This window comes from Pedobacter sp. AJM (assembly GCF_002197755.1).
Taxonomy (GTDB): Bacteria; Bacteroidota; Bacteroidia; order Sphingobacteriales; family Sphingobacteriaceae; genus Pedobacter.
This window is the reverse complement of the sequence record NZ_NHOT01000001.1, coordinates 346,029-403,699: the sequence shown is the minus strand read 5'-3', so window position 1 is coordinate 403,699 and position 57,671 is coordinate 346,029. Positions and strand designations below refer to the sequence as shown.

At 38.8% G+C, this 57,671-nt stretch carries 54 protein-coding genes (1 of these 54 only partly in view); 30 read left to right on the top strand and 24 right to left on the bottom strand.

The window, feature by feature from the left end:
- The 5 genes from metH to CBW18_RS01640 form a co-directional block, all read left to right on the top strand.
- Positions 1–2,592, top strand: the 3' portion of a protein-coding gene (metH, locus tag CBW18_RS01660; RefSeq protein ID WP_088299516.1) for a methionine synthase. The gene continues 1,107 nt to the left of window position 1, outside the view; only the last 2,592 of its 3,699 coding nucleotides appear in the window; the start codon falls outside the window, past its left edge; it ends in the stop codon at positions 2,590–2,592.
- 385 nt (positions 2,593–2,977) lie between these two features.
- Entirely contained in the window at positions 2,978–3,931 is a 954-nt protein-coding gene (locus tag CBW18_RS01655) for a methylenetetrahydrofolate reductase (protein ID WP_088299515.1), read from the top strand.
- A 44-nt stretch (positions 3,932–3,975) separates the two neighbouring features.
- Positions 3,976–5,367, top strand: coding sequence for a pyridoxal-dependent decarboxylase (locus CBW18_RS01650; RefSeq protein ID WP_088299514.1), 1,392 nt, complete (start codon positions 3,976–3,978; stop codon positions 5,365–5,367).
- A 45-nt stretch (positions 5,368–5,412) separates the two neighbouring features.
- A complete protein-coding gene (locus CBW18_RS01645) occupies positions 5,413–5,715 on the top strand; it encodes a hypothetical protein (RefSeq protein WP_088299513.1) in 303 nt (100 codons plus the stop codon).
- A gap of 82 nt (positions 5,716–5,797) precedes the next feature.
- Positions 5,798–6,217: a tail fiber domain-containing protein gene (locus tag CBW18_RS01640; RefSeq protein ID WP_088299512.1), complete on the top strand. Its 420-nt coding sequence runs from the start codon at positions 5,798–5,800 to the stop codon at positions 6,215–6,217.
- A gap of 59 nt (positions 6,218–6,276) precedes the next feature.
- On the opposite strand, the gene thrC is transcribed toward CBW18_RS01640, so the two are convergent.
- The 5 genes from thrC to CBW18_RS01615 form a co-directional block, all read right to left on the bottom strand.
- A complete protein-coding gene (gene thrC, locus CBW18_RS01635; RefSeq protein WP_088299511.1) occupies positions 6,277–7,599 on the bottom strand; it encodes a threonine synthase in 1,323 nt (440 codons plus the stop codon).
- A 92-nt stretch (positions 7,600–7,691) separates the two neighbouring features.
- Positions 7,692–8,624 (bottom strand): homoserine kinase, encoded by a 933-nt coding sequence (locus CBW18_RS01630; protein ID WP_088299510.1) that lies wholly within the window; start codon positions 8,622–8,624, stop codon positions 7,692–7,694.
- 21 nt (positions 8,625–8,645) lie between these two features.
- On the bottom strand, positions 8,646–8,996 hold the full coding sequence (locus CBW18_RS01625; RefSeq protein WP_088299509.1) for a hypothetical protein: 351 nt from the start codon (positions 8,994–8,996) through the stop codon (positions 8,646–8,648).
- A 4-nt stretch (positions 8,997–9,000) separates the two neighbouring features.
- Positions 9,001–11,454, bottom strand: a complete 2,454-nt coding sequence (gene thrA / locus CBW18_RS01620) for a bifunctional aspartate kinase/homoserine dehydrogenase I (protein WP_088299508.1) — start codon at positions 11,452–11,454, stop codon at positions 9,001–9,003.
- A gap of 528 nt (positions 11,455–11,982) precedes the next feature.
- Entirely contained in the window at positions 11,983–12,432 is a 450-nt protein-coding gene (locus CBW18_RS01615) for a GyrI-like domain-containing protein (RefSeq protein WP_088299507.1), read from the bottom strand.
- A gap of 116 nt (positions 12,433–12,548) precedes the next feature.
- Between CBW18_RS01615 and rsgA the strand changes: the two genes are divergently transcribed.
- A complete protein-coding gene (gene rsgA, locus CBW18_RS01610; RefSeq protein WP_088299924.1) occupies positions 12,549–13,469 on the top strand; it encodes a ribosome small subunit-dependent GTPase A in 921 nt (306 codons plus the stop codon).
- A 124-nt stretch (positions 13,470–13,593) separates the two neighbouring features.
- A complete protein-coding gene (locus CBW18_RS01605) occupies positions 13,594–14,547 on the top strand; it encodes a Smr/MutS family protein (protein ID WP_088299506.1) in 954 nt (317 codons plus the stop codon).
- Positions 14,548–14,610: 63 nt separating this feature from the next.
- Here the strand turns inward: CBW18_RS01605 and CBW18_RS01600 are convergent, their stop codons facing one another.
- A complete protein-coding gene (locus CBW18_RS01600) occupies positions 14,611–15,477 on the bottom strand; it encodes a carbohydrate kinase (RefSeq protein WP_088299505.1) in 867 nt (288 codons plus the stop codon).
- A gap of 87 nt (positions 15,478–15,564) precedes the next feature.
- Between CBW18_RS01600 and CBW18_RS01595 the strand changes: the two genes are divergently transcribed.
- Entirely contained in the window at positions 15,565–15,990 is a 426-nt protein-coding gene (locus CBW18_RS01595) for a DUF4440 domain-containing protein (RefSeq protein ID WP_088299504.1), read from the top strand.
- Positions 15,991–16,071: 81 nt separating this feature from the next.
- Here CBW18_RS01595 and CBW18_RS01590 read toward each other — a convergent pair whose 3' ends face one another.
- From CBW18_RS01590 to hemW, 6 genes are all read right to left on the bottom strand, one after another.
- On the bottom strand, positions 16,072–16,686 hold the full coding sequence (locus CBW18_RS01590; protein ID WP_088299503.1) for a sugar O-acetyltransferase: 615 nt from the start codon (positions 16,684–16,686) through the stop codon (positions 16,072–16,074).
- 70 nt (positions 16,687–16,756) lie between these two features.
- On the bottom strand, positions 16,757–17,635 hold the full coding sequence (locus CBW18_RS01585) for a cupin-like domain-containing protein (protein ID WP_088299502.1): 879 nt from the start codon (positions 17,633–17,635) through the stop codon (positions 16,757–16,759).
- A gap of 127 nt (positions 17,636–17,762) precedes the next feature.
- Positions 17,763–18,548 (bottom strand): DUF3050 domain-containing protein, encoded by a 786-nt coding sequence (locus tag CBW18_RS01580; RefSeq protein ID WP_088299501.1) that lies wholly within the window; start codon positions 18,546–18,548, stop codon positions 17,763–17,765.
- A gap of 276 nt (positions 18,549–18,824) precedes the next feature.
- Positions 18,825–19,376, bottom strand: a complete 552-nt coding sequence (locus CBW18_RS01575) for a fasciclin domain-containing protein (RefSeq protein ID WP_088299923.1) — start codon at positions 19,374–19,376, stop codon at positions 18,825–18,827.
- A gap of 190 nt (positions 19,377–19,566) precedes the next feature.
- Positions 19,567–20,349 carry an SDR family oxidoreductase gene (locus CBW18_RS01570; RefSeq protein WP_088299500.1) on the bottom strand — a complete coding sequence of 261 codons (783 nt, stop codon included), beginning with the start codon at positions 20,347–20,349 and terminating at the stop codon, positions 19,567–19,569.
- Between the two features lie 86 nt (positions 20,350–20,435).
- Positions 20,436–21,569 carry a radical SAM family heme chaperone HemW gene (gene hemW / locus CBW18_RS01565; protein ID WP_088299499.1) on the bottom strand — a complete coding sequence of 378 codons (1,134 nt, stop codon included), beginning with the start codon at positions 21,567–21,569 and terminating at the stop codon, positions 20,436–20,438.
- 93 nt (positions 21,570–21,662) lie between these two features.
- Between hemW and CBW18_RS01560 the strand changes: the two genes are divergently transcribed.
- The 6 genes from CBW18_RS01560 (at position 21,663) to gldN (ending at position 28,307) form a co-directional block, all read left to right on the top strand.
- The gene (locus tag CBW18_RS01560; protein ID WP_088299498.1) at positions 21,663–22,643 is read left to right on the top strand and encodes a DUF4271 domain-containing protein; all 981 of its coding nucleotides are present in this window, start codon (positions 21,663–21,665) and stop codon (positions 22,641–22,643) included.
- 14 nt (positions 22,644–22,657) lie between these two features.
- The gene (locus CBW18_RS01555) at positions 22,658–23,428 is read left to right on the top strand and encodes a uroporphyrinogen-III synthase (RefSeq protein ID WP_088299497.1); all 771 of its coding nucleotides are present in this window, start codon (positions 22,658–22,660) and stop codon (positions 23,426–23,428) included.
- 220 nt (positions 23,429–23,648) lie between these two features.
- Positions 23,649–24,974 carry an SUMF1/EgtB/PvdO family nonheme iron enzyme gene (locus tag CBW18_RS01550; protein ID WP_088299496.1) on the top strand — a complete coding sequence of 442 codons (1,326 nt, stop codon included), beginning with the start codon at positions 23,649–23,651 and terminating at the stop codon, positions 24,972–24,974.
- Positions 24,975–25,012: 38 nt separating this feature from the next.
- Entirely contained in the window at positions 25,013–25,822 is an 810-nt protein-coding gene (gene gldL, locus CBW18_RS01545; RefSeq protein ID WP_088299495.1) for a gliding motility protein GldL, read from the top strand.
- Positions 25,823–25,861: 39 nt separating this feature from the next.
- Complete coding sequence (gene gldM / locus CBW18_RS01540; protein WP_088299494.1) at positions 25,862–27,394, top strand: gliding motility protein GldM; 1,533 nt, start codon at positions 25,862–25,864, stop codon at positions 27,392–27,394.
- Positions 27,395–27,401: 7 nt separating this feature from the next.
- Positions 27,402–28,307, top strand: coding sequence for a gliding motility protein GldN (gldN, locus tag CBW18_RS01535; RefSeq protein WP_088299922.1), 906 nt, complete (start codon positions 27,402–27,404; stop codon positions 28,305–28,307).
- A 150-nt stretch (positions 28,308–28,457) separates the two neighbouring features.
- Here the strand turns inward: gldN and bioA are convergent, their stop codons facing one another.
- The 5 genes from bioA to CBW18_RS01510 are packed head-to-tail and all read right to left on the bottom strand — an operon-like array spanning position 28,458 to position 33,137.
- Positions 28,458–29,732 carry an adenosylmethionine--8-amino-7-oxononanoate transaminase gene (gene bioA, locus CBW18_RS01530; RefSeq protein ID WP_371566013.1) on the bottom strand — a complete coding sequence of 425 codons (1,275 nt, stop codon included), beginning with the start codon at positions 29,730–29,732 and terminating at the stop codon, positions 28,458–28,460.
- Positions 29,733–29,782: 50 nt separating this feature from the next.
- The gene (gene bioB / locus CBW18_RS01525) at positions 29,783–30,772 is read right to left on the bottom strand and encodes a biotin synthase BioB (protein WP_088299492.1); all 990 of its coding nucleotides are present in this window, start codon (positions 30,770–30,772) and stop codon (positions 29,783–29,785) included.
- Positions 30,769–31,377 (bottom strand): dethiobiotin synthase, encoded by a 609-nt coding sequence (bioD, locus tag CBW18_RS01520; RefSeq protein WP_088299491.1) that lies wholly within the window; start codon positions 31,375–31,377, stop codon positions 30,769–30,771. The genes bioB and bioD overlap by 4 nt, the downstream gene beginning before the upstream one ends.
- Positions 31,378–31,411: 34 nt before the next feature.
- Complete coding sequence (locus CBW18_RS01515) at positions 31,412–32,521, bottom strand: aminotransferase class I/II-fold pyridoxal phosphate-dependent enzyme (protein ID WP_088299490.1); 1,110 nt, start codon at positions 32,519–32,521, stop codon at positions 31,412–31,414.
- Complete coding sequence (locus tag CBW18_RS01510; protein WP_088299921.1) at positions 32,514–33,137, bottom strand: hypothetical protein; 624 nt, start codon at positions 33,135–33,137, stop codon at positions 32,514–32,516. The genes CBW18_RS01515 and CBW18_RS01510 overlap by 8 nt, the downstream gene beginning before the upstream one ends.
- A gap of 312 nt (positions 33,138–33,449) precedes the next feature.
- On the opposite strand from CBW18_RS01510, the gene CBW18_RS01505 reads away from it, so the two are divergent.
- Positions 33,450–33,692, top strand: a complete 243-nt coding sequence (locus CBW18_RS01505; RefSeq protein ID WP_371566194.1) for a hypothetical protein — start codon at positions 33,450–33,452, stop codon at positions 33,690–33,692.
- Between the two features lie 141 nt (positions 33,693–33,833).
- Here the strand turns inward: CBW18_RS01505 and CBW18_RS01500 are convergent, their stop codons facing one another.
- The 5 genes from CBW18_RS01500 to CBW18_RS01480 form a co-directional block, all read right to left on the bottom strand.
- Positions 33,834–35,210: a DNA/RNA non-specific endonuclease gene (locus tag CBW18_RS01500; protein ID WP_088299488.1), complete on the bottom strand. Its 1,377-nt coding sequence runs from the start codon at positions 35,208–35,210 to the stop codon at positions 33,834–33,836.
- Positions 35,211–35,245: 35 nt separating this feature from the next.
- Entirely contained in the window at positions 35,246–35,644 is a 399-nt protein-coding gene (locus CBW18_RS01495; RefSeq protein ID WP_088299487.1) for a nuclease A inhibitor family protein, read from the bottom strand.
- 120 nt (positions 35,645–35,764) lie between these two features.
- A complete protein-coding gene (gene uvrC, locus CBW18_RS01490) occupies positions 35,765–37,567 on the bottom strand; it encodes an excinuclease ABC subunit UvrC (protein WP_088299486.1) in 1,803 nt (600 codons plus the stop codon).
- 116 nt (positions 37,568–37,683) lie between these two features.
- Positions 37,684–39,906: a transglycosylase domain-containing protein gene (locus CBW18_RS01485; protein ID WP_088299485.1), complete on the bottom strand. Its 2,223-nt coding sequence runs from the start codon at positions 39,904–39,906 to the stop codon at positions 37,684–37,686.
- A 111-nt stretch (positions 39,907–40,017) separates the two neighbouring features.
- A complete protein-coding gene (locus tag CBW18_RS01480; RefSeq protein WP_088299484.1) occupies positions 40,018–42,792 on the bottom strand; it encodes a gliding motility protein in 2,775 nt (924 codons plus the stop codon).
- A gap of 105 nt (positions 42,793–42,897) precedes the next feature.
- On the opposite strand from CBW18_RS01480, the gene CBW18_RS01475 reads away from it, so the two are divergent.
- From CBW18_RS01475 to CBW18_RS01435, 9 genes are all read left to right on the top strand, one after another.
- A complete protein-coding gene (locus CBW18_RS01475) occupies positions 42,898–43,119 on the top strand; it encodes an AtpZ/AtpI family protein (RefSeq protein ID WP_088299483.1) in 222 nt (73 codons plus the stop codon).
- Between the two features lie 278 nt (positions 43,120–43,397).
- On the top strand, positions 43,398–43,712 hold the full coding sequence (locus CBW18_RS01470; protein WP_253248931.1) for a hypothetical protein: 315 nt from the start codon (positions 43,398–43,400) through the stop codon (positions 43,710–43,712).
- Between the two features lie 14 nt (positions 43,713–43,726).
- Positions 43,727–44,890: a F0F1 ATP synthase subunit A gene (gene atpB, locus CBW18_RS01465; RefSeq protein WP_088299482.1), complete on the top strand. Its 1,164-nt coding sequence runs from the start codon at positions 43,727–43,729 to the stop codon at positions 44,888–44,890.
- 40 nt (positions 44,891–44,930) lie between these two features.
- Positions 44,931–45,143: an ATP synthase F0 subunit C gene (atpE, locus tag CBW18_RS01460; RefSeq protein WP_088299481.1), complete on the top strand. Its 213-nt coding sequence runs from the start codon at positions 44,931–44,933 to the stop codon at positions 45,141–45,143.
- Between the two features lie 86 nt (positions 45,144–45,229).
- Positions 45,230–45,724, top strand: coding sequence for a F0F1 ATP synthase subunit B (locus CBW18_RS01455; protein WP_088299480.1), 495 nt, complete (start codon positions 45,230–45,232; stop codon positions 45,722–45,724).
- A gap of 91 nt (positions 45,725–45,815) precedes the next feature.
- Complete coding sequence (gene atpH, locus CBW18_RS01450) at positions 45,816–46,355, top strand: ATP synthase F1 subunit delta (protein ID WP_088299479.1); 540 nt, start codon at positions 45,816–45,818, stop codon at positions 46,353–46,355.
- A gap of 177 nt (positions 46,356–46,532) precedes the next feature.
- The gene (gene atpA, locus CBW18_RS01445; protein WP_088299478.1) at positions 46,533–48,107 is read left to right on the top strand and encodes a F0F1 ATP synthase subunit alpha; all 1,575 of its coding nucleotides are present in this window, start codon (positions 46,533–46,535) and stop codon (positions 48,105–48,107) included.
- Between the two features lie 87 nt (positions 48,108–48,194).
- A complete protein-coding gene (atpG, locus tag CBW18_RS01440) occupies positions 48,195–49,082 on the top strand; it encodes an ATP synthase F1 subunit gamma (protein ID WP_088299477.1) in 888 nt (295 codons plus the stop codon).
- A 232-nt stretch (positions 49,083–49,314) separates the two neighbouring features.
- The gene (locus CBW18_RS01435; protein WP_088299476.1) at positions 49,315–50,442 is read left to right on the top strand and encodes an ATP-binding protein; all 1,128 of its coding nucleotides are present in this window, start codon (positions 49,315–49,317) and stop codon (positions 50,440–50,442) included.
- Positions 50,443–50,508: 66 nt separating this feature from the next.
- Here the strand turns inward: CBW18_RS01435 and CBW18_RS01430 are convergent, their stop codons facing one another.
- Positions 50,509–51,204 (bottom strand): hypothetical protein, encoded by a 696-nt coding sequence (locus CBW18_RS01430; protein ID WP_088299475.1) that lies wholly within the window; start codon positions 51,202–51,204, stop codon positions 50,509–50,511.
- 186 nt (positions 51,205–51,390) lie between these two features.
- Here CBW18_RS01430 and CBW18_RS01425 point away from each other — a divergent pair, with 186 nt between their 5' ends.
- The 3 genes from CBW18_RS01425 (at position 51,391) to CBW18_RS01415 (ending at position 53,647) form a co-directional block, all read left to right on the top strand.
- The gene (locus tag CBW18_RS01425) at positions 51,391–52,155 is read left to right on the top strand and encodes a 5'-nucleotidase, lipoprotein e(P4) family (protein ID WP_088299474.1); all 765 of its coding nucleotides are present in this window, start codon (positions 51,391–51,393) and stop codon (positions 52,153–52,155) included.
- Between the two features lie 57 nt (positions 52,156–52,212).
- A complete protein-coding gene (locus tag CBW18_RS01420) occupies positions 52,213–52,431 on the top strand; it encodes a hypothetical protein (RefSeq protein WP_029287390.1) in 219 nt (72 codons plus the stop codon).
- Between the two features lie 331 nt (positions 52,432–52,762).
- Positions 52,763–53,647: a DUF4349 domain-containing protein gene (locus tag CBW18_RS01415; RefSeq protein ID WP_088299473.1), complete on the top strand. Its 885-nt coding sequence runs from the start codon at positions 52,763–52,765 to the stop codon at positions 53,645–53,647.
- 88 nt (positions 53,648–53,735) lie between these two features.
- On the opposite strand, the gene ruvC is transcribed toward CBW18_RS01415, so the two are convergent.
- Positions 53,736–54,323 carry a crossover junction endodeoxyribonuclease RuvC gene (gene ruvC / locus CBW18_RS01410; RefSeq protein ID WP_088299919.1) on the bottom strand — a complete coding sequence of 196 codons (588 nt, stop codon included), beginning with the start codon at positions 54,321–54,323 and terminating at the stop codon, positions 53,736–53,738.
- 32 nt (positions 54,324–54,355) lie between these two features.
- Here ruvC and CBW18_RS01405 point away from each other — a divergent pair, with 32 nt between their 5' ends.
- From CBW18_RS01405 to CBW18_RS01395, 3 genes are read left to right on the top strand one after another with little or no spacing between them, the layout of a single operon-like run.
- A complete protein-coding gene (locus tag CBW18_RS01405) occupies positions 54,356–55,342 on the top strand; it encodes a hypothetical protein (RefSeq protein WP_323670624.1) in 987 nt (328 codons plus the stop codon).
- Positions 55,320–56,456 carry a glycosyltransferase gene (locus tag CBW18_RS01400; RefSeq protein ID WP_088299472.1) on the top strand — a complete coding sequence of 379 codons (1,137 nt, stop codon included), beginning with the start codon at positions 55,320–55,322 and terminating at the stop codon, positions 56,454–56,456. Before CBW18_RS01405 ends, CBW18_RS01400 begins: the two co-directional genes overlap by 23 nt.
- Positions 56,456–57,598, top strand: a complete 1,143-nt coding sequence (locus CBW18_RS01395) for an ABC transporter permease (protein ID WP_088299471.1) — start codon at positions 56,456–56,458, stop codon at positions 57,596–57,598. The genes CBW18_RS01400 and CBW18_RS01395 overlap by 1 nt, the downstream gene beginning before the upstream one ends.
- Positions 57,599–57,671 lie beyond the last annotated feature (73 nt).

Here is a 57,671-nt window from a genome sequence, read left to right as displayed (position 1 = left end):
ATTTTAGGGGGTGATTACGAAGCTGCGCTCGCCGTGGCCTTGCAACAGGTTGAAGGTGGCGCACAGGTGATTGATGTGAACATGGACGAGGGAATGCTGGATTCGGAAGCAGCCATGACCAAATTTTTAAACCTGATCGCCTCCGAACCCGACATTGCGAAGTTGCCCATCATGGTCGATTCCTCTAAATGGTCGGTGATTGAAAATGGTTTGAAATGCCTGCAGGGAAAAGGAATTGTGAATTCAATCTCTTTAAAAGAAGGCGAGGATAAATTCCGCGAAAGTGCCCGTAAAATTATGCAATACGGTGCTGCTGTAGTGGTGATGGCTTTCGATGAACAAGGCCAGGCCGATAACTACGAGCGCAGAAAAGAGATTTGTAAAAGAAGTTATGATATTTTGGTGCATGAAATTGGATTTCCTGCGGAAGATATCATCTTCGACCCCAACATTTTAACCGTTGCCACCGGACTGGAAGAGCACAATAACTATGCTGTTGATTTTATCAATGCCACCCGTTGGATCAAAGAAAATCTCCCGCATGCTAAAGTGAGCGGCGGGGTTTCTAATATTTCATTCTCATTCAGGGGAAACAATACTGTTAGGGAAGCCATGCACTCGGCTTTTCTCTATCACGCCATTCAGGCAGGCCTGGATATGGGGATTGTAAATGCAGGGATGCTCGAAGTTTACCAGGAAATTCCACCTGAACTTCTGGAACGTGTAGAGGATGTATTGCTCAACCGGAGAGATGATGCCACCGAACGTTTGGTAGAATATGCCGATACCGTAAAATCAAAAGGTAAGGAAGTGGTTAAGGATGAGGAATGGAGAAAGGGCTCAGTGGAAGAAAGATTATCACATTCTTTAGTTAAAGGAATTGTAGAATACCTGGATGATGATGTAGAAGAAGCACGACAGAAATATGCCCGTCCGATTCAGGTGATTGAAGGGCCGCTGATGGATGGGATGAATATTGTTGGTGATTTATTCGGCGCCGGGAAAATGTTTTTGCCCCAGGTGGTAAAATCTGCTCGTGTAATGAAAAAGGCTGTGGCGTATTTATTGCCGTTCATTGAGCAGGAAAAACTGGATAATCCGGATCAGAATCAAAGTTCATCAGCCGGAAAAGTGCTGATGGCTACCGTAAAAGGTGATGTGCATGATATTGGTAAAAATATCGTAGGCGTAGTTTTAGCCTGTAATAACTTTGAAATTGTAGATATGGGCGTGATGGTTCCGGCACAGGAAATCATCAAAAAAGCCAAAGAAATTAATGCAGATATTATTGGACTAAGCGGATTGATTACGCCATCTTTAGACGAAATGGTTCACTTTGCCAAGGAGATGGAACGTGAAGGCTTTACCATTCCATTGATTATTGGTGGTGCTACTACATCCAGAATTCATGCTGCTGTTAAGGTGGCTCCAAATTATTCAGGGCCAGCCATTCATGTGCTTGATGCTTCCAGAAGTGTAACAGTTTGCAGTACCTTAATGAATCCGGAAACAAAGGATGATTATGTAGCAGGCATCAGGGCTGAGTATGATAAAGCCCGCGAAGCGCATTTAAACAAGCGTTCTGATAAGCGCTTTAAAACGCTTGAACAGGCACGGGGAAATAAATTTAAGATCGATTTTAAACCAGATCTTCCTGTACCCGAATTTACCGGAATCCGGGTATTTGATCATTATCCATTGGAAGAACTCGTTCCTTACATTGATTGGACACCGTTTTTCCACACATGGGAACTTCGCGGAAGCTATCCTAAAATCTTTGATGATAAAAACGTAGGTGACGAAGCCAAAAAACTCTTTGATGATGCACAAAAGTTATTGAAGCGGATTCTGGATGAAAAATTACTGACCGCCAGAGGGGTGATTGGTTTTTGGCCGGCAAATGCGGTTGGAGACGATATTGAGTTGAGAGTTGAGAGTATAGAGTTGGGAGACTCCAAACTCCAAACTCCAAACCCCAAACTGGTAACCATACACACCCTTCGCCAGCAGGCAGAAAAAGTTGACGGACAACCTTATTATGCCTTATCAGATTTTATAGCGCCGAAAGAAAGTGGTATTCAGGATTATTTTGGTGGCTTTGCAGTAACTACAGGTATTGGAATTGATGCACTGGTTGATGAATTTGAATCAAACCATGATGATTACAACAGCATTATGGCAAAGGCCCTGGCTGATCGTTTGGCGGAAGCTTTTGCCGAACGCATGCATGAGCGGGTACGTAAAGAATATTGGGGTTATGCCAAAGATGAGGATCTTTCAAACGCTGAATTAATTAAAGAGGAATATGCCGGAATTCGTCCCGCACCTGGTTATCCGGCCTGTCCGGAACACACGGAAAAAGGTACTTTATTTGAATTGTTAGATGCTGAAAACCAGATCGGACTTCGTTTAACAGAAAGTTATGCCATGTATCCAACGGCGGCAGTGAGTGGGTTTTATTTCGCACATCCTGAATCCAGGTATTTCGGATTGGGCAAAATTACCAAAGACCAGATTGAAGATTATGCCCTGCGTAAAAATATGTCAATAGAAGAAGTAGAAAGATGGCTGAGTCCGAATTTGGCTTATTAAGGTTTTGGGTTATGAGTTGAAGGTTACCGCTTTGGATGTATAGAATGCGATAGGCTATAGCAAAGGTTCAGATGGAAAAAGAAAAGAAAAATTATACTGATTTAGATGTTTGGAAACAGGCTAGAATCTTATCAAAAGAAGTTTATTTGGCATCTTCTGATTTCCTAACAAAGAAAGATTTGGCCTGATGAGCCCGATCAGAAGCTAGAGGTTCTGTTTACAAAGTCGAAACACAATTGTATTTTTTATGATTTGAATTTTATCACTGAACCGGATTTAAAGGCTTATACTCATTAAACCGGAAACGACACGAAAAACTATTAAACGGATTTATAAATTATTATCAAACGCTTGTTCAATTAGCCCTCCCCAGACTTTTAACCCAATGAAAATAACCAACCATATAAAAAACGCTAAGGGTAAAACCTTATTCTCTTTTGAACTATTGCCGCCAATTAAAGGCCAGAGTATCCAGTGGATTTACGATGCCATTGATCCTTTACTGGAATTTAATCCGCCCTTTATTGATGTAACTTCCCTGCGTGAAGATTATATTTATAAAGAACAGGATAACGGCTTGCTGCAAAAGGTATCTTACCGCAAGCGGCCGGGTACGATTGCCATTTGTGCCGCAATTATTCATAAATACAAAATTGATGCAGTACCCCACTTAATTTGTGGAGGGTTTACCAAGGAGGAAACTGAAAATGCATTGATCGATTTACAGTTTTTGGGAATAGACAATGTATTGGCCCTGCGTGGTGATGCCCGTGCTGCCGATCATTCTTTCATTCCTACAAAAGGCGGACATTGTTATGCGACAGACCTCATCCAACATATCAAAAACCACAATGAAGGTAAATTTTTGCATGAAGATATTGAGACCTTCAAAAGTGATTTTTGCATTGGTGTTGCCGGTTACCCTGAAAAACACTTTGAAGCACCCAATTTAAATGCCGACTTTAAGTATCTGAAAAAAAAGGTAGATATGGGTGCAGAGTTCATTGTAACACAAATGTTTTTTGATAATCAGAAATATTTCGACTTCGTAAAGAAATGCAGAGAGAATGATATCAATGTGCCGATTATTCCAGGTTTGAAACCAGTCAGCACCCTCACGCAATTAAATGTGTTGCCTAAAATTTTCCATATAGACCTGCCGGATGAATTAACTGATGCTTTATCCCATGCTAAAAGCAATGCTGAAGCAAAAGAAATCGGTACAGCTGCAATGATTAAGCAATGCAAGGAGTTGATGGATTTTGGTGTGCCCGTACTGCACTTTTATACCATGGGCAGACCAGAACAAACGAAGCAAATAGCGAAGGCAATTTTCTAAAATGCTTGAATTAAACTGTTTTTGATTACCCATAAGAATTACAAATGAACCACTTACATAAAGACTTAGCTCAACTTGATGAAATTCTTACTCAGGTACAGCAGCAAAGTTCAGACTATTTAAATCATCTGCATAACAGACTGACAACTGGCAAAGTAAATCCTGATCAGGAAGTGGGTTTACATGAAGACGGTTTGGGCACTTTGGGTGCGCTCCAATTTTTTAATGATAGATTTGAACCTGCAATGGTGGCGTCATCAGGACCCAGGTTTTGGGGCTTTGTAACTGGTGGAACTACTCCTGCTGCCATTGCCGGCGACTGGTTGGCTTCCGTTTATGACCAAAATACACAATCGGCAAAAGGGAATGGCGATATTTCTGCAGTAATAGAATTCGAAACCATCAGGCTTTTATTGTCTCTTTTTAATTTGCCTGATGATTTTTTTGGCGGTTTTGTTACCGGCGCCACCATGTCAAACTTCACGTGTTTAGGGAGTGCCAGACAATGGATTGGCAAGCAAGCCGGAAAAGATTTTGCAAAAGATGGCGTGAGTGGTTTGATCAAAGTTTTATCAGCTACGCCGCATTCATCAGCAATGAAATCGCTTTCTATACTTGGAATAGGCAGCAATAATGTCGTTAAAATTAAAGTGTTGCCCGGTAACCGGGAAGCATTGGATATAGCCGATCTGGAAGATAAAATTGTGGCACTAAATGGTGAACCTTTTATCTTGATTTCCAGTGCAGGGACTGTTAATACCGTCGACTTCGATGATTTCATAACCATTCAAAAGTTGCATAAAAAATATAATTTCTGGTGGCATATCGATGCAGCCTTTGGTGGTTTTGCAGCTTGTTCACCAAAATATCAACACCTGGTAGCGGGTTGGGAGCAGGCAGACAGCATCACAATCGACTGTCATAAATGGCTTAATGTACCTTACGAAAGTGCAGTATTCTTTTTAAAGGAGAAGCATAAACGCCTACAGATGGAAACTTTCCAAAATGCAAATGCAGCGTACCTGGGTAATCCGCTTGAGAACTTTAATTACCTCAATTTCCTGCCGGAAAACTCCCGCCGCTTAAAAGCATTACCCGCCTGGTTTAATTTAATGAGTTATGGCAAGTCGGGCTATCAGGAAATTGTAGAAAACAATGTGGGTCATGCTTTACTGTTTGCTGAGTTTATAGAAAGTAATGAGTCATTCGAAATGCTTGCACCTGTGCGATTGAATACCGTTTGCTTTTCATTAAAAGATAAAAATCACTTAGATGAATTTCTTCATCGGTTAAATGCTACCGGTAAAGTATTCATGACCTCAACCACGTATAATAGTGTGAAGGGTATTCGTGCAGCCTTTGTAAATTGGCGGACTTCGGCAGTTGATATTCAAATTGCTACCGATGAAATGAAAAGAATTCTGACAGAACTTTAACGCAATTAGATTGTTAGAGAGTTTGTACAACCTATATTTGTAACAATGAAATTCACTGGTTTGAAGTATATATTGATCATTTGTATTGCAGCCACTTTCTTTATAAAGGTGAGTAATGCCATGTCGTATATTAAATATTCGCCAACTGAACTGGAATATGCATCTACCAATGATGATGCGACTGAAAAAGAGGAAAAGAAAGTGGAAACTGAATATTTCACCAATCATTTCTTTTCTGTTACGGATGTGTGTACATGCTTTATCACTGAGAAAAAGTTGATCATTCCGGATCATACGTTTAAAAAAACCTATTTCCCTGAGGTAATAACACCTCCACCATTGGGGTAATCATTTTTTATTCCTGTTTTTAATTCGCATGGCTATTCGGCTATTGCGGCAGTTTATCTTTTAATCTAAATTTATAAATCATATGAAACGAGCAATTTCATTTACATTTGCGGCATTTTTAGTTGCCGCATCTCTACAGATTAGTGCACAGGAAGTCGCACAAAACAATGTGAAACCAGTTACCAATTCATTGGAAACGGTTTCTAAATTACAACCAGTTAGTTTTAATTACGATAAAGCATGGGCTGAAAAATTAAAAATTTCTCCTAAACAACAATATGGTTTTATCGGAACGGAAGCTAAATCGGCTGTACCCGAAATCGTAACGGTACAGGCTAAAGATTATGCAACAGGTAAAAACGCTTATCGGTCGGCTACGCTTACGAAGGTTGATTATGAAAGTTTAATCCCCCTACTGGTTGGTAGCATCAAAGAACAGCAGGAGCAGATTGAAGCATTAAAGCGTGAGATTCAGTCTTTGAAATCACATAGTGCCAAATAATACCGGAAAGGGCTGAATATTGATTCAGCCCTTTTATTTCAGGTTGATGTTTTGAATTTTTAATCAGGCATTTCTGATGCATTCAATAAATAATGTTTAAATCCTTCAAAATCCGCCCCTAACTGATCGGCCTGTTTTGGTCTGCTGGTTAAGGCTGTTACCTGTTCAGGGATTTCAATTTTGGCTGCCATATCCGCTGGAAAAATATCGGGAAATTTGCAGGCATGCGCCGTTGATAAAAATACAGCAGCGTTATCGTTTGCCGGGTTTTCTGCTCTGTACCGTTCAATGGCTAAGTAAGCGATTGCGGTATGCGGACAAGCCACATAATTAAATTGTTTATCAATGTTTTTAATCCCTGCAAGGGTTTCCTCATCATTAAAACGGTAAGCAGTCACCACCTTTTTCAAAGTGTCAATGTCATGGTCAAATAAATCCATAATGCGCACCCAGTTACTTGGTGCACCTACATCCATGGCATTAGAATAGGTTTGTGTGGATGGTTTCGTTTCGTAAAGGCCACTTTCCAGGAAACGGGGCACCGTATCATTGATATTTGTTGCAGCGATAAATTGTTTAACTGGTAAACCCATTTTATACGCAAGTAAGCCCGCACCAATGTTGCCGAAATTTCCACTTGGAACCGAGAAAATAACATCCTGTAAACCTGCTCTTTTCAATTGTGCGTAAGTATTGAAATAATAAAAGGTTTGAGGAATCAATCTTGAAATATTGATAGAATTGGCTGATGTTAACCTGAATCTGGCATTTAATTCTTCATCGGCAAAAGCCTGTTTAACCAAAGCCTGACAATCATCAAATGTTCCCTTGATTTCAATTGCCCTGATGTTCCGGCCATTGGTCGTCAGTTGTAATTCCTGGATCGGGCTTACCTTTCCCTCCGGATAAAGAATGGTTACCCTGGTGTTGGGTACGCCTAAAAATCCGAGGGCAACAGCACCTCCCGTATCGCCGGAAGTGGCTACCAGAACGTCCAGTAACTGCTCTCCGTCTTTAAGAAAATAAGCCATCACCCGACTCATGAAACGGGCACCAAAATCTTTGAATGCCAGCGAGGGTCCGTGGAAAAGTTCCAGTACAAATGTTTGATCATCCAGTTTTACAGCAGGCGCCTCAAAGTTAATGGCATCTTCAATCAAAGTCTTTAAATCATCTGCCGGAATTTCATCTTGAAGAAGTATTGAAGCTACTTTATAAGCAATTTCCGGTAGAGAATACTTTTCAATGTTCTGGATGAAATCAGCGTCCAGTTCCGGAATTTCTACCGGCATATACAAGCCTTTATCCTGAGGCATGCTGTTAAAAACAGCTTCTTTAAAAGAAACGCTTAAGTCTTTATTATTGGTTGAATATAGTTTCATTTGTAAAAGGTTGGAAAGTTGGGAGGTTGGGAGGTTGGAAGGTTTTGGGCGTTTAACCCGCAGCCTTTACGCCTTCTGCCTTCCAGTATTATTTACATTACTTTTGGTCCTTCGGCATTCACGGAAGAAACGTAGGCTTTGCTGTTTATGTTAATTTTATGCAGGTGTTGTTGCTGTGCTTTAGTGATTTTCTTTGCCGTTTCTTCATCTTTTGTTAGCGCAAAAACGGAAGGGCCGGAACCTGAGATACCGAACCCGATGGCGCCGTTTTCCATCGCAATAGCCCTCATTTCTTCGAAACCCGGGATTAGAATGGATCTCGTAGGTTCTACCAGCACATCTTTCATGCTGCGGCCGATTAAATCAAAATCATTCATAAATAATCCGCTAACCAAACCGGCAACATTTCCCCACTGGGTAACCGCATCTTTAAGCAAAACCTTGCTGCGAATCATTTGGCGGGCATCTTTAGTGGGTACATCCACCTCCGGATAAACAATTGCGGCATACATTCCGGCAGGGGTTGGTAATGAAATTACATCAAGTGGTTCGTAACTTCTTATTAGCACAAAACCACCTAAAATGGCCGGTGCTACATTATCAGCATGGCCATATCCGCAGGCCAGTTCTTCACCTTTCATCGCAAAAGGGACAAGTTCTTTTGGGGTTAATAAATCGCCCATTAACTTATTTATTGCAAATAAGCCGGCAACCGTACTGGCCGAACTGGAACCTAATCCACTGCCAATAGGCATTTTTTTATGCAGTTCAATTTCAACGCCAATATCCAAACGATTTACATGTTGCAGGTAATGTTGCACGCTGGCACTTACCGTATTTTTTGCAGCATCAAGGGGCAAACGGCCACCATCGCCGGTAATGGTTTTGATGATTACGCCTGGGGTATCGGTTAAACGCATTTCCACTTCATCGCCCGGCTGATTTACCGCAAAACCCAATACATCAAAACCGCAAACTACGTTGGCTACTGTAGCGGGAGCGAAAACTTTTATACTATTTTTCATTATCAATTGGCTTAGCTATTGTTAAGCGGTTATTTGGTTTATATGATATTTTAAATGCACAACATCATCTTCAATAAAATAAGAAAGTGTATGCAGCTCACTTTTTCCTTCTCCGGTGTCACCGTTATTCTGGAGCCTTTCTTCCGGAATGTTTTTAATTACCCGGCTGATCTGATAATTTTGATAAAGCACCCATTCATCCTGGATATTATTCGATGCACTATCGATCAAATGACCCCGTAATTCTTTCTTAGACCATTTTGAGGGTTGAGGTTTATTGTTCCATGATTTTTCCGTCATGCTGTTAACATCAATTATTGCCTGATCAACCAAGTTTATGATTTCATTCTTATCTGCTAAAACCGGATTCATGGTACTAGTTGTTTAAAGTACCTACATTAATGATGTCGGCAAAAACTCCTGCGGCAGTAACTTCTGCACCAGCTCCAGGGCCTTTCACTACTAATGGACGGGATTTGTATCGGTCAGTGGTGAATGAGATGATATTGTCACTTCCTGAAAGCATATAGAAAGGGTGACTGTCATTTACCATTTGCAGACTGATTTCTACATGGCCATCTTCCAGTTTTCCGATGTAGCGCAGCACTTTCCCATCATTGGCCGCCTGGTTTTTCAAGTCTTCAAAATAAGCCGAATTCTTTTGCAATTCAGCATAGAAATCTTCAACGGAAGTGGCATTTAAACAGGCTTCGGGCAGAATGTTATCAATTTTTACATCAGCAGCTTCCAATGGATAACCCGCATCACGGGCTAGGATTAACATTTTACGCATGAAATCTTTTCCATTCAAATCATCCCGTGGATCAGGCTCGGTATAGCCCAACTCCTGTGCTTCTTTTACGGTTTCGTAAAATCCCGCTTCACCTTTAAAGTTATTGAAAATGTAAGAGATAGTTCCGGATAAAATGGCTTCAATACGCGCCACTTTATCTCCACTCATCATCAATTCTTTTAGGGTACGGATGATTGGAAGACCTGCACCTACATTGGTTTCATAATAAAAATCTACGCCAAACTTACGGGCAGTATCTTTAAATGATTTGTATTGTGCGTAATCTGCCGAATTGCCTTTTTTGTTGCAGGTAACTACAGAAATACTGCTTTCAAAAACACCCTGGTAGAATTCGATAGGTTTTTCAGCGGCGGTATTGTCGACAAAAACGCAGTTTGGTAAATTCATGGCTTTCATTTTTGCTACAAACCCTGCCAAATCAGCCTGCTCACCATTTTCATTCAAATCGTTTTCCCAATTCTCCAGTGATAAGCCATCTGCATTGAAAACCATTTTGCGGGTATTGCAGATGCCGGTTACTTTTACCTGCAAATCATTATTTTCAGCAAGGAATGGCATTTGTTCTTTCAGCTGGTTAAATAAGGTTTTGCCGATGTTTCCTGTTCCCAGACAGAAGATATTTAGGGTTCTCTTTAAATCAGTAAAGAAGGCATCGTGAACAGCATTTACGGCTTTTGATAAATCATTTTTGCTGATGATTACAGAGATATTATATTCTGAAGAGCCTTGTGCTATGGCCCTAACATTGATTCCGTTGCGGCCCAGTGCGCCAAACAAACGGCCACTCATGCCCGGCGTGCGTTTCATGTTTTCACCCACAATGGCCAAAACGGCAAGGTTGTTTTCCACTTCGGGTAAAGCCAGTTTATTGGCATCCAGCTCCAGTTCGAATTCTTTTTTGATTAAGGCAATGGCCTGACCGGCATCTGTGGGTTTCACGGCAAAAGTAATGCTGTGTTCTGACGATGATTGGGTAATGAGCACGACATTAATCTGCTCACGGGAGAGAAGCGAAAACAACCTTCCGCTGAACCCGGCTTTGCCCACCATGCCACTACCGGTGAGGTTGATGATGCTGATGTGATCAATAGATGAAATCCCTTTGATAGGCAGGCTGGATGTTTTTACATCACTTTTAATATAGGTTCCGGCAAAGTCTGGTTCAAAGGTGTTTTTAATTACAATGGGGATTTTCTTCATGAAAGCCGGAATCATCGTTGGCGGATAAATCACCTTTGCCCCAAAATAGCTTAACTCCATCGCTTCCGTATAACTTAGTTCTGGTAGAGAAAATGCCTTTTTAACAATCCGTGGGTCAGCGGTCATCATGCCATTAACATCCGTCCAGATTTCGATTTCTTCAGCATTTAAAGCTGAACCCCATACTGCAGCAGTATAATCAGAACCGCCACGACCCAAGGTAGTTACCCTTCCGGCTGTATTACTGGCGATGAAACCGGTAACAAAAAGCACCTGGTCTTTATTGGCCTGGTAAAAATCATTAATTAATATTTCAGTTAATTCAGTATCTACCTTTGCCTGTCCGAAGTTGTTGTCGGTTTTAATTAATTCAGCTCCATTTACATAAAGTGCATGGCTTAAGGTCTGGGCGGCAATATGTGCGATCATAAAAGAAGAGCAACGTTCCCCGTAACTTAAAATCTGATCTTTCGTTTGCGCACTTAATTCGCGAAGGTTGGTTACGGCCTGCAATAAATCTTCCAGCTCATTAAAGAAAATTTTCAGACGGGTGAACACCGGGTTTTGCGCCGCTGCGGGTAAAAGCGAACGAATCACTGCAAAATGTTTCGCTTCTATTTCTTTTAAAGAGGCATCATAATCTTCTCCGCGTTCAGCCCGTTCTGCCATATCGGTAAGCAGGTTGGTTACACCACTCATGGCCGATAATACAACTACCGGATTGCTTTGTAATTTTTCTTTGGCTACGATATTAAGTAGCGTTTTAATGTTCTCGGCCGAACCTACGGATGTGCCGCCGAATTTGAGTACTTTCATTAGTTCTGGTTTTTAGCGAAACTGCCACTTTGCTTGTTAATTATGTTGGTTCAGTACAGTTTCAGTGGTTTGGGTAAAAAAAAAGCGCCCCGATTTGTGTCGGGACGCTTTCTGTGTTTTTATGTTAATTCAATTGACAACAAATTAGCCCCGCTGGTTTATCCCGGTGGTAATAATAATCGTTGTCATAATTGATGTTGTAAAATTCATGCCTTCTTCGTGTACTTTGTACACCGTAAAGTAGAAGAATATTTTTTTAAAATGCAAATGTTTTTTGAATTTTATTTCTGAATTTTTAATAAAACGTTTAAGTAGATAAGATAAAGATATTTTTTGAACTGAAAACCGGGTGGGTTTTATTTATCGTATCGTGCTTCTGTGGTTAGTTAGGTTTAAGGAATGTAAGGGTGTGTAAATTCTATAGTTTGTTTTGAAAATTAAGATCGATGTACAAAGTGCTGTTATTGGTTTTCAACTCCCCTTCTTTTTTGAAGGAAGAGTGCTCACAGGCGGCTTGGTTATTTAAACTTATCTCACGCCAATATAAACCTCCACTTCTGAATCTTCGCCTTGCTGAGATTTTTCAACATAAACCTCAAAATCAGCATGATAGGTTCGGTATAAGGCAATATCATTGGCCCAGATTTCTTTCCAGGTTTCGACAACAGCATTCGGCATTTCCCCTTTGGCGATATACCTGAGCAGCTTTTCGTTTTTTATTTCCCGTCCTGTTAAAGCATTCGGGATATCATCCAGAGAAGTAACACGGTGGCCAATAATGGCGGTGTAGCTTCCGGTATAATCACTTTCATAATCAGTATAAATGGCATAAACATCATCACTCTCTCTATTGGGGATTTGTTTGCTGATTTCCTCCTGATAGAAACTGCCCCAAAGCTGTCCTAAATCTGTAGCGGCCTGATTGTTTTGATTGGTTGTTTGAACCGATATCCCGATTATCTTGAAGTTTTCCATCATTTAAATTTTAAGCTAAGGTATTGTTTGTTGAATAACTTTAAGCTTCTAATTTTTAGAAAATGCATGAGCTTCCATTATCCATTTTCCCATCCCTTATGCTTACCTTTGTACAAAGTATGCAAGGATTAGTTATAAAATCTACAGGGAGCTGGTACAGCGTGTTAGGTGATAATGGCGAACGTTACGACTGCCGGATTGTTGGAAAATTCAGGATGAAAGGCATCAAAACCACTAACCCAATTGCTGTTGGAGACCGTGTGAAGTTTGATTTGGAACGTGACAGCAACCAGGGAATCATCGATGAACTGTTGCCCCGGAAAAATTATATCATCCGCAAATCCATTAACCTGAGTAAGCAAGCGCAGATTTTGGCCGCCAACCTGGATATGGCCATTTTAGTGGTTACCCTTGCATCGCCAAGAACCTCTTTGGGTTTTATTGATCGCTTCCTGGTTACGGCCGAAGCTTATGATGTGCCGGCGGTTCTCGTATTTAATAAACTGGATTTGTTTAGTAAAGAAGGATTGGAAATTTTACAGGAGTTTAAAGATATTTATGAAAATATTGGTTATGCGACCTATGAAGTTTCTGCTTTGAAGGGCATTAATATTCCTATTATTCAGGAATTAATAACCGATAAAATCACTTTAATTTCTGGTCATTCAGGTGTAGGAAAGTCAAGTTTAATTAATGCCCTTTTGCCTGACCGCGATTTACGTACTGGGGAAGTTTCTGACTGGAGCGATAAGGGACAGCATACCACCACATTTGCCGAGATGTTTGAACTGCCTCAGGGCGGCTTCATTGTCGATACACCTGGTATTCGTGAGTTGGGGGTAATTGATATTGAAAAAGAAGAACTGGGGCATTTTTTTAGGGAAATTTTTAAAACCTCGCATCAATGTCGTTTTAACAATTGCCGCCATGTAAATGAACCTGGATGCGCTGTAATTGAGGCCGTAAATAATGACGAAATAGCCATTTCAAGGTATGAAAGTTACCTGAGCATTTATCATGGTAACGACACCAGGCATTAGCCCCCCAGCCCCTGAAGGGGAGTTGAAAGGCTAGGTGGAAAAGCTGGCTACAGAGGGGAAAAAATAAACGTTTTGTTTAAACTATAGAAAGTCAAAAGCCCCCTCAGGGGGGTGGGGGGTAAATATGAAATTCAAACTGGGAGATTTTGTTCGTTTTGTTGATGAAAAACGTGAAGGGTATGTGACAAAAATTATCGATGCGCAAACATTGGGCGTTACCGATGAAGATGGGTTTGAAATTCCTGTGGCCATTAGTAACTTAACCTCAGTTCATGGCCATGGCGTTATTACTGAGGTACAAGATGCACCTAAGCCTGTTCAGGTAAATGTACCGTCTATAAATAAAATTGAAAATGGCATTTATGTTGGCGTAGCTACTGATAATAAGGCCGGGAATGTGGTTCACTTTCATTTATTAAATCAGTCGCCAAATGTGCTTCTGGTGAGTTTAACTACGGAAAGAAAAGAAAAATATGCAGGTGCTTTTCATGGTGTTATTGAGGCTTATCAATCCACCTTGGTTTATTCGGCATCATTGGCAGACCTGGATCTCTGGCCGGAGTTTACTTTTCAGATCTTAATTTCTGGTAAAACAGATGTAAAGCCTGTTGATCCGCTGGTGATCCGCAAAAAGTTCAGGGCAAAAGATTTCTCTTCTGAACAGAAAGAACTACCAGTAGCTAAAAACGAGGGCTGGCTGATTCGCCTCGATGATCTGGTACCTGTTACCATCGATGCACAGAAGTTAAAAGAGAGTTTCTTTAAATCGCCGGCAGAAAAGAAAACCATTGAAGCACCGGCAAAGGAAATTGATCTGCATATAGAAAAATTGAGAGATGATCATCACTTTTTAGAGGCAGATGAAATCCTGCAAATCCAATTAAATTATTTCCAAAATGCGCTGGATGCAGCAGTTGTTCATCATTATGATAGGATGATTTTTATCCACGGTTCGGGTAATGGAACACTCAGAGATAAAATCCACAAACTGATCAGCAAAAATCCACATATTAAAACTTATATGGATGCCAGGAAAGAAAAATTCGGTTACGGCGCAACGGAAGTGGTTTTTAAGTAGATTGGTTAATTAGTTATTGGTTCGTTTGCTACCTGTGAACTTAAAAATGAAAATTACAAACTGTTAACTGAAAACCTCATCGCCATAATCAGGATTTGCGCCAGGTTGTGAGGCGACGAATGCGCCAATCTTACAGGCCCGGTCTAAGGTGGTATCTATTGGGTAGCCCTTTAGGTAGCTTGCAATAAAGGTACCCAGAAAAGCATCGCCTGCACCAACAGTATCTTCAACTTTAACCTGATAACCTTTATGGTGGTAAAGTCTGTTCTCTTGCAGTACATAAGCGCCTTTGTCGCCCACAGTTAAGCAAATGATGTTGATGTTAAAAGTGTGGCTTAGCTGTTTCAAAAGCTGTTCATCTGTATTGCCTGTTAAAGCCAGTTCATGTTTCAAATAAACCAGTTCGTGCTCATTAACTTTTAAAATATCAGCTTCAGCAAGCAGCACTTTCAACGTTTCAATCGTAAAAAAAGGTGAACGAAGATTAATATCAAATATTTTAAGTTTAGCATGCTTCAATAATGATGAAATAGTATTTCTGCTTTTTTCATTTCTGCAGGTCAGGCTGCAATAAACAAGGGCATCAGCATCTTTGACAGCAGCAACTGCTTCTTCCGAAAGTTCAATTGCATCCCAGGCAACCGGCTCTACAATGGTATATGTTGCCTGATGCTGTGCATCTAATTTTACCTCAACAGTACTGGTTGGCAAGTTATTGAATTGAATTAAATCTGACTCGAAATGCTGATCATTTAAAAACCGGATTAATTCTTTTCCTGATTCATCATCTCCGACTGCGCTGATCAATTTACTGTTGATCCCTTGTTTATGAAGATTTAGAGCTACATTCATGCTTGACCCACCTGCTTTTTTCCCCTCAGGGAAAACATCCCACAAAATTTCGCCTATTGAAATCACTGTTTTTTTCATGCCTGATTATTTGTGACGTAAAGAAACAGTTTTTATACATGGATCGGAATAATTTGTTTCATATCTTTACCATAAGACCAGAAAATAATGAAGATAAAAATATTAACCCTACTGCTAATTTGTTCAGTGGGCGCATTTGCACAGTCGCCAAAAGATAAACAGGCCATTCTGGATGTACTTGAAATGCAAAGAACAGAATGGAATAAAGGTAATTTAGAAACTTTTATGCAAGGTTATGTTAAAAGCGACAGCCTGCTTTTTGTAGGCAGCAGCGGCCCCACTTACGGCTGGCAGAAAACACTTGATAATTATAAAAAAACCTATGCGGGTAAAGCCGGAATGGGCGTGTTAACTTTTGGAATTAAAAAAGTGGATTTTCTAAATACTGACGTAGCCTTTGTTTTAGGAAGCTGGCATTTAAAGCGTGAAAAAGACGAGCCACAGGGTTATTTTACCTTATTATTTAAGCGATTGAATGGGGAATGGAAGATCTTTGTAGACCATTCCAGCTAAAAACTGACGTAGTTTTAAACTTCATGGCCTTAATTTCTTATCGTTTGTTAGTTAGAAACGATGATTTAATGTATGGAAAAATTATTCTCCAAGTTTAAAATCTTTATAATAAAATTCCTTATCCTCGTCAGTAAGTTGGCGGATCACCCTGCAAGGGTTTCCGGCAGCGAATACATTGTCCGGAATATCGCGGGTAACAATACTTCCAGAACCAATAACCACATTTGAACCAATTTTCACGCCGGGATTAATCACTACATTGCCGCCAATCCAAACACTGTTCCCAATCGTAACTTCCTGTGCCCATTCATATTCCTGATCACGCAGGTGTGCGTGAATAGGATGGCCCGCCGTGTAAATGGCTACATTAGGTGCAATAAAAACATGGTTCCCGATAGATACCTTCGCGCAATCTAAAATAACCAGATTAAAATTAGCATAAAAATGATCGCCGATTTCAATATTATAACCATAATCACAACGAAAGGGTGGTTCGATATAAAACATTTTTTCGGTTTTGCCGAAGAGCCTTTTGATTAATTCTTTACGCTGTTTAACGAATTTTGGTGCAAGTTGATTAAATTCAAATACCACTTCCCGGGCCTTTAGTCTTTCTTTCGATAGCACTGCATCGCCGGCCTGGTAAGCTTTACCCGCCAGCATTTTTTGTTTTTCGGTAAGGAGGTTGATGTTCATAAATTTTAAATTTAAAAAAATACGGGGCTAATCGTAACCGACGCCCCGCTGCAATGCATTTATCAATATGTTATGGTCTGCCTTTGGCTAAAGCGCGTTCAGCAATCTTCACGGCTTTTTTCTCTCTCCAGTTGGCATATTTTTCTTTGAAAGTCATTTTGATTAAACTATCAATGGCACCATGTGTAAATAAACTCCAAACACTGGCTACTTTGCGGGTAATAGATTGATCCCATGCACGTAAGCTTAAAGAGAATGAACCATCAAGATATTTCATCCAGTGCCACATGCCTGTTGGCATAAATAAGGTGTCGCCATGCTCTAGAAAAACTTCATAACCTTCAACGCCTTTTAACGCAGGGAATTTTTCAAAATCAGGATTGTCTACCTGGTAATCTTCTAGTGCATAGGTGGCATTTGGCAAGCAATACAATCTGTCTTTCCATTTATTATCGAAAAGAATAATATGCTTTCTGCCACCAAAATGCGTGTGGAAGATATGTGGTAAATCAATGTCGTAATGTAAAAAAGTAACGGAGTTTGATCCACCAAAAAACATGGCAGGCATGCTTTCTATAAAACCACCCATTAAATCTTTTGGAATTTTTACATCATGAATTAAACTGGGGACTTTCTTAAATAAATTAAAGAAAAAGATTCTCAATTCTGTAGGCTCACGTTTAATTAAATCAAGGTAATCACCAAACTTCATGTGGGCTGTTGCCGCATTAATCGGTTTTGATGGATCAGCTTTTGAATTATCGTACAATGGAACTTCCAGTTCACCGCCGATTTCTTTTAAGTATTCTGTCGTCCACTTTTCTCTTGCCGGCCAGTCTTTGGTAAGGCCTTTAATGACAAGCGGGCGCTTCGTTTTCAAATAATTTTTTTTGAAATCTTCAGGAGTAATGTGCTCCACGATATCAACAGGTTTTAGAATGAAACTCATGCGTTTAAAATCGGTTATTTGTGCCGAACAACAAAAATGTAAATTTTATTTTACAAAAAGTATACTGTGGACTAAATGTGACTTAAATCACGTATTTAACTTAACAGGAAGATAACAATTTGGTCATTTAAGCCAGAACTTTGCTTTTAACAATTTCGGCATAAGCGGCATCCCATAAATTTATGCGGTTTTGCAAAGCCTTTTTGGTTGTTTCTTCAGCCTCTGCCCAAAACAGATGTTCTTTTTCGCATAACTTTTCTGTCATGGCCAAAGCCAGATGGCTGTGATGGTCGCCATCTACTTCAATATGGCGTTCCAGATAATATTTAAAAATGGACACCTTTTCGGGTTGAGTACTGTTTAAATCATGAACCATGCTAAAGAACATGTTTGGAATTAAATCTTCCCTGCCGAATGTAAAACTAGCCGCTTGCAAATGCGTTTTGCCGCTATTAATGGTTTCGAATGTAGCATTCATAAAATCTCTGGCAGCCTGCGGAATTTTAGCTAATTCATAAGCCATGTTAAAATCTCTTCCATTCTTTAATGAAGTTAAGAAATTGTTTATGGGATTGATGTTAGCACCACATTGCGCCATCGCATCTAAATACAGTTCGAAATGGCTTTTAACATTGCCACTGGCATCAAGATCACTTTCCTCCCCAGCAACAATTTCATTAATAAGTTGACGCGTAACTGCATCACCCACCGGAAACCAGGGTAAAGTGGTACAGGTTAAATTGATTTGTAAAGATTTAAGCAGCGACATAAAATCCCAAACGGCGTAGATGTGATGCTCCATAAAAATTTGCAAATCTTCTATCTCACTAATGGCATGATATACCTTGTGGTTGATAATCTGCTGTCTAAGCGGTTCAATGTTTTCCTTGATTTTTAAAATATTAGGATGCATGTTTTCGTATTTGAATGATCAACAGGTGAGTAAGCATAATCAATGATTTACCAAACTATTTTTTTGTCCCGTTTTCATTTGTAAATTTATGCACCAAAATTAAGCAGTAATTCGCGACAACTTCCTAAAAATCAAAAACCTGAAAAACGGCTGACAAACGACTTATTGAAATTAGGTCAGAACTCAAATGCAAAAAATAATAATGGAAAAATGCTTTACAAAAAAAATGCCTTTGCCGAGGCAAAAGCATTTTAATATTTAAACTAAACTGATGTTTTATTTAGGCATTAAAACTGAATTAATTACATGGATTACACCATTTTTTTGGTATACATTAGCAATTGTTACGGTACTCATACCACCTTTTTCATCTTTTAATACTAATTTTTTACCTTCCATCCAGGCCCAAAGTTTACCACCTTCAACTGTTGTCAGTTCAGCTTTACCACCACCAGCTTTGATGGCTGCAGCAATTGCTTTGCTATCTAATTTACCAGCTACGACATGGTAAGTTAAAATTTTAGTTAAAGTTGCTTTGTTTTCTGGTTTTACTAAATTGGCTACTGTACCTGCAGGAAGTTTATCAAACGCTTCATTTGTAGGTGCGAAAACGGTGAACGGACCAGCACCTTTTAGGGTTTCTACCAAGCCTGCTGCTTTAACTGCTGCAACCAGTGTTGTGTGGTCTTTAGAATTTACAGCGTTATCTACAATGTCCTTAGTTGGATACATGGCTGCACCGCCAACCATAGGATTTTTTTGTGCATAAACCTGAGTGGTAACTGCCATAGTAACTACTGCAATTGCCGATAAGATTAGTTTTTTCATTATTTTAAATTTTAAGTTTTTGTTATTTGCCTTCATTTACGACACATCACAGATACTTGGTTTTTTAAAACATGAAAATTAATGTTAAATAATTGATTTATAGTTTTTTAAAATTATTTTTTTTGAAATATTTGCTTATAAATTCACATTGAATCTACAACTATATGGGGTAAGTGGATTGTTTTAGTGATCAGGTTACCTTTGCATTTTTAATCTTTTTGGAGAAAAAGGACGGGAAAAACCGTTTCAGAAAAATGGCTTTGGTTTCTTTTCCGCCGATATATACTTCTTCTTTTTTGGCCTTAACAGCAACCATAATTTGTTTGGCACAATCTGTTGCGCTCATTCCGTTTGCTTGTGCATCGTCCATACTTCCCTGGCGACTACCATTTGCAGTTAAAGCATTAACAGAAACGTTAGTTTTAATAAATCCCGGGCAGATCAAGGTAATATGAATATCCGGATGCTCAATTTCTGATCTTAAAGAATCGAAATACCCATGCAAAGCATGCTTGGATGCTGCATAGGCTGAGCGGAACTTTGTGCCGAATTTTCCAACCAGACTGCTGATCACGACGATTTGACCATTGCCATTTTTTATCATTAACTGCAAAACCGCCTTACTTAAAATTACGGTTCCCCAGAAATTGGTATTCATAATCTGCTGTTCGGTATTTAGATCTGTTGACAGTGCTAATCCACGTTGACTAACTCCACCTGCATTGATTAGTAAGTCTATGCTGCCAAAAATCCTGATCGCATCTTCTGCCTTTTTTGTCAGGGTTTCCGTTTCACATAAATCGAAAGCTAGCACATGTACATTAAAAGAATTTTGGCAATTGCCTTTCACCCTGAAGAGCTCATCACGGTTCCGGCCCGAAATAATGAGTTTGTCTCCGGCTTTAAAATGTTCGTAAACCAGGGCTTCACCAATACCTGATGATGCGCCCGTAACCCACACAATTTTAGACATATATTATTAATTAATTTTTGAATGATAGCGTTTTGAATGAGTGAATGTTGTTTAAACCTAAATCAGTCCTTCCTTAATTCATTCATCTAATCATTTTCTATTATAAACAATTCTGAAGCAATATGATCGGCAAAAAGTTTACCGCTTTCGCTGAGTTTAATTTGATCATTCTGGATAATTAGCCAATTCTTGTCTTCAAAAGCTTTCAGATTATAATTGGTTTCTTCTAAAAACGCAGAGCCAAAATCAGCTTTAATTTTCTTTAAGTCTGTGCCCCACATGGTCCTCAAAGAAGTCATCATGTATTCATTAAACCTATCATTTATTGATAATTCTTCTACTATTTCAGGGAGTTTGTTTTGCGCCAATACCTCCATGTATTGTGCATTGTTAGCAGGATTCATATACCGGTTTTGTCCGTCAAAACCATGTGCAGAGGGTCCGATTCCTATATAATCCACGCCCCGCCAGTAATTGGTATTGTGTACGGCATAGTGACCTGGCATAGCAAAATTAGAAATTTCATAATGTTCAAAGCCCGCAGATACCAATTCATTCATCAACATGACAAATTGTGTTGCACTTTGGTGATCACTTACAGGTGTTTGTTTCTTGTTTTTTATTGCGTGGGCCAAAGCCGTTTTTGGTTCCACGGTAAGGGCGTATGCTGATAGATGCGGTGCCTGAAGTGCTATTGCTTTATGGATGTTATCGAGCCATTTTGAATCGCTCAGCAGAGGATAGCCATAAATCAGGTCGAGACTCAGGTTTTCAAAACCCGCATCCTGACTTCTCTTAATACAATCTTCAGCTTCCATTGCATGATGAGCACGGTTCATCCAAACCAAATCTTCATCAAAAAAAGATTGAATCCCTACGCTAAACCTATTAATGGGAAGTTGCTTTAAGGTTTTTAGTTTTTCAGCAGTCAGATCATCAGGATTAGCTTCGATGGTGATTTCCGCATGAGCATCAACTGAAAAGGTATGATTGATGGTATCAAAAATTTGCTGCAGAGCGTTTTCTGATAAAATAGAGGGGGTTCCTCCACCGAAGTAAATGCTCCCCACCTGGCTCGAAATTCGATCCTGTTTCATCTTAATCTCCCTGCAAATGGCATCTACCATCTCAGTCTGATACTTCAATGAAGTACTGAAATGGAAATCACAATAGTGACAGGCCTTTTTGCAAAATGGGATATGGATGTAAATACCGGACATGCCGCAAAGATACAGCATATTCTAAATCCATTTATTTTCTTTAGGTAAACAATGATTATTCAGCTACTTTTGCATCCATAAGCTTTGTACTGCATGCCGAAATTTATTCTTACCTTTTTTATCCTCATATGGCTGGCAAACTTTGCTTCGGCACAGGAAATTCCTGCTGCTATAGATAGTGTAAAAACGGTCACTCAGTATAAATACAAGCGTTACCGCCTTGACTCTGCAACACTGGCCAAACAAAAGAAGGCTACTGATTCTATCCTTCGTCATACCTGGGTATTGCCAGATAGCATCATCAACAAAAATGCGATGATGGATAGTGTTCAGCGAGAGTTTTTATTTCCCAGGCTGGATTTTCAGGGCTGGCAAAATAAATACGCAAAATTTAAAAAGAAGGCCAATCCCTATCAGCTTGGTAAACAGATTCCGAAGGGAAATGTAGGTTTGCTGGGGTTTATTTTCGCCATGCTGATTATCTTTGCGATATTAAAAAATGCCTTTTCAAAACAGCTATCGGCCATTGTGCAGTCGTTTTTTAGCAATAGGATATTAAATAACATTAATAAAGAAGATAACCTGTTCAGTTCATGGCCTTTTTTACTCTTGTTTATTCAGTTTGGGTTTATTTTAGGGATGTTTTTTTTCCTGGTGGCGCAGTATTACGATATGTATCAGGCCAAGCATGGATTTAAGTTTTTCTTCACCATATCCCTCACGATTATTGTGTTTTATGCATTGAAACTGATTATCTTGCGGTTTATTGGATACCTTTTTAATGTTCAGAAGCCGGTTGGAGAATACATCTCTATTTTATATCTGAGTTATTTTAACGCTTCGCTGCTATTTATCCCTTTGGTGGTTGCTTTTGCATTGTCGCCTTTAAAATATGGAGTGGTTTATATTGCACTGGCATTTTTACTTTTAGGCGTAATATTTGCCTTTCAATTGCTCAGGGCGGGTATTACCATACTTTCTAATAATAAGTTTTCAAAAATGCATTTAATTCTGTACTTTTGCGCCCTCGAAATATGTCCTATTTTAATACTAATTAAAACGATAGGATTGTAGCACGAACAAGGAAAATGCAAGAAAAGAACGACTCTAGAATTCGCAAAGTGAAAAGTATTTTGGTTACATTACCAAAACCTGAAACAGAAAAATCTCCTTACTACGATTTGGCCAAGAAACACAATTTAAAAGTTGATTTCAGGTCTTTTATACATGTTGAGGGGGTGCCGGCGAGAGACTTTAGGAAAGATAAGATTAACCTGGCTGATTTCACTGCTGTAATCTTTACCAGCCGTAACGCTGCAGATCACTTCTTCAGAATTTGTGAAGAAATGCGTTATGACGTTCCGGTTGATTTAAAATATTTCTGTCTTTCTGAAACGATTGCGTTATATCTTCAAAAGTACATTCAATACAGGAAAAGAAAAATATTCTTTGGTAAACAAACAGCAGCAGATTTAGCTGAAGTGCTGAAAAAGCATGCCAATGAAAAGTTTTTGTATCCATGTTCTGATGTGGCAACGGAAGATACCATGAAATTCCTTGAAAAAAGCGGCTATGATTTTACACCTGCGGTTCTTTTCAGAACGGTGGTTAGTGATTTGTCAGACTTAGCCGAGGTTTTTTACGACGTAATTGCATTTTTCAGCCCTTCAAGCATTCAGTCTTTGTTTAAAAATTTCCCCGATTTTAAGCAAAATAATACCCGTATTGCAGCATTCGGAACAAATACAAGCAAAGCTTGCGTGGATATGGGATTAATTGTGGATATTGCCGCACCTACTCCTGGTGTTCCATCCATGACCATGGCCATTGAAAACTATATTAAAACATCAAATAAATAAGAAATTTAATAATTTTTTGTTTGATGATAATAAATACGTAACTTATCAGTTTAAAGGAAGTTATATCTCTATAAGCAGGCACACCAAAGTATGAAAACGCAGCCTTTTGCGTTACGCATTTTGGGAATAAACTATTTAATTAAATATTTGCATTTGTTGATTATTGTAGTGATTTTTGATAAAATTGCCCCTTAATCGTGCGCTGCACACTATAAATAATATGAAGAAAATCTACCTTCTGGCCATTGTTGGTGTAACGGTATTGCTTGCGAGTTGTGGTCATGGAGGCCAGGGCGAGTTGGTGGGAGCCTATAACCGGAAATTCAAAAATAACCAGGTTCCTTTGGGGATGGTATATATTCCACCCGGGCATACACCTTTAGGGGGATCTGATGAGGATATCACCTTTTCACAGAATGGTCCGAGCCGAATGACAACCATCAGTGCATTCTTTATGGATCAAACCGAAATTTCCAATGCAGAGTACCGCCAGTTTACCAACTGGGTAAGAGATTCTATTGCAATTGCCATGATGGGAAATCCGCAACGGTTCATGATGACTCCAAAAGGTAGGGGAGCTGCAGAAGCATTGGGTGGCGAGAAATATATCAACTGGAAAGCAGTTGGCACAAATGGATCTAACATCTGGCGCAATAAAGGTAAGGGAGCTGGTGCAGAAACTGCTCAGCTGGACGGGATGTATTATTCCGGCTTAGATGCCTTGCCCGGAAGAAAAGAATTTGATGTACGTAAATTTGAATATAGCTACGCAGAATTAAATATGGATAAGGCCGCTTTAGGCCATAAAAATCCAAATAGTAAACGGCAGGATTATATAGATCGTTATAACATTGCGATCTACCCGGATACTATGGTTTGGAAAACAGATTATTCCTATTCTCAAAATGACCCTATGGTGCGTGGTTATTACAACCATCCCTCATATGATGATTATCCGGTAGTAGGGGTAAGCTGGGAACAAGCTAAAGCTTTTTCTCATTGGAGAACCAGGTTATACGATGGTGTGGCACAGGCCAGAAAAATGCCGTCCGGATCAAGATCTGATTACAGGTTGCCGGCAGAAACTGAATTTGAATATGCCGCCAGAGGTGGTAATACCAAAACAAAATACCCTTGGGGCGGGCCTTATATCAGAAATACCAAAGGTTGTTTACAGGCAAATTTTAAACCAGGACGTGGAGATTATTCCAGTGACGGTGGGATTTATACAGTTGGTGTGAAATCGTACTTTCCTAATGACTATGGCCTTTATAACATGGCAGGAAACGTTTCTGAGTGGACCTTGACAGCTTACAACAAAAGTGCGTCGCCATTGTTACATGATTTAAATCCGAACTTTACCTACGTTGCCGGACCAAATGATAGCAAATACCTCAAAAGAAAAGTAGTTAAAGGAGGTTCTTGGAAAGATACAGGGTATTTCCTGCAAAATGCGGTATCTACTTATGAATATCAGGATACACAAAGATCATATATTGGTTTCAGATGTGTTTCATCTTATCCCGGTACCGATTTAAGAAACTAAACCAAACAAACTAATACTAAAGAAAAACATCTAATTTTATGGCAGCAAAGAAACAACCAGGCTGGTTACATGTAGCGATTTCATGGGGAGCAAGTATTGTAATCGTAGGCGCATTATTCAAGATTTTGCATATAGGTGGAATCTTCGGTAGTTACATGATTGGAATAGGCTTAGGTATAGAAGCTATTCTATTCTTTTTAACAGGTTTTTTTCCACCCGAGCCAGAACCGGCATGGGAAAGGGTTTATCCTGAACTTAGAACAGATTTTACAGGTGAGTTACCCAAAGCATCTGCAAGACCTGTGGCTTCAGTGTCTGCTCCGGCCAATACAGCTGCATTAGATAAAATGTTGGCCGATGCTAAAGTTGGTCCTGAACTGATTGAAAGTCTCGGTAATGGCCTTCGTACATTCGGCGATAAGGTAGCTGCAATATCCAATGTTGCAGACGCTTCTACAGCCACGAATGAATTTACAAGTAAGGTAAAAACAGCTTCTGCTGGTTTTGATAACTTAAGTGCTTCTTTCGAAAAAGCTACAGCGAACCTGAAAGCAATGGGCGAAAGTAATGTAGATTCTCAGGCTTACCATGACCAGGTAAATAATCTGTCTAAAAATCTATCTGCTTTAAATGCCGTGTATGAATTGGAATTACAGGATTCGAGCGCTCATTTAAAATCAATGAATAAGTTTTATTCAAACTTATCACTTACCATGCAGAACTTTAATGAATCAATGGAAGATTCTAAACAGTTCAAAGAAGAAGTGAACAAGCTGGCTAAAAACCTGTCATCATTAAATGCAATTTATGGCAATATGCTATCGGCTATGAATGGCCCACGTTTATAATTTGTATAGTTTTTAATCTAAATAAAAGGCTACATAAATATGGCAGGCGGAAAAGAAACAACAAGGCAGCGGATGATCAATATCATGTATTTGGTATTGTTGGCGATGCTGGCCTTAAACGTATCAGATACTGTTTTAGATGCATTCAAAAATATCAATGATAGTTTGGATACTTCAAAAAACAATGTGAACTCCAGTATTAATCAACTTTTCTCAGCTTTTGAAAATTCAAAATTGAAGGAAGAACCTGCTCGTGCACAGCCGATCTATGAAAAGGCTCAGCAGGCCAAGGCTGCTGCAGATGAGTTGAATAATTATATTGAGGGGATTAAAAAACAATTTACTTCGGCTGGTGATGGCATAAATCCCGAAACCGGCGACCTGGTTAACAGGGATAACCTGGATATTGCTCAGGATATCATGATCAATAAGGGGGAAGCCGATAAATTAAAAGCAAAAATCAACGCAACACGTGAGAAGTTAATTTCCCTGCTTGATCCGGCAGACCGGGCTAATGTGGCTTTTTCACTGGAAGCCAAAGATCCGGAAAGAAAGAGAAAAGGCAACTGGCAGGCTACTTATTTTGGTGAGGGTACGCCTTTAACCGCTGCAATGACGGTTTTAACTAAACTTCAGGCCGATACTAAAAATGCTGAAGCCGAGGTTGTTAAGAAGTTGTTCGGAAATATGGATAAGGCTCAGGTAAATCTTGATCAGTTTGCTGCGGTAGCTGTGGCACCAACTTCCTATGTAATCCAGGGCCAGCCTTATACTGCTGAAGTATTTTTAACAGCCAGTGATTCCAGGTCTTCACCTGATATTACGGTAAACGGAAATAAATTGTCGGTTAAAGAAGGCAAAGGAACATATACTGGCGGGACTGGAAGTGTAGGTGAATTTACCTGGGTAGGTACCATTCGCGTGCGTCAAACTGATGGACAAGTGAAAGAGTACAAAACGCAGCCGCAGAAATACCAGGTGGCAAAACCATCAGCAACAGTGTCATCTACCAAAATGAATGTGATTTATGCTGGTATTCCAAACCCATTTACGGTTTCGGCAGCAGGATTTCCATTAGAGAGCATTAAGGCTTCTATCTCGGCTGGGTCAATGTCTGGCTCGAACGGAAACTACAATGTAAACCTTGCGGGTAGTCAGGTTGGTCAGGAAGTTTCTATTAACGTAAGCGCATCGAATGCAGGTAAAACCGTTAGCCTGGGTTCTCAAAAATTCAGGGTGAAGGCCATTCCAAAACCAATTGCTAAGGTTGGTGGACGATCAGGTGGTGATGTGGCATCCGTTCAGCTGAAAAGTGAAAGTGAAATTGAAGCAGACCTTGATGATTTTCCTTTTGATGTGAAATTTAAAATTCAACGTTATAAGTTAACGATTATCAAACCACGTTCTGATGCGGTTACGATTTCGGGTAGCGGCGGAAGTTTTGCAGGTCCGGTTAGAGCCGCAATAAACTCCATTACCCCGGGAACAAGAGTATTTTTTGAAGATATTGTTTCTGTTGGTCCAGACGGACGTCAGAATGTATTACCTTCATTGGCATTCACGGTTAAATAAGAATAAGATGAAAAGGATTTTAAGTATTGCTGTTTTTGCGTTGTTTACTACATTGGTTTTTGCACAAAAAAGGCCAACAAAGCTGGCGCCAAAAAAAGCTGCTCCAGCAGCAACTGTAACAGATACTGTAAAGGCTCCGGTGAAAACGGCAAAGAAAAAACTAAAGGTTCCGCCAAAAGATGGCTTTTATGCCCGTAAGGATATAGATAGCACAGAAATGGTGCCTTTGGCAGATGTACGGGAAGAAGATGTTTTTTATGCTAAACGCATCTGGAGGGAGATCGATTTACGTGATACTGTAAATTCTGCATTAAGATCACCGAAATCTCGTTTGATAGATGTTATCATTGCTGCCGTTAAAGCGGAAGAACTTACAGCTTATTCTCCTTTTGATAGTTTAAATAATGAGGATGATGCATTTACTAATCCTTTAGCTGCTGATACCGCAATGATGCAGGCTTCAGGAACAGTTGAAGTTACAGACTCCAAGGCAGGTACGGTTAAGACAGTAGCTAACGACCTTAATCCTGAATCCTTTTTAAAATTCAGAATTAAAGAAGATTGGATTTTTGATGTGAAACGTTCTATTTTTGAGCCGCGTATTGTGGGTATTGCCCCCATGAAATACATTGAATCGTCGAAACAATGGCAGCCGGTTTTCTGGATTTATTACCCTGAGGCAAGAGAAATCTTAACCAAGAAACGTTTGGTAAACACCAATAATGATGCCTCTACTTTGAGTTTTGATGATTTCTTTATTCGTCGTTTATTTAGCAGCTACATCGTTAAAGAATCTAATCCGGGTGATAACAAGCTTCGGGATATCATTGCAGACCCAAAACAAAGGTTATACGAGTCTGAAAGAATTAAAAAGTCTGTTCTGGATTACGAACAGGGACTTTGGGAATATTAAGCCCTAGCCCAAAAGGGAGCATTATATAACATAAAAAAGGAGCAGATTAATTTGCTCCTTTTTTTATGTAGCGATAGGGTTGTAATTGATATTTTTAAGCGGCCTATAAAGTATAGCGTTAATACTATACATTTAAATTTTAGTCCTTTATTACGCTGTATTAAAGCTGTTTAACACATCTAAAATATTGTGATAAATGAAATCCAGTTCTGCCTCTGTAATACAATAAGGTGGAACGAGATACATCACATTTCCTAATGGACGCATAATTATTCCGCGTAATAAAAATTCATGATACAGTTTTTTGCCAATCTCATTAAAATAAGAAGTTTGCTGATCATTTTTTATTTCCCAGGCCAAGATCGTTCCGGTTTGCCTGATATTTTCAATTTGTGGATGCTGTTTTAAAACAGTTGAAAACTGAAAATGCTGCGCAGAAATCCGCTGAATATTACTTTGAGTCTCTTCGTTCAACAGCAATTCCATGCTGGCCAAAGCTGCAGTACAGGCTAGCGGATTTGCAGTAAAAGAGTGACCGTGAAATAGCGTTTTATACTGATCATCCGAAAGAAAAGCATTATAAATTTCATTTGAACAAGTGGTAATGCCCATTGGAATAGTTCCACCTGTTAATCCTTTCGAAAAACACATTATATCAGGCTGTACGGAAAGATGATCAGCTGCAAATAGTTTTCCTGTTCTTCCGAAACCAGTAAAAACCTCATCCTCAATAATTAGGATTTTCTGTGCTCTGCAGTATTGCATTAATTGATCCAAATCTTCAGCCCTGTGCATCAACATTCCGGCAGCACCCTGAACTAAGGGTTCGCAAATAAAACAAATCAGCTCCTGGTGGCAGGCCTTAATTTGAGATTTTAAATTTTCCAGGTTTTCAGTCGTTGGTGTATCAATAAAGATCACCTCGAACAACATTTCTGCAAAGGGTATCGTCCAGATACTTCTTCCACTTACAGACATGGCTCCGAAAGTATCGCCATGGTAAGCGTTTTTAAAAGCTAAAATTTTAGACTTTTTAAGTCCTTTATTAAAAGAGTACTGAATACACATTTTAAGCGCCACTTCTACAGCTGTTGAACCATTGTCAGAATAAAAAACCTTCTGTTGGTTTTCAGGGAGAAGGTTCAACAGGTTTTCTGAAAGTTTAATGGCTGGTTCATGGGTAAATCCTGCAAAAATAACCTGCTCTAAAATATTTAACTGCTCGGAAACCTTTTGTGCAATATAAGGATGCGCATGGCCATGCAGCGTAACCCACCATGACGAAACAGCATCGATATACTGGTTTCCGTTGTCATCAAAAAGATAAATGCCCTTTCCCTTAACAATCGGGATTGCATCCCCAGCATTCTTCATTTGTGTGTAAGGATGCCAGTTAACGGCCCGGTCTCGTTCTCTTAAATTCATAAGCATTTTATTGATAATTTTCCCATAATGATAGATGCTGTATTTCTTATTTAAAGGGTAGCTTTTTCCACTTTCATGGGCTTTAGACCTAAGGTTTGCAGCATTTGCATGTCTTCTAAAACACCTGGATTAGGTGTTACGAGTAAAGTTTCCCTTTCGCCGGTAAAAATGGAATTTGCTCCAGCCATAAAACACCAGGCCTGCTCAAACGCCGTCATTTCAATTCTTCCGGCACTCAGGCGAACCATTGATGCAGGCATTATCATTCTTGCGGTTGCGATCATTCTTACCATTTCCCAGGTATCTGTTTTTTCGTTATTTTCAAGCGGCGTTCCCTGTACCCTGGCTAGTGCATTAATGGGAACAGATTCGGGGTGCTGTGGCATTGTTGCTAATGTTAATAACATAGAAATTCTATCCTGGTGGGTTTCTCCAAGCCCGATAATTCCTCCGGAACAAACGGTGATGCCAGCTTTTCTAACGTTATTGATGGTGCTAATTCTATGATCAAAAGTTCTGGTCGATATAATCTCCTGATAATATTGTTCTGATGTATCCAGGTTATGATTATAGGCATACAAACCTGCTTGCTGGAGCCGGATGGCCTGTTCTTCGGTTAGCATACCCAGGGTGCAGCACACTTCCAAACCGAGTTCGTTAATACCTTTCACCATATCGATTACCTGATCAAAATCGCTATTATTTCTTACTTCTCTCCAGGCGGCAGCCATACAAAAACGAGAGGAACCACTTTCTTTTGCTTTTTGGGCATGTGCAATTACGGTTTCTGTAGGTAATAGAGCCTGAACTTTAATATTAGTATGGTACCTGGCAGCCTGTCCGCAATAAGAACAATCTTCCGGACAGCCACCTGTTTTTATAGATAGTAAGGTAGAGATTTGTATTTCTTGCGCATTATGCCATTCACGGTGTACGGTGGCGGCTTTATAAATAAGGTCCAATAAGGGTAAATGGTAGATTTCTTCTATTTCACCTTTAGTCCAGTTGTTTCTAACGATTGTTTTCTGATTCGTTATCATAAATTTTCAATTTTTTTTGATATACTTTCTATGCTTTGTTCTGAGATTTTTTTGATGTGGGGAATTTTTATAATTTTCGTTTCGGCTCCTATAAAATTGCAGATAACCCGTTCGGTAGCTTCGGGGAAACTTCCATTTAAAATCAAATATTGCAGCTTAATTTTTCTTTGGTTTATGGCCATTATTGATAATAAACTGTGGTTGATACAACCCAGGTAATTTTTTACTACCAGTGCAGCAGGAAGGTCTAATTTTACAATTAGATCGATCATAAATTCGTGATCAGAAATCGGAACCATTAATCCTCCTGCACCTTCTATAATGAGGCGTTCAGAATTTTCAGGGAGTACAAAGTCATTTGTGTGAATTGAGATTCCTTCTTTGGCAGCAGATTGATGTGGTGATGCTGCAAGTTTCAGGAGATATTTTTCGGGGTTGATGATCACATATTCACCTGCCCATGCTTTAATCTTCATGCTGTCGGTATGATCCAGATCGCCAGATTGGATGGGTTTCCAATAAGTGGCATTAAAATATTTCGTTAGGATGGCTGCACAGATTGTTTTTCCTACTTCTGTCCCTATTCCGGTGATGAATAATTTCATGTTTTTTACCTGGTAAAACTGTTTTTAATTTTTGTTATCTAAATTTTCTGATCATGCTGGTAAGTGCGGTAATTTCCCTTTCTGTATTAAAACTATGAATACAGATTCGCAGGCGTTCTGTACCTTGTTTTACAGTCGGACTGTAAACCGCATAGGTCAAAAAATCTTCATCTGATAGCGTTTGCTGCAGGCGTTTTAATCGATTACAATCCGGAATGAGAACAGCTTGAATGGGACTGTTTTCTGCTGATGGAGCTGATAATTTCTGCTCCCGGAAAATTTTAATGTTATCCTGAAGTTTTAATAACGAATCAGCCTCTGTTTTCAAAAAGTCATAGCCGGTTTTTATCGCCATCCAATGGAGGTTTGGAGCGGAGGTGGTATAGATAAAAGGAGAAGCAAAATTGACGAGATAAGATTTGATCAGTTTATTACATAAAATAGCTGCGCCATGTGCGCCCAGCGCTTTCCCGTAGGTGATAACGGTTGCCAAAGTTTTATGCTGAAGCTGATATCGATCAACCAATCCATAGCCTAAAACTCCAAAAGCATGTGCTTCATCAACAATCAGGAAAGCACCATACTTTTCTGTAATTCTGGAAATTTCCTGAATAGGTGCAATGTCGCCATCCATCGAATACAGACTCTCTATTGCAACATAGCAACTCCCGTTTTGCCTTTTTAAAATATGTTCTAAATGTTCAGGCTGATTATGATTAAACTTTATTTTTTTGGCATGAGACATTTTACAGGCATCGTGCACAGAACGGTGGATCTTTTCATCAACAATAACAGAGTCATGCCGTTCAGGCAATGTAGAAAATAAGGCTAGGTTGGCTTCATATCCGGAGGAGCATAATAATGCAGATTCGTATTGATGTGCATTTGCGATAAATTTTTCTGTTTCCGTCACGTCAGCACTGTTTCCGCTTATCAGCCTGGAACCTGTACTTCCCGATAATAATTGGGGGCTGGCGATGATTTGTTGCAGTAGTAAATTTTGAAGCTTTGTATTTCTCGCAAATCCGAGGTAATCGTTTGAATAGAAATCTACTCCGGTTGCCTTTGGTTTTAATATCCTCAAAGTTCCTTCAGTTTTTCTTTGATTAAGATCTGCCTGAAAACGATCAAAACTTTTAAGCATGGTTAAATGGCTTTAATTCATCAATAATGGCATTGATCCACCGGGTGTGCAGTTCTGTTTCCATCTGTAAGATGTGTTCTGCATGGGTTCTCCAATCTTCAGAAAACCCATTAAGTTGTTCAATCATTTCTTCCAGGTGTCCTTCTTCTTCCATAATGATTGATTTTACCATAATTTTTGAGGCCATTTTGGTAAGAACATCTTGATAAATGGGGTATAATTCATCGGCACGAACTTCAATTGCATAGGTTACAAAGAGATAGGCAGCATATTTCAATTCTTCCTTTGTTAAATTGAAGTGATGTTGTAAATACCTGCAAGCTTTAATATCAAGCGCATGAAGGTATTGTTGTGTTGCAACAGGTGCCAGTAGTTCATGTTGTTTATAAGTGCTGCACAGCAAATTACCCAACTTACCAATCTGTTTTTTGAGATAATAGGCGTGGCGATGTTCTTCACAAGCATGTTTTAGTTGAACTAAACTTACAGTGTTTGGATGTTCACATGCTGAAATTTTTCGTGCTCCAGCATTCTCCATGAAAGATAGGGTATTAAGCCATTTGGCATGGATTTTATTGTCTCCAGTTATTTTCTCAAGAAGATGGCAGAATTCCATTTGTTTTTGATTTGCACCAAAAATAATGGATTGCCGGATGGTTGTATTGGGCCAGTTTTGATAATTTGGGTGGTCCGGTTGAAATTCCTTTCGCAAGTTTATTGGTGCTGAAAGAAAAGCAAATGCTGCTAAGTTAAGACGAGTTGGTTAAATTATTACAAATAAACAGGGCGCTTGTAATTTCTTAAGATGATTAAGATCGTTAATTTCAGTCTTTCAAACTATCGGGTTAACATCTCCTTTACGCTAGGGTTTTTCTACGTTTGCTAACCAACTTTAACAAAGCAGAGGCTTTACCGAAGGACGCCATCAATCCAAAGGGCCAGGGAAATCTTAACCAAGAAACGTTTGGTAAACACCAATAACGATGCCTGTACTTTGAGTTTCGATGATTTCTTTATTCGTCGTTTATTTAGCAGCTACATCGTTAAAGAATCTAATCCAGGTGATGACAAGCTTCGGGATATCATTGCAGACCCAAAACAAAGGTTATACGAGTCTGAAAGAATTAAAAAGTCTGTTCTGGATTACGAACAGGGACTTTGGGAATATTAAAACAAAAAAGGCTTCGAAAATTTTCGAAGTCTTTTTTGTTTCACGCTTATCTCGTTTTCAGATAAAGATTTAGTGAATAGAAATGAACTCATTTTTTAGCATTATTTGATATGCTTTCATTTCTCCGATCCATAAAGATCGCTATTGGTTATCCGTTACAGATTCAATTGCATTTTGAATAGCTGTAGGCACGTTTGATAAAAGATCATAACCTGTTGCCGTTTCTATCGAATTAACAGTTGTACGATAAGTTTTCCAGTTGGTATTTAAGCCATTTGTATTTGGCATATTTACGGTAATTACCCTTGTGGTAGATGTTATCCGATTTAAATCGTTGTTGCCATTTGGTAATACAACAATCACTTTCCAGGTGTTGGATGGTACATTTACCCGGCCATTATCAATAGTATAGGTAATGCCGCCATTGCTTCCTGTACCGCCTGATCCATAAGAACCGCAAATTACATAAACCTCATTACCTGCTGTCACCAATGAACGGGTATAGTTTTCGAGATCAGCCCATGGACCCTGGTTATTATTAGGTGCCTGTGGCATCATATTACTCATTAAAAAAGTAGAAGAATTTGCGGTAACTGAAGATGTTCTGTCTGCCGAAGGGCAATTATGACCGCGGTCAAAACCCGAACCTGAATAACTGCTGTTTGATACTTCGTACCAGCCTGAAGGTAAAGTGTTATCAGATCTGAAATCATCCTGGCGTGATGCAGAACCTAAATCAGATGATCCGATATGCCAGCTTACCCAATTTGGAGTGGCCCTGCTTTTGCTGTAAGAACTGGTATAGTAGGTGCGTTCCATTAAGTAATTTTCAGGATTTGATATACTGGCAACAGCATTACTTGGGTTTCCAAGTAAAAGGTAACTATTATCGCCCGGGGTTGTGGTAGGTGGGTTTGTGGTACCGCCGTCACCAGTAGAAATGCTGACATCATCTATATTTATCCGCGCTGTACCGCCACTGATTTTGCGGATCTGAAAACGAACATTACCAGAAATTGCCGTGTTAAAAGTTATGGTAGACAATGTGCTACTGCTGCTGGTAACTGTACTGCCCGATTGCTGCCAGCTGGAACCACCATTGATTGAATACCAAAGCTGCCAGGTACTGCTGGCATCGCTGCCATACCTGGCATGCGCAATACTTACTGCATCGGCACCGTTTACATCGAAATTCATACTCAAAATACCGGTGTTGCGTATGCGTACAGATTGACTTCCATTTTTCGCGTCAGCGGCAAGATTACCAATCAGGGCATCGTTCAGGCTCCAGCTGCCACTGCCTAATGTTACAGAAGCAGTGGTATAACTGGTTTTGTTGCCGGATTCGAAATTTTCAGGAAAACCGGCAACGATAGACTGCTCACCGGATGCAACTGCTTTACTGTTTAATTTTTGTTCAAATAAAACCGTTTCTGGCTGAACCTGATTTTCTTTTTTACAGGCAGCAAGGCCAAGGCACAAAACGGCCATTAAGCTTAATTTTTTTAATGCTTTCATTTTTAATGGGGTGTATGTAATTGATGGGATTGATTTTAGGTTTCTACTGCAAACGTTTCAATCAGCACACAGGTGCCATCTGCGAGATATCCGGTAATAAGTACAGGAATTTTGCTGTTGCCTTCTACCCTGATTACCTGGATACTGGAGAGGTTTTCCGTTAAATAGGTGTAGAACTTCTGGATTTTCTGCGCGTTTTCAACCATGGGTGCATCAGCTGCATCCACTTTCGATACCAGACGATCAAAAAAGTCAGCAGGATTGATTTGTTTTAAATGAGATGCATCAGAATGATGTCGGGCTGCAATTTTGGATAATAATTCTGTTGGCGGGATTTTACCCCAGTCGGTCACTGTAAAAGTGCTTTCTGTTTCAGTAAAGTACAATGTGCCCAATAAAAGCTTGGTCATTGCAGCCAGGATGTTGTTATTCATGTAAATCGGGGATGAATGTTTGCTGGTGTTAACATGCCCAATTTATAGAAAAAGTATGGAAGCTAGACTGTGGAAACATTAATATTATGTTAATCTTTTCTACGGCTACTCGTTCGATGATTAAACTTCTTTGAAATGATTGAGCAGCGTCATAACCTGTTTCTTGTTCAGGATCTCTGCCAGCTCTTTTTCCGTCGCTTCTTTAATCTTTTTAACCGATTTAAAATGGGTTAATAATTTATCAGCGGTGGTTTTGCCAATACCTTCAATTTGTTCAAGCTCGGTTTTCAATGTGCCTTGGTCACGCTTTTTCCTATGGAAGGTGATACCAAACCTGTGGGCTTCATCCCGAAGTTGCTGAATAACTTTTAAGGTTTCTGATTTCTTATCTAAATATAGGGGATAGGAATCACCAGGATAGAATAATTCCTCCAGTCTCTTGGCGATACCAATCACGGTAACTTTATTTTCTATTCCTAACAATTTAAGGCTTTTCACTGCAGATGAAAGCTGTCCTTTACCACCATCAATAATGATGAGCTGGGGTAAGGGTTGATCTTCCTCCAGCATGCGCCTATAGCGGCGAAAAACAGCCTCTTCCATTGTTGCAAAATCATTTGGTCCTTCAACTGTTTTTACGTTAAAATGGCGGTAATCTTTTTTGGATGGCTTGGCATCTTTAAACACCACAATGGCCGAAACCGGATATTTGCCCTGAAAGTTTGAATTATCAAAACACTCAATATGCTTTGGCAGTTGGGTTAACCGTAAATCATTTTGAATGGTGGTAAGAATACGGTCAGTCCTTAAATCTGGATTTAGCTTTTCATATTGATTCAGCTTTTCTTTTTTAAAGAACAGCACATTCTTTTGAGAAAGTTCCAGTAACTTCTTTTTTTCACCCAGCTTAGGTACGGTAAACTTCAGGTTTTCATCCTCGAGTGAAAGTTCAAATGGTACAATGATTTCCTTTGATGTACTGTTAAATTTGGTTCTGAACTCCAGCATGGCCGTAATTAATAATTCATCATCACTTTCATCCAGCTGCTTTTTGATTTCGATTGTTTGGGTTTGAATAATGGTTCCGTTCATCACCTTAAGGTAATTGACAAAGGCATAGCGTTCATCAGAAGCAATACTCACCACATCTACATTGGTAATGGCACTGTTTACAACTGTCGATTTACTTTGGTATTTTTCTAAAACCTGTAGCCTTCTGGAATATTGGTGTGCCAGCTCAAAATTTAAGTCCTCTGAAGCTGATTTAATGATGCTTTTTACATCACGGATGACATTGCCTATTTTTCCATTCAGAATCTCCTTAATTTCACCTATGTTTTTATCATAATCAGATTCTGTTTGATAAGCCTGGCACGGACCTTTACAATTTCCGATCTGGTATTCTAAACAAACTTTAAATTTTCCCTCGGCAATATTTTTATCGTTTAAGGGTAAGGCGCATGTTCTTAGCGGATAGGTTTCCTTAATCAGATCTAAAATGGTATGCATCATTCCAATGGAACCATAGGGGCCAAAATAGGTTGAACCATCTTTAATGACCTTTCTGGTCCAGTAAATTCTGGGATATTGTTCATTTTTTACGATAATCCAGGGGTAGGTTTTATCGTCTTTCAGGTTGATGTTAAACTTAGGCTGATGCTTTTTAATAAGGCTGTTTTCCAGCAACCAGGCATCAATCTCAGTATCAACAATGGTAAAAGTGATTTTCCTGATCTTAGAAACCAATACTCTTGTTTTGCCATTAAACTGTTGCTTATCGGTATTGAAGTAGGAGCCCACACGATTTCGAAGGTCTTTTGCCTTGCCAATGTACATTAACTTTCCGTCCGCATCCCAGTACTGGTAAACGCCTGGTTTATGCGGAATAGCGGTTAATGCTGTTTTATGGTCGAAACTGCTCATGCTTTCAATAATAGGGTGATCAGATAAAATTTTCCTGAAAAAGGATCAGGAACTAATTTTGTTCAGCAATGATGGCGATTATAAATAATTTTCAGGCGTAATGAAGCCATGAAAGATTAAAAACCTAATTTTTCATCCAATTCCGGATTGGTATCTTCCTGCTGTTGCTGATATTGGTTACAATCGTATGTAATGGAAACACCTGATTTAGGGACATCAAAATCAGCATGACTGATTTTTAAGGCCGGATTGGCATAAACCCGTTTGATAAACCCTGCAAAAATAGGAAGGGCTGTATTGGCACCTTCACCCTGGCTGGTACTGATAAAGTGAAAAGCCCGGTCTTCACAACCCGTCCATACACCGGTGACCAGCTGAGGGGTAATGGCCATAAACCATCCATCGGAGTTGTTTTGTGTGGTTCCGGTTTTTCCACCTATGGGTGCGTTCACTTTATATTTATAATTTAACCTCGAACCTGTACCACCGGAAACCACGCCCTTCAGCATTCTGGTCATCACGTAAGCCACTTCCTCACTCATGATGGGTTTTGGTATTTCCTTTTGCGAGAACAACACCACACCGTTTTTATCTTCAATCTTCAATAAATAAATTGGCTTGGTATACACGCCTTTGTTTGCAAATGCGCCATAGGCGCCCACCATATTATAAATGGAAGAATCAAACGTACCCAGTGCGATGGAAGGGTAAGCCGGAACATTCGGAATCCCCATTTTAGTGGCCAGGGTAGAAACCGCTACCGGACCAACCTGTTTCATCAGGTATGCGGTCACATAGTTTTGTGAAAAAGCCAATGCTTTTTGAAGGGTTATACTTCCTGCGAGTGGCTTTCCGGAAGATTTGGGTGTCCATGGTTCTCCATAACCATCAATGGTTACCGGAACATTAGGTACAGTATAGCAAGGCGAATAACCGTTTTCAATAGCAACAGCATAGGTAAAAGGCTTAGCGGTTGAACCCACTTGTCTGGTACCCATTTTCACCTGGTCGTATTTGAAGTGCTCATAATTAATTCCTCCAACCCAGGCTTTAACATGGCCATTGGTAGGGTCCATGGTCATCATGGCATTACGCAGCAACATTTTGTAATAGCGTACAGAATCAATTGGCTTCATTACAGTATCTACATTGCCTTTCCAGGTAAAGATCGTCATCTCGGTTTTGGTATTAAAATCATCTCTAATCTCATCATCCGATTTTCCTTCCAGCTTTAAGGCCTTATAGCGGTCGGACCTCTTAATACCCTGCTGAATTTGTAAATCTTTGCCTTTAAAAGGATTCCTGCCTTTCCAGCTGGCTAAGAACTGTGCCTGCAGCACTTTCATATATTCTTTCTGTGCCTCTTCGGCATATTTTTGCATATCGTAATTGAGCGTGGTATAAATTTTCAGTCCGTCACGATCCAGGTCATATGCTGATCCATCAGGTTTGGTGATGCCCTGTTCCTGAAAAATAGTCTTGATATCGTTCTTTAAAACCGATCTGAAATATGGCGCGATACCATCATTTACGGTGGCGGCATTAAATTTTAAGCCCAGAGGTTTATCTTTTTCTTCTTCAAATTCCTGCGGGCTCAGCAATTCCGATTTTACCATCATGGCCATTACCGTATTTCTGCGGTCTCTTGAACGCTCCGGATGCCGGGTAGGAGAGTACATCGTAATCCCCTTTTGCATCCCAACAAGTGTAGCGGCTTGGGTTAACGTTAATTTATCCGGAGTAGTGTTAAAGTACACCCTAGCTGCAGATTTAATTCCATAAGCCTGGTTACCAAAATCCACGGTATTCAGATACATGGTAATGATTTCCTCTTTGGTATAATTTCGCTCCAGTTTAACTGCAACAATCCACTCTTTGAATTTAGTCAGCACCAGCGAGAAGAAGTTAAGATTTGATTCCCTTGGAAAAAGATTTTTGGCCAGCTGCTGGGTGATGGTACTGGCACCTTGCTTTTTCCCGATCAGGTTATAACCAATAATGGTAAAGGTACGTTTGAAATCAATTCCGGAGTGTTCTTTGAAACGGGTATCTTCAGTTGCGATCAATCCGTTAATTACATTTTCAGAAATATCTTTGTAAGTAACATTCGAACGGTTTTGAACAAAATAGGTTCCGAGCGGGCGACCATCTTCAGCGATAATTTCTGATGCCTGATTGCTTTTTGGGTGCTCAATATCACGGAAAGAAGGCAGTTCGCCGAAAAGGCCTAAGCCGATCATGGAAATAAAAATAGCAAATAAGGCTATTCCGGTAATCAGTATTTTCCAGATGACTAAACTATATTTTTTTGTTTCCTGTTCAGAAAGGGATTTATTCATTTTGTGTTGTAATTAGTTCAAAAAGGGCTTGATGTAAGGCCGATTTTAAGCTGCAAATTTATTAATTTTTAAAGAAATGAAACTTTTCTGCTTTTGATTAAGCGTCCTGTTCTATTTATAATTGTCTTTTAAAAACTCCAGATATTCATTTATACGTTGCCTGTCGGTAAGCTTTTCGAAGTTTTCCTTGCTGATAATGAATCCTTTGTAAAGGTTAGCCGGAACTTTCATGATGTTCTTCAATTGGCCTGAAATGCTTGATTCATATATTCTGGCATCTTCTAAATCAATAAAGCTGGTTACGTAGATGAGCTGATCGTTATCCAGTTCAATCAATTTATGCGCCAAATCATTATCAGGATAATTTCCCCGGTTAAATTGTCCGATTCCAAAACGGGAAGAACTGAGTGTTAAGGTAGCATCTGCCACATCAATCACGTAATAATATTCTTCTGATTTTGCTGCACTAAATATACTGGCAGGTTTGCTTACATCAACAGGTTTAATTTCGTTGGGCTTTTCCTCCTCATTGGCCTTTGGTTTTTCAACCGGGATAGCCGCATGTATATCCGTGTTCAAAGGCTTGGCCGGAATGGCAATGGGTTTAGCCTGACTCACAAAACGCGGCTCATTGGCGTCAAAATCAATCAATGCCACCGGTCTTTGTTTGAACTCATCCAAATTGGCTTCGATGTATTTTAAGTGATCCCTTACCAGCGGAGTGATCACCATATCATCAGGATAATTGTTATTGATCGAATTAAATTCTTTCAGCAAGGGATCTAACTTGGATGTACGCCCAATGGCGATGGCTTTCAGGTAAGCATATTGTGGTGCCAGGCCATTATCTGGCGATGCAGAAATGTTCACATTAGCCTGATTGATCACTGTTGGATAATCTTTTCTGGCATAGGCATCAAAGGTTACGTTGTAATTATTAATGGCAATGTGCTCTAATTCGCTTTGTTTGGCAGAGTATGAAGGATCCAAAATGGTTTTAGCAAAATTGCTTTGCGGGAATTTGGTAAGCACCCATTGCCTGTATTCATTTGACTTATCTTCATCAATTCCACGGAAATTGAGATATAGACTATAATAAATGGCGGCCAGGTGATTATTTTCAGGATACCTGTTTAATACTATCAGGTATATTTTATTGGCTTCGGCTTTATCATTTAATTCCTGCTGATAAAAGCTCGCCATTTCAAAATAGGCATCAATTATTTTCTGATCTGAAGCGAGCAAGCGTTCGGGCGTGGTGGGCAAATCATTGAGGAACTGTTTTTCTAAAGAAGTCTGGTCCTGGCTGGTTGATGCATTGGTTTCGTTAGCTGGTATAATCTCGTTGGCAACTTTACCTCCAGACATTACCTGGCTATTTTCCTGTGCTGATGACCTGATGCTTTGTCTCCAGTTATCTTCCAGTTGCCTGTTTCCCCAGCGTTTTCTGAAATCGGCAAAGCCATTGCTGATTGCGGCATTGTTATTAAAATAAAAGGTATTGCCCGTACCTTTCATCGCCGGATTTAAGGTTTGATTAGGGAAATCCGGATTGTCTAAAGGTTGATTACCTGTTGGTAACGGTACGGTAACTACCTCAACCTTTTGCGTTAAATATGCTTTAACCCTGGCCTCCCGTTCCCCAGCCGGAAGTTTGGCAAAGGCCTGTGCTGTATCTTCCCTTGCAATCAGGGTAAAACGATCAGTCAGGTATTTCAGGTTTTCGGCTTTTTTAGCAATGCTGTTGTAGTCAGGAAAGTTTTTGGGTAAAATCATGACTGTACTATCGTAATACAGCTTTGCCTTAACGTAATTGTTAAATTCTTTGAAGTTTAAATCAGCTACCCTCAGATAAGACAATGCTTTCTGTGTCTGGTTTCTGGTGCTTTTCTCTATCGACTTCAAATAATTTTTCTCAGCCTTATTAAACTTTCCTTTTGTTGAAAACATTTCTCCAACCTGATAATAAATCTGGTCGGTATAATCAGCATTCTTATCATCCTTCAGCAAGGTCAGAAGTGCTTTATCTTCGTCAACCTGTTGTCCGTTAATAATTCCCTTTAATTTGATCCGTTGCAGGTTGGCATGAAAATACATTTCAAAAGGTGCATTGCTTTTTTCAACCTTTGTAAAATTGATCAGGGCATTCTGATATTCTTTTTCCCTTTCCTGCAATTGTGCTAAAATATACCGCCAGCGAATCCTTGATTGCTGATCATGAGTGAGTTTTACCGCAGTTTCCAATAACAGAATTGCTTCCTTATTTCTGTTTTGATAAATGCGCATTTGAGCAGTGGTTGCCAAAGGTTCGGCCAGGTCATTTTTTAGCAGGTCTTGCACACGTAACATGGTATCCAGAATCTTATCGGCGAAGACCATATTGTTCAATTCCATCTGGCTGCGTGCTTTCCAGTCCATGGCCATGATGAAAGTTTTCAGGTTTTTGCTATAGGTTTTTGCGGTATAATCGAAATATTCTGATGCGATGAAATAATTGCCTTTAAGGTAGTTTGCTTTCCCTAAAAGCATGTAGGCATCATCAATATAATTGCTGAAACTTTTATCGTTTATAATCGTTTGTCCCTTGGTAATTACCGCATCTAATTGTTTGTTTGGTGCTGCGGGTGCTAATATTAAATTAATTTGAGGTTCAGGATCCAGGTAAACCGGAAGGATTTTTTCATAGTTGTCGCTGTAACTTTGCAACAAAGCTTCCCGGTGTTCGGTTAATAAAACATTTGAATTGTAGATATAATTATATCTGGCTGTTAAATTTTGAAACTTCCGATCGATGGTGGTATCTTTGTTGGCCACACAGCCGTATATACATGATAAGCCAAGAAGGATGAGAAAGCTGTTGATGCCTATGTTGATGCGTTTTTTCAAGTATGATAAATCCCCTTTAGTATTATACAATAAAAATGTTTGCAGAATTACTTATTCAGCTATCAGTTTTAATTATTCAAAGTTAATTAATTATCATATTAAAAAATGGAAAATCCTAAAGAAGAAAATCATGGTAAAAAGGTTAATGCAGCAGCTAAATATTCTGCTATAGGTTTCCAGATGATTGCTACGATAGGTTTGTTAACCTTCATAGGTTATAAGATTGATGAGCACCGCAACAGTAAAAGCAAAATCATTACTGCAGCCTTTGCACTGGCAGGTGTGGGCATAGCCTTGTATCAGGCTATTAAACAGGCTACGAAATAATTATTATTAAATTGCTGTATTGTTTGATTGTTGAATGATATGCACCAACAATTAATCAATTAACAATACAGCAATGGGATATTTACCTCAGCTAACCGATTTAAACACTTAACCAACCTTCACAATATTTATCTTCCTTAACTAGTTACATTAATGCTAAAACCTTATCTTTGCACAAGTTTTCATTCGTAAAGAAGTTTCCATTGGCGCTAACCAAATTTACAAGCATCTATTTTATTTTCGTTGGTATTCTAATTGCCATTATTGCCGTTTTACCGATGATTTTTCCTGAAAAACAACTCTTTGTTAAAAATTTTTGGGTAGTTTTTGGCTTCATGGCAGGTATAACCTATATCGCATATACACTTGTTGATATCGGAATAAAAAGGGATCCGGAAGTAGGTGTAATAGCCATTATGGGATCAATTGCGGTGAAAATGATTTTTTGTATGGCTTTTGTGCTGGTTTACAGTATAAAAGCAAAGGGAAACGGGTTGCTTTTTGCACTTAATTTTTTTTCTGTGTATTTATTGTTTACTGCCTTTGAAATATACTGTTTGTTACGTAACTTGCGCCACCAAAATTTAAAGTAAAAAACTGCCAATAAATGGATTGTAACCAAGTTTTTGTGTTGAAAGTTAAGAAGGTAATCTTTGTTTTTACGCTTTTAATCGCGTTTTTATCTATCAAAAATGATACTTTCGCTCAGGTTGAAAGTGTTGTTTCTCCTGATAGTGTAGTAGCAGAATCGGCTCATGCGGTTTCTGGCGAAGATGGTGCTACAGCGCATGGCGAAGAAAAATTTGAGCCAACTAAAGTGATTATGGAACACATTGCTGATTCGCATGTGTGGCATTTATGGGGGCATACTTCAATTCCTCTTCCGGTCATCTTATATACATCAAGTGGTTTGGAAGTGTTCTCATCCGCTAATTTTCATCATGGTGAACATGATTATCAGGGTAAATACAATAAATATCGTTTGGTAACCGGTTTAAAGCAAAGCATGACTAAAGACATGTTCAATAAGAACATCAAAGTAGTTGGTGCAGACGGTCAGATTGATGAAGCGGCATCTGATACCGTAATTGATTTTTCAATTACTAAAAATGTTGCGGCAATGTTTATTGCTATTGCGTTAATCGTAATTGTTTTTTCTGCTGTAGCAGCGGGTTATAAAAAACGTGTAGGTAAAGCACCAAAAGGTTTGCAATCATTCCTTGAGCCTGTTATTATTTTTGTTAGAGATGATATTGCTAAGCCAAACATCGGTCATAAGTATGCCAAGTTTATGCCTTATTTATTGACGATCTTTTTCTTTATTTTATTTAACAATTTATTGGGTTTGGTGCCGATTTTTCCAGGTAGCGCTAACGTAACGGGTAATATTGCTTTAACATTTGTAATGGCCACCGCCACGATGTTGGTGGTTAACCTAAACGGAAATAAATACTACTGGAAACATATTCTTACGCCTGATGTGCCCTGGTGGTTATACCCGATTATGATTCCTGTAGAGCTGATCGGTATTATATCCAAGCCATTTGCATTAATGGTTCGTTTATTTGCGAATATTACAGCTGGTCACATTATCGTATTGAGTTTAATATCATTAATATTTATTTTTAAAACATTGGCTATTGCTCCGGTTTCAGTTGCATTCGTTCTTTTTATGGATGTATTAGAATTATTGGTAGCATTTTTACAAGCCTTTATTTTTACATTATTATCTGCTTTGTTTATCGGAATGGCGGTAGAGGAGCATCATTAACGGAAAACTATTTTTTACAAATTATATAATTAAATTAGTTATGGTAGGTTCAATCGCGGCAATTGGTGCCGGTTTAGCAGTAATTGGTGCCGGTATCGGTATCGGTCATGTAGGTGGCAAAGCAATGGAAGGTATTGCTCGTCAACCTGAGGCTGCATCAAAAATTCAAACTGCAATGATTATTGCTGCTGCCCTTATTGAGGGTGCTGCTTTATTCGGAGTAGTAGTTGCTTTATTAGGCTTACAAGTTTAATAGCAAACTGGAATTTATAAACCGGGAATTTAACGATTGGTTATCTTCCCGGTTTTAACGAAAAATTAAGTAAAAAAATATATAAAATGGAATTAGTTACCCCAAGCATTGGATTGGTTTTCTGGACAGCACTTGCATTCATCTGCTTATTAATATTACTTAGAAAACTGGCATGGAAACCTATTTTAGGTGCTATCCACGATCGTGAGCAAAGTATTGATGAAGCTTTGAATAAAGCTGAGCTGGCTAAACAGGAGATGACTCGTTTAACTGCTCAAAACCAGGATTTAATGCAACAGGCACGCGCAGAGCGTGACGAAATTTTGAAGGAAGCTAAAACACTTAAAGATGGTATTTTAAACGAGGCTAAAAAACAAGCTCAGTTGGAAGGTGCCAAGTTGATTGAGAAAGCTAAAATTGAGATCGAAAACCAGAAAAAAGCTGCTTTAGCAGAAGTTAAAGGTCAGGTTTCTACCTTATCATTGGAAATTGCTGAACGTGTGTTACGCAATCAGTTGGATGATAAAGCAAAACAAGAAGCTTTGGTGGCTAATTTGTTAAAAGACGTTGAACTAAACTAGATTTGAGATACCAGATATGAGATATGAGATAGGGTGATAACGCTAAATCTCACATCTCACATCTCACATCTCCAGTCTCACACCTAAATATATGTCAGAAATTAAAGTTGCAGGCAGGTATGCCAAATCATTAATTGACTTAGCTGTTGAAAACAACGCTTTAGCCGAATCTTATAATGATATGGTTTTGTTTGAAAAAGTGGTTGATGAAACTCCTGAACTGGAAGCGATACTTAAAAATCCAATTGTACCTCTTGATAAAAAAATAGGTATTTTGAACGGTATTTTTACAGATAAAGTTAACAAGTTAACCCTTAGTTTTTTCAAAATTGTAGTGAGTAAAGGGCGTTCAGCCATATTGTTTGCTACAGCCAAGCAGTTTGTTCAGCAATACAACCTGATCAAGGGCATTGTTACTGCTGATGTAACCAGCGCCACGGTTTTAAGTAATGAGGCAAAAGAAGAGATTGTTGCTACCGTAAAAAGAGAACTTGGTGCTAAAGAGGTGATCTTTAATGAAAAAGTTAATGATAAATTAATTGGCGGTTTTATTTTAAAAGTAGGTGATAAGCAATTTGATGCCAGTATTGCCAGTAGCTTAAGTAAGCTTAAAAAAGAATTGGCGCACTAGTGCATTAAGCGATAATAGTAAAGCCAAACCGGAAAACAGCATAATTTGCCAGGTAAGAAGTATAATAACTAATTATTAATGGCTATAATAAATAAGGATGCGCTAAGCGTGTGGCATTGAAGGCCAACCGCCATGCGCCAAGCACTAAACATTTACAAAAAGAGATAAAGTAAAATTATGGTAGAGGTAAGACCAGACGAAGTATCGGCAATTATCAGACAGCAATTGGCGGGCTTCAAATCAGAAACCGAACTGGAAGAAGTTGGTACCGTGTTGCAAGTGGGCGACGGTATTGCCCGTGTTTACGGTTTAACTAAAGTTCAATCGGGAGAGTTGGTTGAATTTGCAAACGGCCTCCAAGGCATTGTATTAAACCTTGAAGAAGATAACGTTGGTGTGGTACTTTTGGGTGCTTCAGACGAGATTAAAGAAGGTGATACCATTAAACGTACTAAAAAAATTGCCTCTATCAAAGTTGGTGAAGGTATGCTTGGCCGTGTCGTAAATACGTTAGGAGAGCCTTTAGACGGTAAAGGTCCGATCTTAGGTGAAACTTACGAAATGCCTTTAGAGCGTAAAGCACCAGGTGTAATTTATCGTCAGCCGGTAAATGAGCCTTTACAAACGGGTATTAAAGCCATTGATGCCATGATTCCAATTGGCCGTGGTCAGCGTGAATTGGTTATCGGTGACCGTCAGATTGGTAAAACTGCCGTTTGTATCGATACCATTATTAACCAGAAAGAATTTTATGAAGCAGGCCAGCCTGTGTTCTGTATCTATGTTGCTATCGGTCAGAAAAACTCTACTGTAGCCAACATTGTACGTACATTAGAGGAAAATGGCGCTTTACCTTATACCGTTGTTGTTGCTGCTTCTGCTGCAGATCCTGCTCCAATGCAGTTCTATGCGCCTTTTGCAGGTGCTGCAATTGGTGAGTTTTTCCGCGATACAGGCAGACCAGCTTTAATTGTTTATGATGATTTATCTAAACAAGCTGTTGCATACCGTGAGGTATCTTTATTGCTTCGTCGTCCGCCGGGCCGTGAAGCATATCCAGGTGACGTTTTCTACTTACACAGTCGTTTGTTAGAAAGAGCTGCGAAAATCAACGCGAATGATGATATCGCTAAAAATATGAATGATTTGCCTGAATCGATCAGACATATTGTTAAAGGTGGTGGTTCATTAACGGCTTTACCAATCATTGAAACACAAGCTGGTGACGTTTCTGCTTATATTCCAACCAACGTAATTTCGATTACTGATGGTCAGATTTTCTTAGAATCGAACTTATTCAACTCAGGTATTCGTCCGGCTATTAACGTAGGTATTTCGGTATCACGTGTTGGTGGTAATGCACAGATTAAGTCGATGAAAAAAGTAGCAGGTACTTTAAAGTTAGATCAGGCGCAATATCGCGAATTAGAGGCTTTTTCTAAATTCGGTTCTGACTTAGATGCTGCAACGAAATCAGTTTTAGATAAAGGTGCACGTAACGTAGAAATGTTAAAGCAAGCACAGTTTTCTCCATTCAGTGTAGAGAAACAAGTGGCGATTGTTTATGCAGGTACTAAAAACCTAATGCGTAACGTACCGGTTAACAAGGTTAAAGAATTTGAAACTGAATTTTTAACTCAATTGGAAATGCGTCATCCAGAAACTTTATCAGCCCTAAAAGCTGGAAAATTTGATGATAACATTACAGGTGTTTTAGATACAGTAGCAAAAGAGATTTCAGGTAAATATTAATAGGGTTTGAGACATGAGATTTGAGATGTGAGATTGGGCCAGAAACGTCTCATATCTTATATCTCACCTCTCACATCTAAATAAAGAATGGCTAATTTAAAAGAAGTAAGAAACCGGATTGCATCGGTACAATCAACCCAGCAGATCACGAAAGCTATGAAAATGGTTTCCGCTGCAAAGTTGAAGCGTGCTACCAATGCAATTATCGCTTTACGTCCTTATGCAACTAAACTGAAAGAGATTTTAGAAAATCTTTCAGCAAGTTTAGAAGGGTCTTCATCACCTTTTATTCAGGAACGTGAGCCCAATAAGGTTTTAATTGTAACTGTATCCTCTAACCGTGGTTTAGCTGGTGCTTTCAACATGAACGTGATTAAAGCGGCCAATAATTTAATTGCCGAGAAATATAGCGAGCAGTTGAAGAATGGTAATGTAAGTATTATTTCTATCGGTAAGAAAACACAGGATTTTTACGAAAAACGTAAATACAATGTGATTGGAAACAATAATGAAGTATACGCTGCTTTAACTTTTGAAAATGTAACCAAGATTACTGATGCCATTATGGCTGGTTTTATCAAAGGTGATTTTGATAAGGTGGAAGTGGTTTACAACCGTTTCAGAAACGCGGCTGTTCAATTTATTACCACTGAACAGTTATTACCATTACCAAAAGCAGAAGAAGCTGTCAAAATAGATACAAAGGCTTCTAATGTTGATTATATTCTTGAACCATCCCAGGAAGATATTGTTGAGCAATTGATTCCAAAATCTATTAAAATACAGTTATATAAGGCCGTGTTAGATTCACATGCATCTGAGCACGGCGCACGTATGACTTCAATGGATAAGGCAACAGAAAATGCAGGTGAATTATTGAAAGCCTTAAAACTTTCTTATAACCAAGCCCGTCAGGCAGCCATTACCACTGAGTTGACTGAGATTGTTAGTGGTGCAGCAGCATTGAACGGATAGAATGTAGCCTAGAGTCGAAAGTATTTAGTCTTCATGTAAATCATACAAGGCCCATTTCTTAATTGAAATGGGTTTTTTTATAAGTAATGATATTTTAATCCAAAATTGTTATGTTTATTCTGGATTGTAATCCAAAATTATTATATTTATTCTGGATTGTAATCCAAAATTATTATATTTATTCTGGATTGTAATCCAAAATTATTATATATTTGATTAATGTTTTTAAGCTATGATTGTTAGAAACCAGTTTGATTATGCTATAGCTCGCCTTTTTAAAGGAAAGGCTTTTATTATTTTTGGTCCAAGACAAACAGGAAAAACCACCTTTGTGGAACAATTATTAGCAAGGGTAAATAAAAAAACATTATATCTAAATGGTGATGATGCAGATGTTAGGGAAACATTAGCTAAACCCAATGCAAGCCAGCTGGTACAAATACTTGGTGATTATGAAGTATTGTTTTTAGATGAAGCTCAGCGGATCAATGAGGTAGGATTGTTAATCAAGATCATAGTAGATCGCTTTAAAGGTGTTCAGGTGATTGCCACAGGCTCGTCTGCTTTTGAGCTTTCAGGTAAAATCAACGAGCCTTTAACCGGACGGAAATATGAAATGATGCTTTTGCCGCTTTCCTATGCAGAATTAGTAAGTGCTACAGATTTTATTACTGAAGAACGATCAATAGCACAGCGTTTGATTTACGGAGCTTATCCCGAAGTGATTAATGATCCTCAAAATGCTGAAGAACATTTAAAATTATTAGCAGATAGTTATTTATATAAAGATTTATTTGCACTTGAAGAGGTAAAAAAGCCCGTGCTCTTTGAGAAAATTGTGAAGGCATTGGCCTTGCAAATAGGAAGTGAAGTTAATTTTTCAGAATTAGCTCAATTAGTTAAAGCCGATCAGAAAACAGTTGATAAATATGTCAGTCTGCTTGAAAAATCTTTTGTTGTTTTCACCCTGCCGGCCTTTTCAGGTAATGTGCGTAATGAGATAAAAAAGAATAAGAAAATATATTTCTATGATACCGGAATCGTCAATGCGATTACCCGGAATTTTAATTCATTAAATAACAGGAATGATGTCGGTGCCTTGTTTGAAAATTATATGATCGCCGAACGCATGAAGTTTTTACACCAAAACCAATTGGAAGCAGATTGCTTTTTCTGGCGAACCACCCAGCAACAGGAAATCGATTATGTCGAGAAATCGGATTCAAAATTTCTAGCCGTTGAGTTTAAATGGAACGAAAAAAGTAAAAATAAAATACCAACGACATTTACTCAGGCTTATCCTGAGGCGGAAGCATTGATCTTATCTAAAGCAGATAGAGGAGTTTTTTTGAAGATTTAATTCATTTAGCAATGCGATAGAAGAAGCCTGCTCCTTAAATAGAAGTGGGCTTCTTTACTTTTTTAATTATTTTAGGATGCTTACTCTCATGTATCCATTTTCTATTTTTAGCAGTTTTTTATTTTCATCAAAAACGTTTAGATTGAATTTAGCTTCTAGTAAATATCCTGATTCTTGTTTTTTTAAACTTATAATTTCAAATTTTGAATCCTTTTGATCAATTTGTGTAACAGATGGCTGTTTCCCTAAATCTGATTGACTATATGATTTATATATGCCTTGTTGATTAATTAGTGTAAATGCGATTCCAGAGGTCGAATTGCTTCTATTAAATTCAGTTGAATATTTATATGAACCAGGAGAAAAAATATCTGTTTTGTTTTTTGGGTAATTTAGATATCCGCCATTATTTTCATTTGCAAATTCTGTTTCATTTTTATTGTATATTTTTATAAATGAAAGGGCAATGTTGGTATAGGGTGCTTTAATGCTATATTCTCTTACAAATAATAAAGAATCCTTATCTCCAACTAATAAATAATTAAAATTTTCGCCTGAAGTAATTTTAAGATTGGATTGTGTTGTATAAGTCCAGTTTTTTTCAATACCCATAGAAATATAGGTTTTCCCATTAATAGAATATGATGCTGAATCTTTAAGTAACTCTAATGGGTTTTTTGATTCAATGACCGGATCACCTTTCTTGCAGGCAAAAAGGCACATCAATGCCATAGCAATTCCTGGTAAATTTTTAATTTTCATATTAATGTTTGTATTTGTGTGTCTCTAAATATAATAAAATCTGATAAATCAGAAATGAATAGTTTAAGTTAAGTCGTAAATGATTTGTTGTTTTATTGTATCTGGCTGGTAATTAGGCTGATTAAATTAAAGTAATTGTGTTGCGTTTAAAAAGGAGTTAATATCTTTGTTGGAGAATTTCGAATCATGAAAAAATACATCCTTCTTATTTTAACATTTGTTTCATCTTTTGCTAACGCACAATCTCCGGCCAGGGATTACACCAATGCTGTGCTCTGGCAGCAAACCTCTGGAGAATACAGGGCTTTATGTTTCCAGGCTTACAACTTTGCCAGATTATCATTAAAGGAAGCATTATGGGCAGATACCAGCAAAAAGCCAAACTGTATCATTGTGGATATTGATGAAACCGTATTAGATAATTCGCCATTTCAAGGGCATGAGATTAAGAAGGGGTTAAGCTACGATGCAGCAGATTGGACCCAATGGACAAGTTTGGCTCGTGCCGATACCGTTCCGGGGGCATTGGCCTTTCTGAAATTTGCTGCAGCTAAGAACATCGAAACCTTTTATTTAAGTAACCGCGATGAAAAGGATTATGCCGCAACCTTAAAAAACCTTCAGGCATTTGGTTTTCCATATGCCAATGATGCACACCTGCTGGTGGCTAAAGGAACATCCAATAAAGAGCCAAGGCGGCAGAAAATTGCTGAAACCCATAATATCTTAATGCTATGCGGTGATAACCTGAGTGATTTTAGTAATATTTTCTACCGGGAAAACAAAAATACATTTGAGCAGGTTAATGAAAATCAAAACCTTTTTGGTATAAAATATATTGTACTCCCAAACCCGATGTATGGCGATTGGGAAAAGCCTTTGTATCAGGGAGAAAAACCAAGTGATCAGGAGAAAGCAAAACAACGTTTAGGACGATTAAAAAGTTACTAAAATTATAATTTATTCAGCAATATGTATTACTTTTGCTGCATCATAGAAATAAACATTATGGAGAACAACGAATTAAAACATAATACAGAGAGTATGAAAACGGCAAATCAGCCGGGAATTTATAAACTAATGATTTTTGGTGTACTTGTTGCCATATTAGGTACTTACTTACGTTTCGCATTCGACTCCTGGGTTTTATCTTTGGTTTCATGGATTATCTTATTTATTGGTGCAATCATTGCCATTAAAGGTGTATTCAAAATATTAGACGCATAAAATATTTTCTCTCTAAATACAAGAGCCAATTATGTTAAATACATGATTGGCTTTTTTGTTGAAAAGGGTTGAATTAACCATTAATTTGAGAAACTGAAATGAGGTTTCAATGGCTTCCATCCACCTGTACATTTCAAATTAATAATTCCGTTTATGGAATTTTCGTCAAAAAATCATCAGGAAATAAACGCTTTTGTCAGTTGGGTTACCTTAATCTATTTTTTGTATAAAGGGAAACACGATGTAATAAACTAACCAAAAACGTCGAAACTTTAAATGGCCATTTGAAGCAAATATTTAAAAATGATTACTTTATTAGAACCAGAAAATCATGAAAAGGAATATAATTGCTATAGCCATTATTTTAACTATTTTCGGCTGCAACAACGCCAATAAAAACGATCAAAATGTTGAAGCTAAAGAATCCATAATGGCTGTTGATTCGGTAGCTACGGTTGCTGAACCTAAAATCATCAAAACTGCTGATATGCGGTTTCGCGTAAAGAACGTTCAAAACACAAAAGAGCAGTTAAGTCAAACCATTAAAGCCCAGGGTGGTACAGTTGCTGAATTTTCTATTGAAAGTATTATTCAGGAAACGCAAAAAGTTAAACAATCTGTTGATTCCCTTAAAGAAATTACTTCCTATCGCACGGAAGGGTATCTGGTTGCAAATGTTCCAGCTGAAAAATTAGATGATTTTACCAATACGGTTGCTAAAATGGCTGTATTTGTGGATAACCAATCTTTAAAACTGGACGACCAGAGTCTGGCCTATTTAGGCAACAGAATGAAGGCAGGCAACAGGATAGAAGCTGCAAATCAGATGAATAAGGTTGCGGGCAAGAAAAGTACATCTGTAGAAACTTCCCTTAATATTAAAGATGATTATGTGGATAAAAAATTACAAAACTTATCTATTGATAATCGTGTGAAGTACAGCACCATTACACTTCAATTTTATCAGGATAATACCATTAAAACAACCGTTGTGGCTAATGATGATATTTATGATTACAAACCAGCCTTTGGAAATCGGTTATGGATGGGGATCATCAATGGATGGACGATCTTTAAAGAGCTTATTATTGGTTTGGCTAACATTTGGGCATTAATCTTAACCGGAGTTGCGATATTCTTCCTGATCAGGTATTTCATCAGAAAAGATAAAATTAAAACACAGGCATCTGGTAGTTTGACCGATAACCGAATCTAAAACTGCTGAAACTAATCGCCACTGTTAAATCAAAAGCAGTGGCGGTTTTCTGTTTTTAGTCACTTAAATTATCGTTAGCCAGAAAACATTATTTTTTAACCTTAACAACCAGTCCTTTAACCTTGGTTTTATTGTCGCTCACAAAAGATTCCCAACCCGAGTAGGATTTTGATTTTCCTGATGAAGAAATTTTCTGAAAAGAATGGCAAACAGCTACTGCTAATCCGTCCGTAGCATCTAAGAATTCAGGTGTTTCCTTAAAATTAAGCAGGCGCTGCAACATGGCCGCTACCTGTTCTTTGGTTGCATTTCCGGAACCGGTAATGGATTGCTTGATTTTACGTGGAGAATATTCCGTAACCGAAATATTTCTGGAGAGTGCAGCTGCAATAGCAGTTCCCTGTGCGCGACCTAGTTTTAAAAGCACCTGTATGTTTTTGCCGTAAAACGGAGCCTCTATGGCCAGCACATCAGGTTTATATTGATCAATGAGTACAACCGTTTTTTCAAAAATACGTTGAAGTTTAAGAAAAGGATCGTCAAGATGCGTCATTTTGACTACGCCCATGCTGATCAATTCTATTTTGTTGCCTTTTTCTAAAATAATACCATAGCCCATCACCGCCGTTCCTGGGTCTATGCCCATGATTATCCGTTCCTTTTTTTCATTCAACATTACAGCAATATTAAGCATATTTGCAAACTAAAATGATAATCTTGACAGACAAGAGCAAAAAAACATTATCCATCCTGATTAAAGCGGCCATTGTGGTATTTGCCTTCTGGTTTATTTACCATAAACTGGTGGCCAATCAAAACCTGCGCAATTTTAAAATACTTTTAATAGATATTCCGCAAGTAGAAATTATCCTGATCATTGGTTTGGTTTTACTGCTGATGCTGCTCAACTGGTTTCTGGAAGCGGCCAAATGGAAAAGGTTGATGAATCACATCGAAAACATTAGCTTCTACAGGGCGATAGAATCAGTATTTTGCGGATTAACATTGGCCATTTTTACACCAAACCGGTTAGGAGAATATGGTGGGCGTGTTTTTTTTCTTTCTCCAAAACGACGGATTGTTGGTATCGTAGCCATGACCGTTGGCAATATCGGTCAGCTGGTATTAACCAATGTATTTGGTGCCATTGCAGCCTGCTTTTTTGTTTATCAGTTTGTGCCGATTGATCACCTGGTGTTTACGGCACTAGTTGTTCTGGCTTCAGTCTTTTGCCTGTTTTTTATCGTTTTTTATTTCAATATCCAATGGTTAAACGGCATATTATTATCCTTTAAGTTTACCCGGAAATATAAGAAGTTTTACAGCATTTTAGGCCGGTACAGAAAAGCCGAACTTTTTAGGGTTATACTTTTTTGCCTGGCCCGCTATGTTGTTTTCAGTTCCCAATATTTTATTCTTTTTGCCTGGCTTATTCCTGGCTTAAACTACCTGGATATCATTATGATGACCTGTTTATTGTTTTTTATTCAATCGGCATTACCTTCCCTGGATCTTTTTGATGTTGGAATCAGGAGCATCACGGCGGTAGAATTATTTAAGCATATTACTGATCAGCATGTGGCAGTGATTGCCTGCACGGCCAGTATTTGGCTGATAAATATTATTATTCCTGCTATATTAGGCACATATTTCGTTTTTAAACTCAATTTTTTTGGAATTTCTAAATCTCACTAACCTATTATCTGCTACATTGACCTTGGTTTATGGTTTTCTGGTCATCACATTTATCAGAGGCTGGCATAAACTTGTTAATTTTCATCCATCTAAAGGTATTCCTTCAACAAGGGTATCGATTATTGTGGCTGCCCGTGATGAGGAACAGAATATCACCAGAACGATTGATGATCTGGTGGCCCAGCATTACCCGAAGCATTTAACGGAAATTATTTTTATTGATGATCATTCCACTGATCGTACGGCAGAAATTGTGATGAGCTATGCCAGTCAGGGGGTAAAATTAATCAGGTTAAATGAAGACCGGGCACTTAATTCATATAAGAAAAAAGCCATTCAGACTGCCATAGGCACTTGTTCGGGAGATTTCATCATTACCACTGATGCAGATTGCCGGATGGGGGAAAACTGGCTGACTACGATTGTAAATTATTATGAAACGCATCATTACAAAATGATCTCCTCGCCGGTGGCCTATTTTGAGGAAAAGAGCTTTTTCGAACGTTTACAATCTTTAGAATTTCTTTATCTGATTGGTTTAGGTGCATCTACCATCGGCAATAAGCAGCCATCCACCTGCAACGGTGCGAATTTAGCTTACGAGAAAAGGACTTTTTATGAGGTGGGTGGTTTTCAGGGGATTGATGACCTGGCTTCAGGGGATGATGAATTACTGCTTCATAAAATTGCTGCAAAATATCCTGATCAGATCGGTTTTCTTAAAAACAGCGAGGCGATCGTATATACCCATGCCAAAGAAAATCTTCATTCGTTTCTGCAACAACGCAAAAGATGGGCTTCAAAAAGCACCCGGTATAAAAATAAAGCCATTATCATTTTAGGCGTTTTTGTATGGGTATTCAATCTTAGTATACTTGCCAATTTCATCACAGGTTTATTTATTGCTGATTTTTTATCCGTAACATTTTATCAGTTATTGGTTAAAATGATTTTGGAAAGCTTATTTTTATGGGATGTTACAGGCTTTGCAAAGAGACGGAGCTTACTTCTGCTCACCCCGGTTTTAACTGTTGTGCATATTTTTTATATGGTTTATATCGGCATTGCCGGGAATAGCGGTAAATACAATTGGAAAGGAAGAATGGTTAGGTAATGGATAACAGTCCGTCGAAAAAAGTATGGTTAAAATTTAAACGGAATAAGTTTGCATTCGCAGGATTGATTTTTATTCTGGTATTAATGGCAATGGGGATTTCAGGTTACCTCATTACACCTGTTAATACGCCGGATGCGAACACCCAGGTGGTTCAGATTTGTAAAGTGCCGCCAGGAAGTAAATTCAGATTCCTGATTATCCAAAAATACCAAAATGTAGCGGAGGTCAATTTTTTCAAAAGAATGCTGTATGGACAAAAGCCACAATTTAAAAGCATCCCGATCACATCGTATAAAATTACAGGTAAGCAGGTTTTGGTTCATGAATATATCGGGAAAGAAGAATCGAGTAAAGAATCGGTTTATCTGCTCAACGAACTTTGTCCCGATTGCTCGTCCATAAATAAAACTCAAACAACCGAACAGTATTTTGAACAGCATTATACCTATCAGCAAACTTTCTTGCTGGGTACAGATATTTACGGGCGTGATTTATTGAGCCGTTTAATTCTGGGGATTCGTGTTTCTTTATCCGTAGGGTTAATGGCCGTATTAATCTCTCTTTTTATTGGTATAGGTTTGGGTGCAATAGCCGGTTATTTTGGGGGAAGGGTAGATGCAGCCATCAGCTGGTTTATGAATGTGGTTTGGTCTTTACCTTCTTTGTTATTGGTGATTGCCATTTCATTTGCACTGGGAAAAGGGTTTTGGCAAATATTTATTGCCGTGGGTTTATCCACTTGGGTGGATGTAGCCAGGCTGGTACGTGGCCAGGTGATGGCTTTAAAAGAAGTAGAATTTGTAGAGGCGGCACGGGCCCTTGGTTTCAGCACAGGCAGAACCATTATTAAACACATTTTACCCAATATCGCAGGGCCTATTTTGGTGGTAGCCTCCTCAAATTTCGCATCGGCTATTTTATTGGAAACCGGATTAAGTTTTCTGGGCTTTGGGGCACAGCCGCCCATGCCCAGCTGGGGAGGTATGATTAAGGAGCACTATGGCTATATTATCATGGATGCGGCTTATTTAGCCGTTTTGCCTGGGCTGGCCATCATGTTTACGGTTTATGCCTTTAATGTTTTAGCAATTGGCCTAAGAGATGCTTTCGATGTGAAAGGGCAGAATGTTACGGTGTAAGACTATGAATTTCACGATTAAATGATTGGCCATGATTTCTGAATTGGTGGCTATGATTTTTAGGCTATAATAG

Excerpts from the sequence above, each read along its gene's own strand:
- CBW18_RS01580 (WP_088299501.1), bottom strand. The coding sequence starts at position 18,548 with ATGCATCCTAATATTTTAAAAATCAAGGAAAACATTGAACCGCTTAGA.
- gldM (WP_088299494.1), top strand. The coding sequence starts at position 25,862 with ATGGCAGGCGGAAAAGAAACAACAAGGCAGCGGATGATCAATATCATG.
- CBW18_RS01475 (WP_088299483.1), top strand. The coding sequence starts at position 42,898 with ATGGAAAATCCTAAAGAAGAAAATCATGGTAAAAAGGTTAATGCAGCA.
- CBW18_RS01470 (WP_253248931.1), top strand. The coding sequence starts at position 43,398 with ATGATTTTTCCTGAAAAACAACTCTTTGTTAAAAATTTTTGGGTAGTT.
- CBW18_RS01650 (WP_088299514.1), top strand. The coding sequence starts at position 3,976 with ATGAACCACTTACATAAAGACTTAGCTCAACTTGATGAAATTCTTACT.
- atpH (WP_088299479.1), top strand. The coding sequence starts at position 45,816 with ATGTCAGAAATTAAAGTTGCAGGCAGGTATGCCAAATCATTAATTGAC.
- gldN (WP_088299922.1), top strand. The coding sequence starts at position 27,402 with ATGAAAAGGATTTTAAGTATTGCTGTTTTTGCGTTGTTTACTACATTG.
- atpA (WP_088299478.1), top strand. The coding sequence starts at position 46,533 with ATGGTAGAGGTAAGACCAGACGAAGTATCGGCAATTATCAGACAGCAA.
- CBW18_RS01425 (WP_088299474.1), top strand. The coding sequence starts at position 51,391 with ATGAAAAAATACATCCTTCTTATTTTAACATTTGTTTCATCTTTTGCT.
- CBW18_RS01645 (WP_088299513.1), top strand. The coding sequence starts at position 5,413 with ATGAAATTCACTGGTTTGAAGTATATATTGATCATTTGTATTGCAGCC.
- uvrC (WP_088299486.1), bottom strand. The coding sequence starts at position 37,567 with ATGAGCAGTTTCGACCATAAAACAGCATTAACCGCTATTCCGCATAAA.
- CBW18_RS01500 (WP_088299488.1), bottom strand. The coding sequence starts at position 35,210 with ATGAAAGCATTAAAAAAATTAAGCTTAATGGCCGTTTTGTGCCTTGGC.
- CBW18_RS01625 (WP_088299509.1), bottom strand. The coding sequence starts at position 8,996 with ATGAATCCGGTTTTAGCAGATAAGAATGAAATCATAAACTTGGTTGAT.
- CBW18_RS01595 (WP_088299504.1), top strand. The coding sequence starts at position 15,565 with ATGAAGATAAAAATATTAACCCTACTGCTAATTTGTTCAGTGGGCGCA.
- CBW18_RS01600 (WP_088299505.1), bottom strand. The coding sequence starts at position 15,477 with ATGAAAAAAACAGTGATTTCAATAGGCGAAATTTTGTGGGATGTTTTC.
- CBW18_RS01615 (WP_088299507.1), bottom strand. The coding sequence starts at position 12,432 with ATGATGGAAAACTTCAAGATAATCGGGATATCGGTTCAAACAACCAAT.
- bioD (WP_088299491.1), bottom strand. The coding sequence starts at position 31,377 with ATGAAATTATTCATCACCGGAATAGGGACAGAAGTAGGAAAAACAATC.
- CBW18_RS01555 (WP_088299497.1), top strand. The coding sequence starts at position 22,658 with ATGCAAGAAAAGAACGACTCTAGAATTCGCAAAGTGAAAAGTATTTTG.
- CBW18_RS01435 (WP_088299476.1), top strand. The coding sequence starts at position 49,315 with ATGATTGTTAGAAACCAGTTTGATTATGCTATAGCTCGCCTTTTTAAA.
- CBW18_RS01420 (WP_029287390.1), top strand. The coding sequence starts at position 52,213 with ATGGAGAACAACGAATTAAAACATAATACAGAGAGTATGAAAACGGCA.
- CBW18_RS01590 (WP_088299503.1), bottom strand. The coding sequence starts at position 16,686 with ATGAACATCAACCTCCTTACCGAAAAACAAAAAATGCTGGCGGGTAAA.
- CBW18_RS01550 (WP_088299496.1), top strand. The coding sequence starts at position 23,649 with ATGAAGAAAATCTACCTTCTGGCCATTGTTGGTGTAACGGTATTGCTT.
- ruvC (WP_088299919.1), bottom strand. The coding sequence starts at position 54,323 with ATGTTGAATGAAAAAAAGGAACGGATAATCATGGGCATAGACCCAGGA.
- CBW18_RS01415 (WP_088299473.1), top strand. The coding sequence starts at position 52,763 with ATGAAAAGGAATATAATTGCTATAGCCATTATTTTAACTATTTTCGGC.
- CBW18_RS01655 (WP_088299515.1), top strand. The coding sequence starts at position 2,978 with ATGAAAATAACCAACCATATAAAAAACGCTAAGGGTAAAACCTTATTC.
- CBW18_RS01455 (WP_088299480.1), top strand. The coding sequence starts at position 45,230 with ATGGAATTAGTTACCCCAAGCATTGGATTGGTTTTCTGGACAGCACTT.
- CBW18_RS01570 (WP_088299500.1), bottom strand. The coding sequence starts at position 20,349 with ATGTCTAAAATTGTGTGGGTTACGGGCGCATCATCAGGTATTGGTGAA.
- thrC (WP_088299511.1), bottom strand. The coding sequence starts at position 7,599 with ATGAAACTATATTCAACCAATAATAAAGACTTAAGCGTTTCTTTTAAA.
- CBW18_RS01495 (WP_088299487.1), bottom strand. The coding sequence starts at position 35,644 with ATGAATAACAACATCCTGGCTGCAATGACCAAGCTTTTATTGGGCACA.
- atpG (WP_088299477.1), top strand. The coding sequence starts at position 48,195 with ATGGCTAATTTAAAAGAAGTAAGAAACCGGATTGCATCGGTACAATCA.
- CBW18_RS01575 (WP_088299923.1), bottom strand. The coding sequence starts at position 19,376 with ATGAAAAAACTAATCTTATCGGCAATTGCAGTAGTTACTATGGCAGTT.
- CBW18_RS01485 (WP_088299485.1), bottom strand. The coding sequence starts at position 39,906 with ATGAATAAATCCCTTTCTGAACAGGAAACAAAAAAATATAGTTTAGTC.
- atpB (WP_088299482.1), top strand. The coding sequence starts at position 43,727 with ATGGATTGTAACCAAGTTTTTGTGTTGAAAGTTAAGAAGGTAATCTTT.
- CBW18_RS01585 (WP_088299502.1), bottom strand. The coding sequence starts at position 17,635 with ATGAGTTTCATTCTAAAACCTGTTGATATCGTGGAGCACATTACTCCT.
- CBW18_RS01510 (WP_088299921.1), bottom strand. The coding sequence starts at position 33,137 with ATGGAATTCTGCCATCTTCTTGAGAAAATAACTGGAGACAATAAAATC.
- hemW (WP_088299499.1), bottom strand. The coding sequence starts at position 21,569 with ATGTCCGGTATTTACATCCATATCCCATTTTGCAAAAAGGCCTGTCAC.
- thrA (WP_088299508.1), bottom strand. The coding sequence starts at position 11,454 with ATGAAAGTACTCAAATTCGGCGGCACATCCGTAGGTTCGGCCGAGAAC.
- bioB (WP_088299492.1), bottom strand. The coding sequence starts at position 30,772 with ATGATAACGAATCAGAAAACAATCGTTAGAAACAACTGGACTAAAGGT.
- CBW18_RS01630 (WP_088299510.1), bottom strand. The coding sequence starts at position 8,624 with ATGAAAAATAGTATAAAAGTTTTCGCTCCCGCTACAGTAGCCAACGTA.
- CBW18_RS01640 (WP_088299512.1), top strand. The coding sequence starts at position 5,798 with ATGAAACGAGCAATTTCATTTACATTTGCGGCATTTTTAGTTGCCGCA.
- CBW18_RS01560 (WP_088299498.1), top strand. The coding sequence starts at position 21,663 with ATGCCGAAATTTATTCTTACCTTTTTTATCCTCATATGGCTGGCAAAC.
- bioA (WP_371566013.1), bottom strand. The coding sequence starts at position 29,732 with ATGAATTTAAGAGAACGAGACCGGGCCGTTAACTGGCATCCTTACACA.
- CBW18_RS01605 (WP_088299506.1), top strand. The coding sequence starts at position 13,594 with ATGAAATTCAAACTGGGAGATTTTGTTCGTTTTGTTGATGAAAAACGT.
- atpE (WP_088299481.1), top strand. The coding sequence starts at position 44,931 with ATGGTAGGTTCAATCGCGGCAATTGGTGCCGGTTTAGCAGTAATTGGT.
- gldL (WP_088299495.1), top strand. The coding sequence starts at position 25,013 with ATGGCAGCAAAGAAACAACCAGGCTGGTTACATGTAGCGATTTCATGG.
- CBW18_RS01430 (WP_088299475.1), bottom strand. The coding sequence starts at position 51,204 with ATGAAAATTAAAAATTTACCAGGAATTGCTATGGCATTGATGTGCCTT.
- rsgA (WP_088299924.1), top strand. The coding sequence starts at position 12,549 with ATGCAAGGATTAGTTATAAAATCTACAGGGAGCTGGTACAGCGTGTTA.
- CBW18_RS01395 (WP_088299471.1), top strand. The coding sequence starts at position 56,456 with ATGGATAACAGTCCGTCGAAAAAAGTATGGTTAAAATTTAAACGGAAT.
- CBW18_RS01405 (WP_323670624.1), top strand. The coding sequence starts at position 54,356 with ATGATAATCTTGACAGACAAGAGCAAAAAAACATTATCCATCCTGATT.
- CBW18_RS01515 (WP_088299490.1), bottom strand. The coding sequence starts at position 32,521 with ATGCTTAAAAGTTTTGATCGTTTTCAGGCAGATCTTAATCAAAGAAAA.